The following is a 56,720-nucleotide window of genomic DNA, read 5'->3' as shown; positions in this document are numbered from 1 at the left end:
GGGCACCAACGAATTTGATGAAAGGTCTTGCTCCGGCAAGGCCTTTTTTCATTTGTGCGCGCCCCGGAACTACCGAAGAAAAATGCTGACTGGCATGTAGATACATGCGGGCTATTGTCGCACGTCGCCGCGCTCTTGGTGCTTACACATTTATTAACATCTGGTTGCGACGTGAAATTTGCAGATTGATTAAGCTGTGCCGGAATCAATCGACGCATAACCTGCACATCCGCGAGGCACGCCATGAAACGCACCATTTCCCTCTGTACCGCCGCCCTCCTTGGCCTCGGCCTGGCTACCCAGGCCACCGCCGGCCCGGGGCATGAACGCGGCCATCACCCCGGCTTTGAACGCGGTCCGGGCCGGCATTTCCAGCCCCCACCGCGACATCACCGCCACTACGCTCCGCCGCCGCGTCAGCATCACAACCACCACCGCCATGAGCGGCGTGACTGGATCGGGCCAGCGGCCGTTCTGACCATCGGCGGCCTGGCCCTTGGCAGCGCCCTCTATTACAACCAGCAACGCGAACCTGTTGTCGTCTATCAAAGCTCACTCCCGGACGGTAACTGGTTCTACTGCCGTTCTTCCGGTCAGTATTACCCAAACACCCAGGCTTGCCCTGAAGGCTGGGTCACCGTGACCCGCCGCTGAAGCCCCTGCCCCGGACTTCCTGAAAAAAAAAGCCGTCCAGAATAAACTGAACGGCTTTTTCGGCAAGGCAAGCTGCCTTATTTGAAGGGGTGGTCACGCAGAATGGTTTCGTCGCGCTCCGGGCCGGTCGACACGATGGCGATGGGCACACCACACAAGACTTCCAGACGATTCAGATAGGCTTGCGCATTGACGGGCAGGTCTTCCCAGCGCTTGACGCGGAAGGTGCTGCCTTCCCAGCCTGGCAGGGTTTCGTAGATCGGCTCGCAGGCGGCCACTTCATCGGCCCCGATGGGCAGCAGGTCAATGTCCTTCCCGTGCAGGCGGTAGCCGGTGCAGATTTTCAGTTCTTTCAGGCCATCGAGCACATCCAGCTTGGTGATGCACAGGCTGGTCAGGCCGTTGATGCGCGCCGAGCGGCGCAGCAGTGGCGCGTCGAACCAGCCACAACGGCGCTTGCGGCCGGTCACGGTACCGAACTCCTGACCGACGGTAAACATCTGATGTCCCGGCGTCCCTTCGGTGTCGATATCGAGCTCACTCGGGAAAGGGCCGCCACCCACGCGGGTGCAGTAGGCCTTGGTAATGCCCAGCACGTAATGCAGCATGCCGGGGCCGATCCCCGCGCCGGCAGCGGCCTGGCCCGACACGCAGTTGGACGAGGTCACGAAGGGATAGGTCCCGTGGTCAATATCGAGCAGGGTGCCTTGCGCGCCTTCGAACAGCAGCTTGCCGCCGGCCTGATTCACTTCATACAACGCGGCCGACACATCCACCACCATCGGGCGGATGATTTCGGCGTCAGCCATGGCCTGGTCGTACACCTTCTGGAAATCGACCGGCTCGGCCTTGAAATACTGGGTCAGGGCAAAGTTGTGGTATTCCAGCACCTCGCGCAATTTCTCGGCGAAGCGTTCCGGGTGGAACAGGTCATAGACCCGCAGACCACGCCGGGCCACCTTGTCTTCATACGCCGGGCCAATGCCCTTGCCGGTGGCACCAATTTTCTTGTCGCTGGCCTTGGCCGCTTCCCGTGCCTTGTCGATGGCCGAGTGATAGGGCAGGATCAGCGGGCAACCCGGGCTGATCTTGAGGCGCGAGCGAACGTCGATACCGCCTTTTTCCAATTCTGCAATCTCGGCGATCAGGTGATGGATGTCGAGCACCACGCCATTGCCGATATAGCAGTCGATACCTTCGCGCACGATCCCGGACGGGACCAGATTAAGCTTATAGACGTTATCGCCGACAACGAGTGTATGACCGGCGTTGTGCCCGCCCTGGAAACGGACGACACCCTGGGCGTGGTCCGTCAGCCAGTCGACAATCTTGCCCTTCCCTTCGTCGCCCCACTGCGTGCCCACAACGATGACATTCTTGGTCATGTTTTTCAGTCCTCTAGAATAGCTTCGATCAGCCATTGACCACCAACGGCCACCAGTTTCCGGTCACACGCCGGCGCTTCGCAATTCGTTTCGCCGGGCAATAACTCAACCACAATTTCGCCTGCTGCACGCAGACGGACAATCTCTGCCGCCAAGCCGGCATCTGTACCTGCGTGCGGCGCCAGAATGGCCTTGTTGCCGACCCGGCGCGGCGCCAAGCGTGCCACTTCACGCAAATCGAGAGAAAAGCCGGTTGCCGGACGTGCCCGACCGAACACCTCGCCAGCACCGTCGTAACGTCCGCCTAAGGCGATGGCCGCAGGATAGTTGGGGCAGTAGGCAGCGAAAACAATGCCGTTGTGGTAGTGATAGCCGCGCAGATCGGCCAGATCAATCGAGAACGGCAGTTCCGGCGCTTGTTGCAGCACATAGCGCAGACGCGACAAGGCCTCTTCGATGGCAGGCAAAGCGGGCAGCACCGCTGCCGCACGCTCAATGACTTCGGCGCCGCCATAAAGACGGGGCAAGGCGGCCAGGGCTTCGCGCCAGGGCGACGCCACACCCGCCAAAGCTTCGGCCAGGGCAGGTTCATCCTTGTCACGCAAGAAGGCCAGCAGCTGACTTTCCTGGCTTTCCGGCAAGCCGGCAGCAGTCACCAGGGCTTCAAAAATGCCGGCATGGGCAAGATCGATGCGCGCCAGCGGCAGGCCGACATGGGCGAAGGCTGTCGCCATCAGGCGCATGATTTCGAGGTCGGCCGCGCCGCCTGCATAGCCGTACAGTTCGGCACCGATCTGCAACGGCTCGCGACTCACCGACACATTGGCGGGCAAGGTATGCAGGATGCTGCCGCAATAGCACAGGCGGGTCACCCCGGGGCGATTGAGCAGGTGGGCATCGATACGCGCTGCCTGCGGCGTCATATCGGCACGCACCCCCATGCTGCGGCCGGACAACTGATCGACCAGTTTGAAGGTGCGCAGATCGAGGTCATGGCCGGTGCCCGTGAGCAGCGACTCCAGATACTCCATCAGGGGCGGCATGACATGTTCGTAACCATGCAACCGGAAGTGATCGAGCAGGGAGCGACGCAGGCGCTCGATCTGGGCGGCTTCAGCGGGCAGCGCGTCCGCCAGGTATTCGGGGAGCAACCAGTTCATGAAAAAATCATCACCAAAATCAGGCCGATCAGCATCGAGCTGAGGCCAATAAAACGAATCTGACCATCCGACATCTGCGTCAGACGGCGAAAGGTTTCGCGCCAGGCAGCCGGAGCGATAAAGGGCATCGCGCCCTCAAGAATCAGCATCAGGGCAAAAGCCAGCAGCAGTGAGGAGGTCATTTACCCTGGTTCTTCAGGTATTTGAAGAAATCGGAATTCGGCTCCACCACCAGCACGTCGTTCTTGCTGGCAAAGCTGTTGCGGTACGCTTCCAGACTACGGTAGAAGGCGTAAAACTCGGGGCTCTTGCTGAAGGCTTCGGCATACAGCGCCGCAGCTTTGGCGTCACCCTCGCCCTTCACTTTCTGGGCATCGCGATAGGCCTCAGCGACGATGATTTCGCGCTGACGATCAGCGTCGGCGCGAATCTTCTCGGCTTCCGCCGCGCCTTCCGAACGCAGCTCATTGGCCACCCGCTTACGCTCGGCTTCCATCCGGCTATAGACGGCACCACTGACTTCATCGGGCAATTCGACGCGTTTCAGGCGCACGTCAACGATTTTGACGCCGATGCGGCGAGCATCGATATCGGCTTTTTCGCGCATGCGATCCATGATCTTGTCACGCTCACCGGAGATCACGTCATGCACCAGACGCTTGCCGAACTCCTCGCGCAGGCCGGCGTTGACCGTCTGGCTCAGACGGGTCCGCGCCCGCATTTCATCGCCACCGACCGACATGTAATACAACTTGGGATCGACAATGCGCCATTTGATGAAGGAATCGACCAGAACGTTCTTTTTCTCGGAGGTAATAAAACGTTCCGGATCGGCACTTTCGAGCGTCAGGATGCGGTTATCGAAGAAACGTATGTTCTGCACCAGGGGCAGCTTGAAGTGCAGCCCGGGCTCGGTAATCACCCGCTTTACTTCGCCCAGCTGGAACACCAGGGCATATTGCCGCTGGTCAACCGTGAAGACGGACATCGCCACGGCACCCAGAATCAGTGCCACCAGGCCAATAATCATGTTCAGACGCGGACTCATCAGCGTGTCTCCCGTTCACGGGAAGAGAGCGAAGTCCGCCCCTCCCTGCTGGAAAAATTGGGGCTGCCCTCCATCTGCGGCGGCACTTCGCCGCTGAAGGCCGGGCGGTTGCCGGTCGCGGCTGGCGCAACTGCTTCGGCGGCACTACGCGGCGCAGTCACCGCGGCTGTCGCCTGCATCAGCTTGTCCAGCGGCAGATAGAGCAAATTCCCCTGCCCCTTGGCGTCCACCATGATCTTGGTGGTGTTGCTGTAAATCTGCTGCATGGTGTCCAGATACATGCGCTGGCGGGTGACTTCCGGCGCCTTGGCGTATTCGGCCTGAATCTGGCGGAAACGCGACGCATCACCTTCGGCATTGGCAATCACACGCTGCTTGTAACCCTGCGCCTCTTCCTGCAGACGGGCAGCCGTACCCCGGGCCCGCGGCACCACGTCGTTGGCGTAGGCCTGGCCTTCATTTTTCTGCCGTTCCCGATCCTGACCGGCCTTGACGGCATCATCGAAGGCCGCCTGCACCTGCTCGGGCGGCTGGGCATTCTGCATGGTCACTTTCGAGATGAGGATACCCGCCTGATAGCGGTCAAGGATGGCCTGCATCAGCTGCGCCGCCTCGGTGGCGATCTGTTCGCGCCCCTCATAGAGGACGAAGTCCATCTTGCTCTTGCCGACGATTTCACGCACTGCCGTTTCCGCCGCACCGACCACGGTTTCGTCGGGGTGGCGGTTGTTGAACAGGTACTCGACCGGGTCCTTGAGGATGTACTGCACGGCAAACTGGATGTTGACGATATTTTCGTCGTCCGTGAGCATCAAGGCTTCTTTCAGCACCTTGTTGCGCTCACTGCCGCGATAGCCGATTTCCACCGTGCGCACACCGGTCAGGTTGACCAGTTCATGCGACTGGATCGGGTAGGGCAGGCGCCAGCGCAGACCGGGTTCGGTCGTTTCCAGACGTTTGCCGAACTGCAGTACCACGCCGCGCTGCGACGCGTCGACGATGTAAAACCCGGAAGCCAGCCAGACCACCACGATCAACCCCAGCAGCAACCAGATACCGCCACCGAACAATTTCGAATTGAAATCGACTTCGGGCAGGCGCGGTCCGCCGCCATTGCCGGAATTACCGCCGCCCTGTTTCTTGCCCATCATGCCACTCAGCTTGCGGTTGAAATCACGCCACAGTTCTTCCAGATCAGGCGGACCATCATTCGGTCGACGGGGTTTCTTGCCGCCGGAATCATCGCCGTCACCCCGATTACCCCATTGTGGATCGTTGATGGACATGAGCATACCTAGACTTGGAATCATAAGAATCAGGGAAAATTAATATCCGTTATGTTCAGCAGGATTCGTGTTCGCCAACGTCAGCGCCGCCTGCAAAATGATTGCGTAATTCGGTCTTGGCCTGCGCGTACTCGGCCAGCGCCGCACGCAAGATATCCAGACCAGCGCCGCTGCGCGAGCTCAAACGAACGCGGGCGATATTACCATACTCGTCCCGCACCTCTCCCGGCTCAACGCCGGTCAGGTCGATCTTGTTCCAGACCACGAGTTGCGGCACTTCCGCCGCGCCGATCTCGGCCAGCACCTTGTTGACTTCGGCAACCTGCTCGTCGCGCGCCGGGCTGGCACTATCGACCACATGTAACAGCAAGTCGGCATCAGTCGCCGCTTCCAGCGTGGCATGAAAGGCATCCACCAAGGCATGCGGCAGGTCGCGGATGAATCCGACCGTATCGGAAATCACGATATTGCCCGCGCCTTCAACCCACAGCTTGCGCGAAGTCGTATCGAGCGTGGCAAACAACTGGTCTGCCGCATAGACGCCCGCGCGAGTCAGGGCATTAAACAGCGTGGATTTACCCGCGTTGGTATAACCAATCAGGGAGACATTGAGCACATCGCCGCGGCGGCGCGCCTTGCGCTGCACACCGCGTTGCCGGGCCAGTTTCTTCAGCCGATCCTTCAGCAGCTTGACCCGCCCCCCCAGCAGGCGGCGATCGGTTTCGAGCTGCTTTTCACCCGGGCCGCGCAGACCGATCCCGCCGCGCTGACGCTCAAGGTGGGTCCAGCCGCGCACCAGCCGGGTGGACAAATGTTCAAGTTGCGCTAGTTCAACCTGCAGCTTGCCCTCGGCACTGGCGGCACGCAGGGCAAAGATGTCGAGAATCAGGCTGTTACGATCCACCACCCGGCATTTCAGGGCGCCTTCCAGGTTACGCTGCTGCACCGGCGACAAAGGATGGTTGAAAATCACCAATTGCGCCTCGGTGGCAGCAATCATGGCGGCTATTTCATCCACCTTGCCTTTTCCAGCGAAGCTCTTGGGATCGGGGCTGTGGCGCTTGCCACGCACTTCGGCAACAATCAGACCGCCCGCTGACGCAGTCAGCAAGCGTAATTCTTCGAGTTGTTCGTCAACATCGGCCTGCCCGAAATCGAGTTGCACGACAACGGCACGCTCGCCGGCGGCGGGGCGTTCAAACATGAATCAAGCCAGAGTAAACGAAAGCTGCCCCGCCGCTGCGGGGCAGTGCTGCCAGCGGGCCTATTCTGCGGCCTGCTCTTGCTGGAGATTGACCGGGCGCGCCGGCACGACCGTCGAGATGGCATGTTTGTACACCATCTGGGTCACGGTATTCTTCAGTAGGACGACGTACTGGTCGAAAGACTCGACCTGACCTTGCAGTTTGATGCCGTTGACCAGGTAAATCGAGACCGGGATGTGTTCGCGGCGCAAGGCGTTAAGAAAGGGGTCTTGTAAAAGTTGCCCTTTGTTGCTCATGGTGTGGACTCCATGTGTGTTGTTATGAGGGGGTTAATGTACCCAAAAAAATTAGAATTGTTGTGGGTATTTTTGTAATGACTCTGTTTTAACGCCCCTCCTTGTCAGCATAGGGATTTTTCGCCGCCACAAACTGGATGCGCAACGGCGTGCCTTGCAGGTGGAAGGCGTCACGGAAGGTATGTTCAAGATAGCGGCGATAGCTGTCGCCGATCTGATCGACCGCATTGCCGTGGATGACGATGATCGGCGGATTGGAGCCACCCTGGTGGGCATAGCGCGGCTTGGGCCGGAACAGGCCATGCTTTGGCGGCGCCTGGCGGGCGATCGCATCACTCAGGACGCGGGTCAGACGCGGCGTTGACAACTTGGTCATGGCGGCCGCGTAAGCCGCATCGACAGAGCGGAACAGATTGCCCAAACCGATGTTGTCACGCGCCGAGATGAAGTGGAATTTGGCAAAATCAAGGAATTTCAGCTTGCGCTGCAGCGTCAGCCGCGTTTGCTCGCGCACATAGCCATCCAGACCGTCCCATTTATTCACCGCCACCACCAGGGCACGCCCGGACTGCACGATGAAATCGGCAATGTGCGCATCCTGATCGGAAATATCGGCCTGCGCATCGACCATCAGAATCACCACGTTGGCATCTTCGATCGCCTGCAGGGTCTTCACCACGGAGAACTTCTCGATGGCCTCGAATACCTTGCCCCGCTTGCGCATCCCCGCGGTGTCGATGAGTACGTAAGAGTTGCCGCCGCGCTCGAAATCGATCTCGATCGAATCACGGGTGGTCCCCGGCGCATCGAAGGCAATCACCCGCTCTTCGCCGAGCAGCGTATTGATCAGCGTGGACTTGCCGACGTTGGGGCGGCCGACGATGGCCACGCGGGTGGACGTGGAATGCCATTCGTCGTCTTCCGGTTCGGGAAAATCCGCCAGGGCGAGTTCGACCAGATGTCGGACCCCTTCGCCGTGCGCTGCCGAAATTGCCATGGGTTCGCCCAGACCCAGCGCATGGAATTCGGCCTCAACCATGCCGGCAACCATGCCTTCAGCCTTGTTCACGGCCACCAGCACCGGCCGCTCGCTGCGCCGTAGCAACTGGGCAATTTCCTTGTCGTGCGGCGTCAGACCGGTGCGACCATCGACCACGAACACGACCACATCGGCTTCGACAATGGCCTGCTCGGTCTGGCGCGCCATTTCGTGCAGGATGCCATCCTTGATCAGCGGTTCGAAACCGCCGGTATCAACGACCAGGAACGGTTTCTTGCCCACTTTGCCATGCCCATAGTGACGGTCGCGGGTCAGCCCCGGCAGATCGGCCACAATGGCATCGCGCGATTTGGTCAGGCGGTTGAACAGGGTCGATTTGCCGACATTGGGACGGCCGACAAGAACAAGAGTAGGTTTCATTGGCTGCTGACCGCCCGTAAGTCACCGCCTGTCGTCTGCACCAGCACGGCACCGTTGCTCAGGCGTTGTGGCGCGGCATCGACCCGCTTGCCATCAGTTTTGATGCGGGCCACGAAAGCGCCCTCTTCTCGCGACAGAAAATGTACGTAGCCTTCACCGTCGGCCACGACGATGCTGTCGCCATGCACTACCGGCGCCGTCACCAGACGATGCCGCAGTTTGTCCTGCTTCCACAGGCTGCCGCCCGACAGGCGATCGAGGCCATAGACCACACCTTCGTCATCGGTCACGAACAGGTAACGGCCATCGAGTGCCAAACCACGCGCCGAGGAAATATCGCGCGACCAGACAATGGCCCCGCCCTGCCCCATGTCGAAGCAGGTCACCCGCCCCTGGAAGGCCACCGCGCACAACTGCCCGCCTTCCAGCACCGGCGGTGCCACCACATCGGCAACCCGATCCAGTTCGGTGGCGCCTTTGGGTTGCGCCACGGCGCCTTCCCAGACCTGGGCACCGTTTTCCAGCGCTACCGCCACCAGCTTGCCGCCGGGGAAACCGGCCAGAACATAGCGTTCGGCGAACACCGGACGCCCGGTGGCGCGCACGGCGAGAATCGGCATCGGCCGCTCATACACCCAGCGCCGGGCGCCGGTTTGCGCATCGAACAGGAACAGGCGGTTGTCACCGCTACGTACGGCAACACTGTTACCCTCGACCGTGGGAGCCGCCAGTATTTCGCTCGACACCTTGGCCTGCCACAGCGCTTTGCCGGAATCCGCCGCAAATGCCAGCACATCCCCCTTGGCCGTACCGACCACGACGACCTGACGGTCGGCGCCCACCCCCGCCGAAAGCGGCTGACCGACGTTGATTTTCCAGCTCAGCTTGCCTTCTTCAAAACGATACAACTGCCCCTTGCGGTCGGCAGCAAAAACGGCACCGCCGGCTTCTGCCGGCGAGAACACGTAATCGTCGGCTGCACCGACACGCTGCGACCAGAGGCTACGGCTGCTACCCGCCTCCTTGATTTCCGGCAAAGGCGACATTTTCGGGCCGGAGGAGGCAAAAGGATTCATGGCATCCAGCGTATTGGAAATGGTCGAGCAGCCGCTCAGGCCAGCCATCGCCAATCCTGCCGCCACCAGCCACGGCAGATGACGCGGCAATGTCCGGCGCCTCATGCTGCCGCCCCTGCGGCGGCAACGCCGAGCGCGTCGAGTTTCTGCTGCAGGATTTCGCGTACCGGGCCTTCCATGGCCTTGCCCCCGGCATCAAGCGCCGCCTGGTACGCCGTACGCGCCTCAGCGGATTTGCCTTGCGTGCTCAGTACATCACCCTTCAACTCCAGGGCACGCGCGGCAAACGCAGGTTGTGCGGCCACGCTCAGGCGCTGCAAGGCCTCGTCGTAGGCTTCCTCATCAATCAATACTTCAGTCAAACGCAGGCGGGCGAGTTCACGCAATTCGTCCTTGCCGTTATCGGCCACCCAGGCCAGCTGCGCCTTGGCGGTTTTCAGGTCACCTTGATCGAAGGAATAACGCGCCGCCAGCAAGGCCCCCAGACCGGCATAGGCACTCCGGCCATAATTTGCCGTCAGTTCACCGGCTGTCGCCTTGATCCGCTGCGCATCGCCCGCCGCGACGGCCTGCTCCAGTGCGGCAAACACACCCGCCGCCTCTACCGCCTGTTTGTTCTGGTACCAGTTCCACGCCTGCCATCCCAGCACGGCCAGAGCCGCCACGGTCAGCAGCGAGGTGACCAGATTGCCGTACATCTTCCACCAGGTTTTCAGAGTGTCGATCTGTTCCTGTTCTTCGAGATCATAATGCGCCATGTTTATTCCTCCTCGCCGGCGTCGACCATATGGTCGATGATGGCGCCGGCCAATGCATCGACGTTCATTTTACGTTGTTCCCATGCGCTATCGCGCAGCGCCTTCAGCTGCGCTTCGCCAGTCGCGGCCTCATCGTCACCGATGATGACCGCAAAACCGGCACCGCTGCCATCGGCTTTCTTCATCTGTGATTTGAACGAACCGCCACCGCAGTGCAGCAGCACGTCCAGCCCCTGATCGCGCAGCCCTTCCGCCACCCGGAACGCCAGCCGCCCGGCGGCTTCGCCCTGATGCACGACGTACACGTCGGGTGCGGGTTCCGTCGGTGCGCCGCCGGCGTCACGGATCAGGGCCACCAACCGTTCCACTCCCATGGCAAAGCCGCAGGCTGGCGTCGATTTACCACCCAGCTGTTCCACCAGGCCGTCGTAACGCCCACCCGCACAGACCGTACCCTGGGCCCCCAGCTTGTCGGTCACCCACTCGAAGACGGTCAGGTTGTAGTAGTCCAGCCCGCGCACCAGGCGGGGGTTGATGGTGAATGGCAGACCGGCGTCGCGCAGGATCTGCTGCACGCCGGCAAAGTGCGCCAGCGATTCGTCGCCGAGGTAGTCAATCAATTTCGGCGCTGCCGCGCAGATGTCCTGCAAGGCAGGGTTCTTGCTGTCCAGAATGCGCAGGGGATTGGTGTACAGACGCCGCCGGGCGTCTTCGTCCAGATGCTCCTGATGCTGCTCGAAATAGGCGATCAGCGCAGCGCGGTGTTCCGCCCGTTCGGCCGGCTGGCCCAGACTGTTCAACTGCAATTCGATGCCTTCCAGGCCCAGGTCGTCCCACAGCCGGGCGCCCATCAGGATCAGTTCCGCGTCGATATCCGGTCCGCTCATGCCGAAGGTTTCCACCCCGACCTGATGGAACTGCCGGTAGCGCCCCTTCTGCGGCCGCTCGTGGCGGAACATCTGGCCCATGTAATACAGCCGCTGGGTCTGCCGGGCCGCCAGGTTGTGCTCGATCACCGCCCGCACGCAACCGGCCGTGCCTTCCGGGCGCAGGGTCAGGGCTTCGCCATTGAGGCCATCGATGAAGGAATACATTTCCTTCTCGACAATATCGGTCACTTCCCCGATCGCCCGCTTGAACAGTGGCGTCGGCTCGACAATGGGCATGCGGATGGGCCGGTAACCGTAGCCCTTCAACCAGCTGCGGATGGCGTCTTCGAACAACTCCCAGAATGCCGCTTCTTCCGGCAGGATGTCGTTCATCCCGCGCACGGCCTGCAAACTCTGACTCATGCTGACAATTTCTTCTTGTAAGTACGCGCCACATAGCGCTCGATGATGTCCTTGAATGCGCTGGTGATGTTCTCGCCCTTCAAGGTCGTGGTTTTTTGCCCGTCTTCAAACACCGGCATGGCGGGCGCCTCGCCGGTTCCGGGCAAGGAAATGCCGATATTGGCGTGCTTCGACTCGCCCGGCCCGTTGACGATGCAGCCCATGACGGCGACCGTCATGGTTTCGGCGCCGTCATAGTGCAATTTCCACTCCGGCATGCGGGCGCGCACGAAATCCTGCACCTCGCCGGCCAGTTCCTGGAACAAGGTGCTGGTGGTGCGGCCACATCCCGGACAGGCCACCACCATCGGGGTAAACGCACGCAAACCCATGGTCTGCAGGATTTCCTGGGCAACAATCACCTCCTGCGTCCGCGCGCCTCCGGGCTCCGGCGTCAGCGAAATACGGATGGTGTCGCCGATCCCCTCTTGCAGCAGCACTGCCAGTGCCGCCGTCGAGGCAACGATGCCTTTCGAGCCCATGCCGGCCTCGGTCAGCCCCAGATGCAGGGCGTAGTCGGAGCGCTCGGCGAGCTTGCGATAAATGGCAATCAAATCCTGCACGCTCGAGACTTTGCAGGAGAGAATGATCTTTTCCCCCGCCATGCCGATCTCTTCAGCTTTCGCGGCCGATTCCAGGGCCGACACCACCATCGCGTGGCGCATCATGTCGGTCGCATCGAGCGGCTGCGCCAGCCGTGAATTCTCGTCCATCAGGCGCGCCAGCAGATCCTGGTCGAGGCTGCCCCAGTTAACGCCGATGCGCACGGGCTTGTCATAGCGGCAGGCCAGTTCGATCATCTGGGCGAACTGCTCGTCCTTCTTCCTGCCAAAACCGACGTTCCCGGGATTGATCCGGTATTTGGCCAGCGCTTCGGCACAGGCCGGATGCTCGGTCAGCAGGCGATGGCCGTTATAGTGAAAATCACCAATCAACGGCACCGCGCAATTCATGCGGTCCAGATGTTCTCGGATCAAGGGCACGGCAGCGGCGGCTTCCGGCGAATTGACGGTGATCCGGACCAGTTCCGATCCGGCTCGCGCCAGTTCGGCACACTGAATGGCGGTTGCCAGATAATCCGCCGTATCGGTATTGGTCATTGATTGAATGACTACCGGCGCGTCGCCGCCAAGGCGGACATGACCAATCTGGGTGACGCGCGTGGGGCGCTTTGCTGCAAAACTCAAGGCTTACTCCAGAACCAGACGGGCGACATCACCACGGCTGTGTGGCGCCAGATCAACCTGCTGACCGCGCAAAAAGAGCTGCACGCCAGGCGCGTAGCCCACCGTCACCGACAGGGGACCCTGGCCCTGTACCTGCTGTTCGCTACCAGGCGCCAGCCGCTGTGAGAACACGACTTTCTGCTCGCTGTCGCGCACTTCGATCCAGGCTTCCTTGCTCACCACAAAACGTAAGGTGGCCGCATGCTTCGCGGCCAGCGCCGCGGCCCCCGGCGTGGTCTCCACTGGCACGGCGCTCACGGCCGGGGTGGTGGCAGGCGGCGGCGCTGCTGCAGGTAGACTTTCCGCTGCAGCTTCCGGTGTAGTTTCCGGCACGGGCGCAATCAACTCTTGATTGCTGGTCCCTGGGGGATACAAGGGCTCTGCTTCTTTTTCTTCCTGCACCGTGGCCACCGCCGGCGCCCGCTCCGGCAGCAAGGCCAGAATGCGTCCCTGCAGCATGTTCCAGTCACCCGGCAACAGAAAATAACCAAGCACGGCCACCAGCAGCAGCAACAGGCCGAGCGTCATCACCGAGCGGTCGTTTTTCTTGCTCACACCAGCGGCCGGCTCAGCCGGCGCAGAGGCCGGAATATTGAGTTTGGTCACCGGTTTTTCCAGTTGCTGATCCAGCGTTTCCATCAAGGGGGCCGCATCGAGCGCCAGCAAACGGGCGTAGTTGCGTACAAACCCACGGACGAAGGTTGCGCCGGGCAACTCCGACCACTGATCGGATTCCAGCGCGGTCAACTGACGCTCACCCAACTTCAGCGCGCGCGCAACGTCTGCCAACGGCAGTTGCCGCGCCTCTCGCGCCTGACGTAAGGCCTGGCCTACCGATTGCGGGGCATGATCGACGATGAGCGTGACTGCGTCATCGACTAGCGCCTGTGCTTCACTCATTCAAAATTTCCCTTAAGGAATTGTTGGTATTCCTCGGACGTCGGATAGCGACCACGCAACTGCGCCGCAAAGCTGCTTTCCGCCGACCGGTTACCTGCCTTGCGCTCGATTCGCAACCCCAACCACAACGCCGCCGGGCTCGCGGGCTCCATCATGCGCAACGCATCATTCAGATAAATTCGTGCCTCATCAGCATTTCCCTGCCGGAAAAAAATGTCCGCCAGCCCCAGCCGCGCCGGCACCGCACCAGTGCGCGACAAGCGTACGGCCTGCAGGTAATGGCGCTGGGCACTCTCCAGCTCACCAATACGCAACAGGCAATTGCCGGCGTTGGTATGGGCGCGATCCGGCGTCTCATAGAGCGGATCACGCAGCGCCCGCTCGAAATACGCCACCGATTCACGCACCTTGCCGGTTTCGCAGAGGAACCAGCCGTAGTTGTTGTTGATTTCCGGATCATTTGGCGCCCGCGACAAGGCACGGCTGAAATCGGCGTCAGCCTTGGCAAATTCCTTTAGATCCGCCAGCACCAGACCGCGCACACTGAGTGCGGTCGCGTAATCCGGATCAACCTGGATCGCGATGCTCAGATGATCAATCGCCGCTGCCGGATTGCCCTCCTGAAAGTAGAGCGCCCCCAGTTCGGTATGGATCCGCGCCCGCGTCCGGGGATCAGCCGGCGTCGGCTCACTGCTGCGGCCGTCGTTCATCATCGTACCGCCCGCCCCGGTCGTGGGCACTTTGGAAAAATCATATTGCGCCTGGGCAGCAAGCGGCAGGCAGACGGCCAAAGCCGCCAGAGAAACACACAGACGCAGGGACGACACGATATTTTTCATTCACTGGACTCCTGGACGGGAATGATTCTCTCCAGCCGGCGCCGGGTCTTGTCCTGAACCTGGCCAGCCAGTTGTCCGCAGGCGGCATCGATGTCATCGCCACGGGTCTTGCGGGTCGTGGTGACGATGCCGCCTTGCAGCAGAATTTCGCCGAAACGGCGCACCCGATCAGCCGGCGAACGGCGGAACGGCGACCCCGGAAAGGGGTTGAACGGAATCAGGTTGAACTTGCACGGCACATCACGTACCAGCGCAAGCAATTCGCGGGCCTGGGCATCGCTATCATTGACGCCGGCCAGCATGGTGTACTCGAAAGTAATGAAATCACGCGGCGCCTTGGTGAGATAGCGCTGACACGCCGCCAGCAATTGCTGCAAGGGGTATTTCTGGTTGATCGGCACCAACTGGTCGCGCAATGCGTCGTTGGGCGCATGCAGCGACACCGCAAGCGCCACCGGACAATCCTCGCGCAGCCGGTCGATCACCGGCACCAGACCGGAAGTCGACACCGTCACCCGCCGCCGCGACAAACCATAGGCATTGTCATCAAGCATCAGATGCAAGGCAGTGACGGTATTTTCGTAATTCGCCAGCGGCTCGCCCATGCCCATCAGGACCACATTGGAGATGACCCGCTCGTTACCATGCACAGCGCCCAGCGCCTTGTTGGCTTGCCACAGCTGACCAATGATTTCGCCCACGGTCAGGTTGCGGTTGAAGCCCTGCTTGCCGGTGGAGCAGAATGCGCAATCCAGCGCACAACCCGCCTGCGTCGAAATACACAGGGTGCCGCGCTCGTCCTCGGGAATGAACACCGACTCGACAGCATTGCCATTCCCCACGTCAATCAGGAATTTGCGCGTCCCGTCATCCGAAATTTTGTCCGAAACAACGGCCGGCGGCGCCACGACCGCCCGCTGCAAGAGCTTGTCGCGCAAGCTCTTGGCGAGATCGGTCATGGCATTGAAGTCTGCCACGCCGGAACGATGCACCCAGCGCAACACCTGCTTGGCCCGAAACGGTTTCTCACCTTGTTCGGCAAACCAGGCAGTCAGGCCGGCGGCATCGTAATCCAGCAGATTGACAGTCATCTAGTACGGCTTCGCGGCTCAGCGGCCAGCGTAGGTATTCATGCCCGGAAAGAAGAAAGCCACTTCCACGGCAGCCGTTTCCGGCGCATCGGAACCATGCACGGCGTTGGCATCGATGGATTCAGCAAAGTCAGCACGGATGGTACCCGGCTCAGCCTTCTTCGGGTCGGTGGCGCCCATCAGCTCGCGGTTCTTGGCAATGGCGTTTTCGCCTTCCAGCGCCTGAATCATCACCGGACCGGACGTCATGAACTCAACCAGATCCTTGAAGAAGGGGCGATCCTTGTGCACGGCGTAGAACTGACCAGCTTCCTGCGCCGACAGCCAGGTCATGCGTGCGGCGATGACCTTCAGGCCAGCAGCTTCGAAGCGGGAATAGATCTGGCCGATGACGTTTTTCTTGACGGCATCAGGTTTGATGATGGACAGCGTGCGTTCGATTGCCATGTTTACTCCAGTAGGGCGGTCGGTTAAAAGTGCGAAATTCTAGCAGATCAAGCGTTCAGCGCGTGGCATCCGGCACGCTTTCCGCTTGCCGCAAAGGTTCGCGCAAGCGCGCGAAATCCCGCGGCGGCACATATTGCAGCAGTTCCTTACCCTGCGCATCGACCACGATATCCAGCCCTTTATCCGCATACAGCAGATGCACCCGCTCAGAAGATACGGGCAGCCGCTCCCCCGGCGTACCAAAACGCTCGATCAGGGTCGCCTCGTCCAGATTGACAGTGGGGATCACACTGATGGCCTGCACCGGCAGGCTTTCCGCCAGCGCCCGGTCGTCAGGAGCCAGACGAATCTTGCGCGTCGAACTCTCCATGTATTCCGCCTTCGGCGCCCGCTCGGCCATGGCAACCAGCGTCTCCGGCGTCGCCTCGAGCGTCAACACCACCTTGGCCAGCACAAAGCCCAGGCGCAACTCGCTGAAATACGCCTCCAGACTCCCCGCCTCACCCGGCGCAGCAATGATGGCCAACTCCGGCTCAGCCCCCAGCACCGAAAGCATGTCGCCCAACCGGTCGCGCCCCAGCACCACCCCAAAAACCTGACTGCTACCCGTCCCATCCACCTGGATCTGCCACGGCAGACCGACATTATGATCAGCCCCCTCGTGGCGACCGACATCGGTAAAAAAGAACGGCAGCAGCAACGCCAGCACGATCAGCCCCAGAATCAGGAATACTTTTTTCATGACCCAGCTCAAAAAAAGAAGGGGGTGATTGTGCCACACACAGTAAAGTCTGTTGGTTCGAGCAGTGTTCGCACAATAAGACAGGCCAAAACGCAGCAAGGCCGGGATCGCTCCCGGCCTTGCTGATCTTATTAGCTCACAGTAACCACTTGAAACATCAGGATTTCTTGTGTTCCCCCAGGCGCATCCAGGTATCCACCACCGTATCCGGGTTCAGCGAGATCGAGCTGATACCCTGATCCATCAGCCACTCGGCGAGGTCCGGGTGGTCGGATGGGCCCTGGCCACAGATACCGATGTACTTGCCGGCCTTGTTGGCGGCGGAGATGGCCATCGCCAGCAACTTCTTGACCGCCGGGTCACGTTCGTCAAAGAGGTTGGCGACTAGGCCGGAGTCGCGGTCGAGGCCGAGGCTGAGCTGGGTCAGGTCGTTGGAGCCGATCGAAAAGCCGTCGAAGATCTGCAGGAATTCGTCGGCCAACAGGGCGTTGGACGGGATTTCGCACATCATGATCAGCTTCAGGTCGTGTTCGCCCTGCTTCAGGCCGTGTTCGGCGAGCAGGTCGACCACCGCCTGGCCTTCGCCGACGGTGCGCACGAAGGGCACCATCAGCTGGACGTTGGTCAGGCCCATCTCTTCACGCACGCGCTTCATGGCGCGGCATTCCATCTCGAAGCAGTCGCGGAAGCTTTGCGCGATGTAGCGCGAAGCGCCGCGGAAGCCGAGCATCGGGTTTTCTTCTTCCGGCTCGTACAGCTCGCCGCCGAGCAGCTTGCGGTACTCGTTGGACTTGAAGTCGGACAGGCGGACGATCACCGGATTCGGCCAGAAGGCGGCGGCGATGGTGGACACACCCTCGACCAGCTTCTCGACGAAGAAGTCCTTTGGGCTGGCGTAGCCGCGGGCGCGCCGCTTGATCTCGTCGCGCTTCGAAGCCGGCAGACGCTCGACGTCGAGGATCGCCTTGGGGTGGATGCCGATGACGTTGTTGATGATGAACTCGACGCGGGCCAGACCGACGCCGGCGTTCGGCAGCTGGGCGAATTCAAAGGCCAGTTCCGGGTTGCCGACGTTCATCATGACCTTGACCGGGACGTCCGGCATGGCCGAAATGTCGCGGGTGGTGACTTCGTAATCGAGCTTGCCGCGATAGACGTGGCCGGTGTCGCCTTCCGTGCAGGAAACCGTCACGGTGTCGCCTTCGTTGAGCGTTTCGGTCGCGTCGCCGCAGCCGACGATGGCGGGGATACCCAGTTCGCGGGCGATGATCGCGGCGTGGCAGGTACGGCCGCCACGGTTGGTGACGATGGCGGAGGCGCGCTTCATCACCGGCTCCCAGTTCGGGTCGGTCATGTCGGCGACGAGCACGTCACCCGGCTTGACCTGGTCCATTTCCTTCGGGTCCTTGACGATGCGCACCGGGCCGACGCCGATCTTCTGGCCGATGGCGCGACCGGAGGCGAGCACCTTGGAGAAGGACTTCAGCTTGAACTTCTCCTGCTTGCCGGCGGCAGCCTGCGACTGCACGGTTTCCGGGCGGGCCTGCAGGATGTAGAGCTTGCCGTCGACGCCGTCCTTGCCCCACTCGATGTCCATCGGACGACCGTAGTGTTTTTCGATGATCTGGGCGTAGCGGGCCAGTTCCATGACTTCTTCGTCATTGATCGAGAACTGGTGGCGCAGCGATTCTTCCACTTCTTCGGTGACCGTGGACTTGCCGGCGACCTTCTCGGCGGCGAAGGTCATCTTGATCATCTTCGAGCCGAGGTTGCGGCGGATCACGGCCTTCTTGCCCTGCTCCAGCATCGGCTTGTGCACGTAGAACTCGTCCGGATTGACGGCGCCCTGCACCACCGTTTCGCCCAGCCCGTAGGAAGACGTCACGAAGACGGCGTCGCGGAAGCCGGATTCGGTGTCGAGCGTGAACATCACGCCGGCGGCGCCCTTGTCGGAGCGGACCATGCGCTGGATGCCGGCGGAGAGCGCGACGTCGGCATGGACGAAGCCCTTGTGCACGCGGTAGGAGATGGCACGGTCGTTGTACAGGGAAGCAAAGACTTCCTTGATCGCGTGCATGATGTTTTCCAGGCCGACGATGTTCAGAAAGGTTTCCTGCTGGCCAGCGAAGGAAGCATCCGGCAGATCCTCGGCGGTGGCCGAGGAGCGCACGGCGAAGGACATGTCGGCGTTGGATTCGGCGACCAGGCGCTGGTACTGCTCGGTGATGGCGATGGTCAGGTCCATCGGGAACGGCGTGTCGAGGATCCACTGGCGGATTTCGGCACCGGTCTTGACCAGGGCGTTGACGTCATCGACATCGAGCGCATCGAGCGTGTCGTTGATCTTCTTGTCGAGGCCGGACTGGGCCAGGAACTCGCGGTAGGCATGCGCCGTCGTGGCGAAGCCGCCCGGCACGCGGACGCCGGTGTCGGCGAGCTGCGAGATCATTTCGCCGAGCGACGAGTTCTTGCCGCCGACCTGGTCTACGTCAGTCATGCGCAGTTTTTCGAAGGGGATGACAAGCTGTTCCATGACAGTTCCTTTGGCTTAGAAGATCAAAAATAAAAACCAGACCACACCGGCGTGAAACCACCAGCACAAACACGCGGCAGCAGCAAATGCGATCGACGTATTTGCTTACCCAACCCCGCTCCACTCATTCCCGAAACTCCACCGCCAGCCGGCGCTCTGCGGTTTCGCGGCGGGCAACAGAACGCAGGGTTTGCGCCAGGGTTTCACGCACAAAATCGATGTGTGTTTCGGCAGCAGCACGCGCCGCCTGCGGCTTGCGTTCGCAGATGGCCGAATACAGGGCCGCATGCTGACTGGCAAGCAGGCGGCCAGCCGCCGCGACATCCTTGAGTTCACCCAGGTTGAGCTCGATGCTGTCCCGCATCAAGCGCAGCAGCACTACGGAAAGATGGGCGATGAGCGCATTGTGGGCAGCTTCGCCAATCGCCTGATGAAAAGCGATATCTGCCGCCGCACGGGTCGCAATTTCAGGCGCATCAGCGACCTTCTGCATCTGCTCAAAGGCTTGCGTCAAGCGCAGCAAATCGGCCTCAGTCGCACGCTCGGCCGCCCATTCGGCAGCCTGCCCTTCCAACGTGCGGCGTAACTCCAGAACATCTTCGCGCAAATTGGGATAGGAACCGACCATGGCCTGCCATGGGTCGAGAAAACTGGCCTGCAGCGCGCCCGTAACATAGGTGCCACCGCCCTGCTGACTACGCAGCAGACCTTTTGAAGCCAACTTCTGAATCGCTTCACGCAGACTCGGCCGCGACACCCCCAACTCTGCCGCCAATTCACGCTCAGCAGGCAGCCGATCGCCCGGCTTCAATGAACCTTCGAGAATGCGTTGCTCGAGAGTGGTAGCCACCGCATCGGAAACACGGGGCACTTGCAGCTTGCTCATGGCGGCGACAGTGAAAATTGGTAAGACCAGAAGATCTGGTAAGACCGCGAAATTCTAGGGAAGCTTTTCACTCAAGGCAAGATGATTTTCGAAATTCTGCCGCAACGCGCCATCAGCAAAAGCAGGGTTGTCAAATATCTTATTGTTTTTCAGTGATTTATTTAACCATCCCCTGAACCCAAGGAGATTGCCTGGCTCGCAAGCTCACCGCCTCCGCCGCGTTCAGCCCCTCATCAGCCGCGATTTTTCTGGTCTGACCATTTACCCAAAGAGGCGCAATACCCCCATTCAGCACTCAATAATGCGGCGGAATTTCGTCACGCAGACTACGCCACTCACCGGGCTGCCCCTGCTCGGCACGACTCTGCAATTGCCGCAATTCGCCCACCAGCCACTCAATTTGGCGCTGCTGCTGATACACCAGCTTATTCAGGGCGTCGATCTGCTCCTCGGCAAAGCTGATCTTGATTTCCAGGTTGGTCAGACGTTTTTCCATGAGATTTCTTCTTGATAACAGGTGGCGGGCGCTTCCGGTGGCGCTCGTATAATAACGGCAAGGTCGCGCCGATCAGGGTCAGCGCGCACAACCCGAAAACATACCAGCCCATATGTAATCGCACAGGTAAATGAGAGACCACCATCTTACTGTGCGGCAAATTTTTTTGCCGAAAACCTTGACAGCAACAAAGATCTCTCTAAAATGCGCGCTTCTTCTGCAGGCGGTTAGCTCAGTTGGTTAGAGCGCCACGTTGACATCGTGGAGGTCGTTGGTTCGATTCCAATACCGCCTACCAAATTCCTGATGGAGCCAAATTGAACACTTTCCGAACTTGCACTGCAGTTCAGAAACTCTGATTCGAGTCGGCTTCGTTCATCCAAAAAAAGTGCGGCTCAGACCGCACTTTTTTTTCGCCCGGAATTCCACCAAGATCGCCCAGAGGTCGTTGCCATGCCCGATATCAAACTCCCTGACGGCTCCGTCCGCAGTTTCCCCCAGCCGGTGACCATCGCTGAAGTCGCAGCCAGCATCGGCGCCGGCCTGGCGCGAGCCGCCCTGGCTGGCAAGGTCAATGGCAAGCTGGTCGACACCTCATACTGCATCGAAGAAGACACCGATCTCGCCATCGTCACCGACAAGGATGCCGACGGACTGGAAATCATCCGCCACTCCACCGCGCACTTGCTCGCCTACGCCGTCAAGGAGTTGTTCCCGGAGGCGCAGGTCACCATCGGCCCGGTCATCGACAACGGTTTTTACTACGACTTCGCCTACAAACGCCCATTTACCCCGGAAGACCTGGCCGCCATCGAGAAACGCATGGCCGAACTGGCAAAAAAGGACATTCCCGTTGCCCGCGAAGTCTGGGGTCGCGACGCAGCCGTCAAGTTCTTCCTCGACATGGGTGAGAAATACAAGGCTGAATTGATCGAGGCCATTCCCGCCGACCAGCAGGTTTCGCTGTACCGTGAAGGTGATTTCATCGACCTATGTCGCGGCCCACACGTACCCTCAACCAGCAAACTCAAGATCTTCAAACTAATGAAGGTGGCCGGCGCCTACTGGCGCGGCGACCACCGTAACGAACAGTTACAGCGTATTTACGGTACCGCCTGGGCCAAGAAGGAAGATCTCGACGCCTACCTCCACATGCTGGAAGAAGCCGAAAAGCGCGACCACCGCCGCCTGGGCAAGCAGTTCGACCTATTCCACATGCAGGACGAAGCACCCGGACTGGTCTTCTGGCACCCCAAGGGTTGGGCGGTATGGCAGGAAATCGAGGGCTACATGCGCCGCGTCTATCGCGACAATGGCTATCAGGAAATCCGCTGCCCGCAAATTCTCGACAAAAGCCTGTGGGAGAAATCCGGCCACTGGGAGCACTACAAGGACAACATGTTCACGACAGCGTCGGAAAACCGCGACTACGCGGTCAAGCCGATGAACTGCCCAGGACACGTCCAGGTCTTCAACTCCGACCTGCGCTCCTACCGCGAACTACCGCTACGCTACGGCGAATTCGGCTCCTGCCACCGCAACGAACCTACCGGCGCCCTGCACGGCCTGATGCGCGTACGCGGCTTCGTGCAGGACGACGGCCACATTTTCTGCACCGAAGATCAGATCGAATCCGAAGTCACCGCCTTCAATGCCCTGGTAAAAAAGGTTTACGCCGATTTCGGCTTTACTGAAGTCGCGGTCAAGCTGGCCCTGCGCCCGGAAGGCCGCGTCGGCTCGGATGAAATCTGGGACAAGGCCGAGAATGCATTACGTGCCGGCCTGCGCGCCTCCGGCCTGGAATGGGAGGAACTGCCCGGCGAAGGCGCTTTCTATGGCCCGAAAATCGAATTCCACATCAAGGATGCCATCGGCCGTTCTTGGCAATGCGGCACCATGCAGGTCGACTTTTCCATGCCCGGTCGTCTGGGGGCGGAATACGTAGCCGGCAACGATGAGCGCAAAGTTCCAGTCATGCTGCATCGTGCCATTCTGGGCTCGCTCGAACGCTTCATCGGCATCCTGATCGAAAACTTCTCCGGCGCACTCCCCCTCTGGCTGGCACCAGTGCAGGCGGTGGTGCTCAACATCTCGGAAAAACAGGCTGATTACGCTGCAGATGTGGCGCAAAAGCTGCACCAGGCTGGCTTCAGGGCCGAAGCGGATTTGCGCAACGAGAAAATTACCTATAAAATCCGCGAACATAGCTTGAACCGGCTGCCTTATCAGCTCGTTGTGGGCGATAAAGAAAAGGCGGACGGACTGGTTGCCGTGCGTACACGCGGAGGTCAGGATCTCGGTCAGATGACGGTCGAGGCGCTGATCGAGCGGCTTCAAGAGGAAGTCGCTTCGCGCAGTGGCACGGCTTAATTTATTGAATTTTCGGGGGTTTTACCATAGCTCAGAACAAGGCCCATCGTATCAACGATGAGATAACAGTCGCGGAGATTCGTCTCCAGGGTTTGGACGGGGAACAGCTAGGCATCGTCAATCTGCGCCAGGCGCTGCAGATGGCCGAAGAGGCGGGTGTCGATCTGGTTGAAATCGCCCCTACAGCGAAGCCACCGGTATGCCGGATCATGGATTACGGCAAGTTCAAATACCAGGAGCAGAAGCGCGCCCACGAAGCCAAGCTGAAGCAGAAACAGGTGCAGGTGAAGGAAGTCAAACTGCGCCCGGGTACCGACGAAAACGATTACCAGATCAAGCTGCGCAACATGACGCGCTTCCTGGAAGAAGGCGACAAGGTCAAGGTTACCCTGCGCTTCCGTGGTCGTGAAATGGCCCACCAGGAATTCGGCATGCGCCAGCTGGAACGGATCAAAGCAGATCTCGAGGCCGTGGGCCAAGTCGAGCAGATGCCAAAGATGGAAGGACGGCAGATGATCATGATCATCGCCCCGGCCAAGAAAGTAAGTAAGTAGTTCGTTGTTTTTATAAGTGCTTTCGGGTAAAGCAAGCGTTTTCGTCGAAAACCACCTGACGGCATGCCATTAAGGAGCATTAAATGCCCAAGATGAAGACCAAGAGCGGCGCCAAGAAGCGCTTCTCGGTTCGCGCTGGCGGTACCGTCAAGCGCGGCCAAGCCTTCAAGCGTCACATCCTGACCAAGAAGACCACCAAGAACAAGCGTCAGCTGCGTGGTGCAGTTGCCGTTCATGAGCGTGACGTCGCCGCCGTGCGCGCCATGTTGCCCTACGCTTAAGGAGATCACACATGTCCCGAGTTAAACGTGGTGTAACCGCTCGCGCCCGTCACAAGAAAGTTCTCGCCCAGGCCAAGGGGTATCGCGGTCGCCGCAAGAACGTCTATCGCGTCGCCAAACAGGCGGTGATGAAGGCTGGCCAGTATCAATACCGTGACCGCCGTCAGCGCAAGCGTCAGTTCCGTTCGCTGTGGATCGTCCGTATCAATGCTGCCGCCCGCGAACTGGGCATGAAGTACAGCACCCTGATGAACGGCCTGAAGAAAGCCAACATCGAAGTCGACCGCAAAGTTCTTGCCGATCTGGCCGTCTTTGACCAGCCGGCTTTCGCTGCCCTGGCCGCCCAAGCCAAGGCCAAGCTCGGCGCCTAAGCACTGGCTCAAGTGATAAAAGGAGGCGCAAGCCTCCTTTTTTGTTTTTTCATCTCACCCTGGATTTCTCATGGACCACCTTGAACAAATCGTCAATGAGGCACGTGCTGCCTTTGCGGGAATTTCTGACCCCGACGCGCTGGAGCAGGCAAAAGCCCGCTTTCTTGGCAAAAATGGCCAGATCAGCGAATTGCTCAAGAACCTGGGAAAGCTGCCGCCGGAAGAAAAGAAAACCGCTGGCGCGGCAATCAACCAGGCCAAACAGGCCGTTGAAGAAGCCCTCAACAGCCGCCGCGAAGCCATTCGCGAAGCTGCTCTGGCGGCCCGTCTGGCAGAAGAAGCGCTCGACGTCACCCTGCCCGGCCGGAGTGAATTACGTGGCGGACTGCATCCGGTCACGCGCACCCTGGAACGCATCGAATCCCTGTTCGCCTCGATTGGCTTCACCGCCGCCGACGGCCCGGAAATCGAAGAGGATTTCTTCAATTTCACCGCCCTGAACACCCCGGAAGACCATCCGGCACGTTCGATGCACGACACTTTTTACCTCAACAACCCGGACGGTTCGCTGGCGGAAAAAGTATTACTGCGCACCCACACCAGCCCGATTCAGGCCCGCTACATGCAGGCGCACGTTGCCAAATATGGCCAACTCGAGCGCATGCCCGAAATCCGCATCATCGCCCCAGGCCGTGTCTATCGCGTCGACTCCGATGCCACGCACTCGCCGATGTTCCATCAGGTCGAAGGTCTGTGGGTGGGCGAGAACGTTTCTTTCGCTGACCTCAAGGGCGTCATCGCCGATTTTCTCAAGCGCTTTTTCGAAACGGACGACCTCAACGTGCGTTTCCGCCCCTCTTTTTTCCCCTTCACCGAACCTTCCGCTGAAATCGACGTCGCTTTCATGAGCGGCGCACTGAAGGGGCGCTGGCTGGAAATTGCCGGCTGCGGCATGGTGCATCCGAACGTGCTGCGCCACGCCGGCATCGACCCGGAGAAGTACACCGGCTTTGCCTTCGGTTTTGGTCCCGATCGCCTGACCATGCTGCGCTATGGCGTTAACGACCTACGCCTCTTCTTCGAGGGCGACTTGCGCTTCCTGCGCCAATTTGCCTGATCGCCTCATAGTCCCTACCGCTCGTTTTTCCGTGAGACTGCCATGAAATTCTCTGAATCCTGGTTGCGTAGCTTCGTCAATCCTGCACTGAGCAGCGCCGAACTTTCCCATAGCCTGACCATGGCTGGCCTCGAAGTCGAAGACATGACCCCGGTCGCACCGGCATTCACCAGCGTGATCGTGGCGCAAGTACTGTCCGTCAGCAAACACCCCGATGCCGACCGCCTCAACGTCTGCCAGGTTGACATCGGTAGCGGCACACCCCAGCAGATTGTATGCGGTGCACCCAATGTCGCCGCCGGCCTGAAAGTGCCATGCGCTTTGCCGGGAGCAAAGTTGCCGGGGGATTTCAAGATCAAGATCGCCAAAGTGCGCGGCATTGAATCGTCCGGCATGCTCTGCTCGGCCAAGGAGCTGGGTATTACCGAAGAAGCCTCTGGTCTGCTGACCCTCCCAGCAGATGCGCCTGTCGGCACCGACATCCGCAACTACCTTGCGCTCGATGACACCATTTTTGAGATCAAGCTCACCCCTAACCGGGCCGACTGCCTGTCGCTCCAGGGTATTGCCCGTGAAGTCGGCGCCATCACTGGCGCCACGGTCAGCCTACCGGCAATCACGCCGGTTGCCGCACAGATCGACGAAGTTCGTGCGCTCGCACTGAAGGCAGGTGACGCCTGCCCGCTCTACTGCGGCCGTAGCATCAAGGATGTCAATGCCCGTGCCGCAACCCCTGAGTGGATGCGCCGCCATCTTGAACGCAGCGGCCTGCGTTCGATTTCAGCCCTGGTCGACATCACCAACTACGTCATGCTGGAGCTGGGACAACCCCTGCACGCCTTCGACGACAGCAAACTGGCGGGCGCCGTACAGGTGCGTATGGCCGAGGAAGGCGAGCGCCTGCGACTGCTCAATGGTCAGGAAATCACCCTGGCTTCCGACATGCTGCTGATCGCCGACGAGCAAAAACCACTCGCTCTAGCCGGCATCATGGGCGGCGAAGAGAGTGCAGTCACGCTCGATACCCGCCACCTGTTTCTGGAATCCGCTTTCTTTGCTCCCTCCGTCATCGCCGGCCGGGCGCGCCGCTTCGGCTTCAGTTCCGATGCCTCGCACCGTTTTGAACGCGGCGTCGACTTCGGCATCACGCAAACGGCCATGGAGCGCGCCACACAATTCATCCTCGAAATTTGTGGTGGCAGCGCCGGTCCCGTGCAGATTGCCCAAGGCACACTGCCTGCCCGTCCCCCCGTCCGCCTGCGTACGGCCCGTGCAGCCAAGGTGCTGGGATTGCCGCTCGACAGTGCAAAAGTAGCAGGCATTCTGCGCGGCCTAGCGCTTGAATTCACGCAGGATGGCGAGACATTCATGGTCACTCCGCCTTCCTGGCGCTTCGACATGGAAATCGAAGAAGACTTGATCGAGGAAATCGCCCGCCTGATCGGTTACGACAACATCCCGGCCGTCGCCCCGCAGGCCGCGCTGCAGATGCTGCCCCAACCAGAACAGGAACGCCCGACAGCACGCATCCGGCAATTCATGGCCGACCGGGGCTATCAGGAAGTCATCAATTTCGCTTTCGTCGATACCGCATGGGAAGCTGATTTCGCTGGCAAAACCGGAGACAACGAACTGATCCGGCTCGCCAACCCCATTGCCAGCCAGATGGCCGTCATGCGTTCGAGCCTCTTTGGTGGCCTGGTCGACAACCTCGTCACCAACATCAAACGCCAGCAGAACCGTGTCCGCCTGTTCGAGTTGGGGCGTGTGTTTGCCCGTAGCGACGACCACAATCAAGCCGTGGCCGGTTACAGCCAACCCTGGCATCTGGCTGGCCTGGCCTTTGGCCAGGCACTCCCGGAAACCTGGAGCAGCGGCAAGCGCAGCGTTGATTTCTATGACCTCAAGGGTGATCTGGAGGCTCTATTTCCCTCCTGCAGCCTGCGTTTCGAGAAAGCCAGCCACCCGGCCCTGCATCCCGGCCGTTCAGCGCACATCCTGTTCCAAGGTAATCCAGTCGGCCTCCTGGGGGAACTGCACCCGAAGTGGGTGCAAAAATACGACCTGCCTGCCGCTCCCGTCCTGTTCGAGATCGATTTCTCGGTACTGAAAGCGCAAGCGGTACCCGCATTTGCCGAGTTTTCAAAATTCCCGGCAGTCACCCGCGACCTCGCCGTCATCGTCGACCAGGAAGTGCACTGGCAAGCCATTATTGACGGCCTGCAAACCACCCTTCCCAGGCTGGTTACGGGTATTCACCTGTTCGACGTCTACACCGGCAAAGGCATCCCGGAAAACAAGAAAAGCCTTGCTTTACGGGTAGTTATGCAAGATACTCAACGCACTTTGCTAGATTCCGAAGTCGATGCTGCATTGCAAAATATCGCTTCTGAACTGGAAAATAAATTTGCCGCTCAACTGCGGGCCTGAAGAAAGATTCAAGAAGAATGACCCTGACCAAAGCCGAGCTCGCCGACCTCCTGTTCGAGAAAGTGGGCCTCAACAAACGTGAGGCAAAGGACATGGTGGAGGCTTTTTTCGATGAAATCCGTGACGCACTCGAAATGGGTGACAGCGTCAAGCTTTCCGGCTTCGGTAATTTCCAGCTGCGCGATAAACCGCAGCGTCCTGGACGCAACCCGAAAACCGGCGAAGAAATCCCCATCACCGCACGCCGGGTCGTCACTTTCCACGCCAGCCAGAAACTGAAGTCCGATGTCGAACTCTCATTTGATGGACACCCTGCCTAAATCCAAAGGCAGCGAGGATCTGCCGCCCATCCCCGCCAAACGCTATTTCACCATCGGTGAAGTGAGCGAGTTGTGCGGTGTCAAGCCCCACGTGCTGCGTTACTGGGAACAGGAGTTCAACCAGCTCAAGCCGGTCAAGCGCCGCGGCAACCGACGCTATTACCAGCATCACGAAGTCCTGCTCGTGCGCCGCATCCGTGAACTTCTTTACAACGAAGGGTTCACCATCCACGGTGCGCGCAACCGCCTGGACGAGATCGCCTCAGAACCCAGCGCCGCAACACCCGCTGCCAGCGGCAGTACGAACGCCGAAAAGCTTGACCTCCGCACCGAATTACAGGAAATCATTCAGCTTCTCACTGTTTGATTTTGCCGATTTACGCTATAATCTTTGGCTTGTCGGGGCGTAGCGCAGCCTGGTAGCGCACTTGCATGGGGTGCAAGGGGTCGCGAGTTCGAATCCCGCCGCCCCGACCAATAGAAACAAAGACTTAGGGCCACCTTCGGGTGGCCCTAAGTCTTTGTATTTTCTCTTTAGCAGAAATTGGAACTAGCCATGCCGCCACGGCCTCATCGCACGTAGAGGTCCTGCTAACTCCCTCTCGCTCCCAATGTTTGTAACACAGCCTGATACGGGAGCCAGAAAGTAAAAACGGGCCAAAAGGCCCGTGATGACTGGTCGGGGCGGTGGGATTCGAACTCACGACCCTCTGCTCCCAAAGCAGATGCGCTACCAGGCTGCGCTACGCCCCGACAAGAGCCGCGCATTGTACAGGGACGCAAACGGAAATACCAGCTCGATTTGCCTTTTCTTCATTCACGACGGAAATTACTGCGACCATCATGATGGCTACACCGCAGTGCACCATCGATCCCGCTTGCCACCCCCCTCTCTTTCTGATATCTATCCCCTTTTTTGGCAACTGGAAGCGCTCAACATATGGCAGAAGAATTGCTCCACAAACAGTTCGTTCCCTACGAACCCAAGGCGGGTGAGGCCTACATGAACAACAAACAGCTCACCCATTTCCGGAAAATTCTGGAGTCGCTGAAAAAGGATTTGAGCGAAGATATCGACCGCACCGTCCATACGATGCAGGACGAAGCCACCGTATTTGCCGACCCGAACGACCGCGCCAGCCAGGAAACCGACATGGCGATCGAACTGCGTAACCGTGACCGCGAACGCAAGCTGATCAAGAAGATCGATGAAACCCTGACCCGTATTGCTGATGACGACTACGGTTACTGCGACAAATGCGGAGTCGAGATTGGCATCAAACGTCTGGAAGCACGCCCTACTGCCACCTTGTGCATCGACTGCAAGACACTGGACGAGTTGAAAGAAAAGCAGATGGCCAAGTAAGCGGCCCGGCCCCAGATGTGAAAAAGCCACCCTGACGGTGGCTTTTTCACATCTGGGGCAAAGATTTTTCATGCGTCATTCGCCGCAAAACGGTAGCTGCCTTTGCCTTCGGCCTTGACCGCATACATCGCCGCATCGGCCGCACGCATCAGGGCGTCAGCCGTGGCAGCGTGCGTGGGGTAGAAGGCAATGCCGATGGAGCCGGAAACATGCGCGACCTCGCCATTGAGCAGGAAAGCTTGCCGCAGGGTACGGACTACGTTTTCGGCGACATGCCTGGCCCCGTCATGTCCCGAAACCTGCGACAGGATGATGGCAAATTCATCTCCTCCCAGGCGGGCCACCGTGTCGCTGTCACGGACACAAGCCAGCAGGCGCTGCGCCACTTCCTGCAACAACAGATCACCCGCCGCATGACCGTGGGTATCGTTCACCGCCTTGAAGCCATCCAGGTCGATGTAGAACAGGGCACACACCGCATCGTTTCTCTCTGCCTGGCCCAGGGCCTGGTTCAGTCGCTGAGCGAACAGGGTGCGATTAGGCAGCGCGGTGAGGCTGTCGTAATTCGCCTGCCGCCAGATGGTTTCTTCCTGTGCCTTATGCTCGCTGATATCTTCCATCAGCAAAACGAAGTGCGTGATCTCGCCACGATCGTTGCGGATGGGTGAAATGCGGGCCCGCGCCCAGAACAGCCGCCCCTGGCGCGTGCGATTCTGCCATTCACCTTCCCATGACTCACCGGCGCTGATCGTCGCCCACAAGCGTTCGTAGGTCTTCAGCGGCGTCGTTCCCGACTGCCAGACGCGTGGATTCTGGCCGAGCACATCTGCTGAGGAATAGCCCGTCATCTCGCTGAAGCGCGGATTGACGTATTCGATGCCCCCTTGCCGATCGGTAATCACCGCCGCGACAGGACTATGTTCGATCGCCCCGGAAAGCTTGCGCAAAGCCGCCTCCGCAGCCCGCCGCTGACTGATGTCACTGAACGTGATCACGGCGCCCAGCAGATAGCCATCGGCGTACAACGGCTGGGACCGGTACTCGACCGGAATGGCAGCGCCATCCACGCACCAGAAGACATCGCTATCATCATGCACCGCCTGGCCGCTATGCAGGGTACGGTAGAGCGCACAACTGTCTGCTGTATGCGGCCTGCCATCACTGTGACAGGAATGAATGGTGGCCGGCAGGTCCTTGCCCAGCAGGTGCTCCGGTTGCGCCCGCAACAAGCGTAGCGCTTCCGGATTGGCCAGGGTACAACGGCCACTGACATCCATGCCAAGAATGCCCTCGCCAGAAGATTCGATGAACAAGCGCAACTGGGCTTCCGCCTGCTGCCGCTCCAGTACCTGCTCGCGCAATTCGGCCGTACGCTCCACCACCAGTGATTCCGTCTGCTCCTTGGCGGTCTGCAACTCGAATATATGCCGGCGAAAACGCACCAACCCGAACAAGATCAAGGCCGTCACCAGCGCCCAGGTCATCAAGTGCATCAAGCCAATGCGCTGCAGTTGCAATGATTCCTGCGCGCGCAACGGTGGTGCCGAAAAGGAAACACTAAGGCCCCCACGAATATCGCCCAGCTGATACCCCTGGTGGCGATGACATTTAAGGCAAGGCGCTTCCACTTTCAGCGGCGCCATGAAGCGGAAGCGTTCGACACCCTCTTCGAAAACCGCTTCGAGTACATTCCCGCCACCCTGCTCGAATTTCCGCAGCTGCACCTTTTCCCAGGCATCCGCCTCGTTGTTCGGGTTGAGCGGTTTGAGGCTGGTCAGGTGCAGACCAAGATCGGTACGCTCCGCCACCACGCCAATCAACTGACGGGTCATGTAGGCCGGATTGACCATTGTCAGGCGGACGCCGCCAGGCGTGGTGATTTCCCGATCAGGCACCTGCAAATACGGACTGGGCGGCGTGTGTTCATTGATCGCCGCATAAACCCCGCCATGGCGTGCATTCCACAGCCGTGCCGTTTCCACCATCTTGAACACAAACTCGGCGCGGTCCGCAGCCAGCTGCACGATCTTGTGCTCGACCAAGGCCTGATTCCAGGACCAGGAAGCCAGAACCACCACCGTCCACACCAGAATCGGCAACGGCCAGTAACGATACCGCAACAAAACTCTTCGCATTTTTCTCTCCCTCCCCGGCAAACGGCCGCCAGGAGCGCTGTCGGGCACACCGTAGACGCATTGTAACAGCGCCCCTTACCGCCCACTGCCATTCTCCCGCGCGCCCCCGGGGTGCTTTTGGGTAGAATCCGGGACATGCTTGACGAACGCTCCCGCTCCCTGCTCAAAACCCTGGTGGAACACTATATTGCCGACGGTCAGCCGGTGGGTTCCCGCGCCCTGTCCAAATTTTCCCAGCTCGATCTGTCGCCGGCGACCATCCGCAACGTCATGGCCGACCTGGAAGAAGCCGGTTTCGTCGCCAGCCCGCACACCTCTGCCGGGCGCGTGCCGACGGCACGTGGTTACCGCCTCTTCGTCGACCGCCTGCTCACCGTCGAACCGCTTGCTGCCAGCCAGCGTGGAGCAATTGCAGACGCCCTGCAGGGCAGGCCGAACAAACAGATCATCGCTAGCGCCTCGCAGCTGTTATCCAGCCTGACCCACTTTGCCGGCGTCGTCATCGCGCCCCGCCGTAGCGGCCAGCGCATACGCCAGATCGAATTCGTCAGCCTGGCGGAAAAACGTCTGCTATTGATCATCGTCACCGCCGATGGCGATGTACAGAATCGCATCCTTGAAGTCGACCGCGCCTACACCCAGTCGGAGCTGGTCAGCGCTGGCAACTACCTCAACCAGAACTTTGCCGGCCTGGAATTCGAGCAGATCCAGCAACGGCTGGCCAGCGAAATCCAGCGCCTGCGCGACGATATCCGCCCGCTGATGGCCCTGACGCTGGAAGCCGGCAGCGCGGCACTGAACGAAAACGCCGCACCGTACGTCATCTCCGGCGAAAAAAACCTGCTTGATGTGGAAGAACTCTCCTCCAACATGAAGCGCCTGCGTGAATTGTTCGACCTGTTCGAACAACGCAGCAGCCTGATGCATCTGCTCAACATCTCCAGCCATGCCGAAGGCGTCAAAATATTCATCGGCCAGGAATCGGGCATCGCCAGCCTGGATGAATGCAGCGTCATCACCGCACCTTATTCAGTCGATGGCGAGATCGTCGGCTCCCTCGGGGTCATCGGCCCCACACGCATGGCCTACGAGCGCGTCATTCCCATCGTGGATATCACCGCCCGTCTGCTGTCATCAGCCCTCTCCCAGAAAAATCCCTGACCCCCATGCCCCGCTACCTCCCGGAATCCGCACCAGCGACACCTCAGAACACGCCTGCCATCGTCCTGGTCAATCTCGGCACGCCTGCGGCACCGACCGCCGCCGCACTGCGGCGCTACCTCGCCGAATTTCTCGGCGATCCACGCGTGGTCGAAATTCCCCGCCTGATCTGGTGGCCCATTCTGCACGGCATCATCCTCAACCTGCGGCCCAAGAAATCCGCTGCCAAATACGCCACCGTGTGGATGCCGGAAGGTTCCCCGCTCCGTGTCCATACGGAAAGGCAGACCAAGCTACTGCGCGGCCTTCTCGGTGAGCGTGGCCACCAGGTGCAGGTTACCTACGCCATGCGCTATGGCACGCCAGCACTACCCGCCGTGCTCAACGAACTGAAAGCCGCAGGACATCAACGCATCCTGATCCTGCCGCTCTACCCGCAGTACGCCGCCAGCACGACCGCCACCGTGGTGGATGTCGCCGCACGCTGGCTGCAGCGCACGCGCAATCAACCGGAAATGCGCTTCGTGCGCGACTACCACCGCGACGCCGCCTATCTCGATGCCCTAGCGGCGAGCGTACGCCGGCACTGGCAGCAAGTCGGCCCCCTCGGTGACAACGACCGCCTGTTGATGAGTTTTCATGGCTTGCCGGAACGCAGCCGCCAGTTGGGCGATCCGTACTACGACGAATGCCTGACCAGCGGCCAGGCGCTCGCCGAGCGCCTGGGCTTGCGTGCCGAGCAATACCAGATCTGCTTCCAGTCACGCTTCGGCAAGGCGCAGTGGCTGCAGCCCTATACCACAGCCACCCTGGAAAAATGGGCGCATGCCGGCATCGCGCGGGTTGACGTGATCTGCCCAGGCTTTGCCGCCGACTGCCTGGAAACCCTCGAAGAAATCGCCCTTGAAGGCCGCGATGATTTTCTTGCGGCCGGAGGCAAGAGCTACCACTACATCCCGGCGCTGAACGAAGACCCCGCCTGGATCGAAGCGCTGGCCCAACTTGCCGAACGCCATCTCGCGGGGTGGCTGTAAAAGCGCCGCCAAGCACTCAGCCGGGCCGCGCCTGCCGGCGCACGGCGGAAGACATGGCAATCCGGCCCTGAGCAGAAAATGCCTCCAGGTTATTTTCAAGAGCTTCCAGCTCGTAGCGGTAATTGACCATCAGACCAAATGACTGGGCAAATCCCTTGACCGATGTATCGGCGAGGTAATTCAAGCGCTCGATACGCGCACCATTGCCCAGGTGAAAACGGGCCACCGGATCGTACGGCGGCGGAAATTCGCCGCTACCGCGTTTAGCCTCCGCCAGATAGCGGGCAGCCAGGCGGATCAGTGGCTCGCGCAGTGAACGCTGCAGTTTCTTGTCATTGGCCCAGACACCGCTAACCAACTGCTCCAGCGGCACGTCAATCGCACAATCAGCCAAGCTCTGCGGATTCTTGCGCACCCAACTCGCCAGTCCGGGAATGGGCGACAGGGTGGCGAACTGATCAAGCTTGGGAAAATCCCGCGTCAGATCGTCAATCACCCGCTTCAGCAGGAAATTGCCGAAGGACACGCCACGTAAGCCGGGCTGGGTACTGGAAATGGAATAAAAAATCGCCGTATCGGCCTTCTTCTGATCGAACAAGGGCGCGTGCACATCCAGCAATTCCTGCACATTGCCTGCCAGATGATCAGTCAGCGCAACCTCGACGAAAATCAACGGCTCGGCCGGCATGCGGGGATGGAAGAAAGCGTACAGACGGCGATCCGCGTCGAGACGGTTCTTGAGGTCGCTCCACGACTGGATTTCATGTACCGCTTCATATTCGATCAGTTTTTCCAGCAGGGCGGCCGGCGAATTCCAGGTCAACCGCTGCAATTCAAGGAAACCGACGTCGAACCAGGCCGACAGGCGCGATTCCAGTTCCCGGTCAAGCACCGCCAGTTCCCGGTCAGCAGGTAAATAGCGCAGCAAGTCGGCGCGCAGATCGACCAAAAATTTCACCCCCTGCGGAATGGCATTGAACTGGGTCAGGATGCGAATCCTCCCCGAGCGCATCGCCGCCCGCAAGGCGGCTTCCGCCTTCCACTGCTCGGCCGTTCCCACTGCTTTCTGGTAGGCCGTATGCGCCACGGCCACCATCTGCGGTTGCGGCCCGAATTCCAGGGCGATCAGGCGCAGGAATTGCTGCCGACCGCTATCGTCGAGCTGCAGATAGGTTTCCGCCAGCTTCGCCGCCCGTCCGCGCGCCGACACTTCGCCCCCCTGCCCCGCCGCACATTCGCGCAGTTGCCCGCGCAAACGTTCAATCCCTTTCTCATTCAACGCACGTCGTTTCTCCACACCCCCGACCAGCGCTCGCAAGCGCCCCATCAAACTGTCGTTCTGCATCATCGTCTCCTCCTTGCGAAACATTGTGCCTCACGATCGACAAAAGGCGAAAACGCAGCACAAAGCACTGTGCTATGGCACCACATTTAGTAACGAACATAGAAAAACACACCACCAATAGTAGGTCGAGGCATTTTTTAACTTGACACCCCCTTGCCAACAACACTAGACTGCGCCGCGTTGATGGTTCCCCTCCCGGGGATTAAAAGGGAATCCGGTGAGAGCAGAAAGCTCGATTCCGGGGCTGCCCCCGCAACTGTCATCGGCGAGCATTCTGCCCATCTTTGCCACTGGTCGCGTACCGGGAAGGCGGTGGAAAGCGTTGAGCCGAGAGCCAGGAGACCTGCCGCAACGTCCTTCCAACCACCAATGGGACGGGGTGTCCCTGGCGAAAGGTATTTGCATGTCTGCATTCCTGCCTGCGCACGCTTGTCTGCCACCGGCCAGAGCCGCTGGCGCAGCCGTGGCCGCGCCTCGCCTGCTGCGCACCGCCCCTGCACAGGAGCCACCGCGTGCAAGCTCACACCTCACTCAGCCACGACTCTGCCAACGGTCACGGCCTGACCGCCCATAGTACCGCCGCCCTGCAGGTCATCCGCCGCAACGGCGCTGTCGTCGATTTCCACCCGGAAAAAATCTCCATTGCACTGACCAAGGCTTTTCTTGCCGTGGAAGGCAGCCAGAGCGCCACCTCCTCCCGCGTGCGCGAGATCGTCGCGCAGCTGACGAAAACCGTCGTACGCTCGCTGACCCGGCGTCTGCCGGATGGCGGCACGGTGCACATCGAAGATATTCAGGATCAGGTCGAACTGGCACTGATGCGTTCCGGTGAGCACGATGTCGCACGGGCCTATGTGCTCTATCGTGAACGGCGCAACGCTGAACGTGCCGAGCAGGCAGCGCAGGCAACAACGACGGGCACCACGGTGCTGCACGTCACTGTCGCCGGGGAGCGTCAGCCCCTCGACCTGGCCGCCCTGCTGCATGCCTGCACAAACGCCTGCGCTGGACTGGGCACCGCAGTCTCTGCCCACACCATCCTCGATCACGCGCTGAAAAACCTCTACGACGGCGTTAGCCTGGCCGAAGTCCAGCAGGCACTGATCCTCGCCGCGCGCACATTGATCGAGCGCGACCCAGCTTACGACTACGCCACCGCTCGCCTGCTGCTGGCGAGCCTGAACGAGGAAGCCATCGGCGCCGAAGCCGCCACCAATCCAGCGGTGGAAGCGGCTCATATCCCTGTTTTCATCGCCCGCGGCATCGCCGCCGAACTGCTCGACCCACGCCTGGCCGACTACGATCTGGAGCGCCTGGCCGCCGCGCTCAAGCCCGAGCGCAACCAGTTGTTCGGCTACCTCGGCCTGCAGACGCTGTATGACCGCTATTTCCTGCACATTGACGGTCGCCGCATCGAAACGCCGCAGCTTTTCTTCATGCGCGTGGCAATGGGCCTGGCACTCAACGAGATCGACCGCGAAACGCGCGCCATCGAGTTTTACGACCTGATCTCCCGCTTCGATTTCATGTGCTCGACGCCGACCCTGTTCAACAGCGGCACCCGGCATCCGCAGTTGTCTTCATGCTACCTGACCACGGTAGCCGACGATCTCGATGCCATTTTCCAATCGGTCAAGGAAAACGCGCTGCTGCAGAAGTACGCCGGCGGCCTCGGCAACGACTGGACGCCGGTGCGCGCGTTGGGCAGCCGCATCAAGGGCACCAACGGCCAGAGCCAGGGTGTCATTCCCTTCCTGAAAGTGGTCAACGACACGGCGGTCGCGGTCAACCAGGGCGGCAAGCGCAAGGGCGCCGTCTGCGCCTACCTGGAGACCTGGCACCTGGACATCGAGGAATTCCTCGAATTGCGCAAGAACACCGGCGACGAGCGCCGCCGCACGCACGACATGAATACCGCCAACTGGATTCCCGACCTGTTCATGCAGCGCGTGATCGCCGACGCCGAGTGGACGCTGTTCTCGCCGGTCGACGTGCCCGACCTGCACGAAAAATCCGGCCGCGCCTTCGTCGAAGCGTATGAAGCCTACGAAGCCAAGGCCGCCGCCGGCCAGTTGAAGCTGCACAAGAAGGTGCCGGCCGTGCAACTGTGGCGCAAGATGCTGACCATGCTGTTCGAAACCGGGCATCCGTGGATCACCTTCAAAGACGCCTGCAACCTGCGCTCGCCGCAGCAGCACGTTGGCGTCGTCCATTCGAGCAACCTGTGCACCGAGATCACGCTGAACACCTCGGATTCGGAAACAGCGGTGTGCAACCTCGGCTCGGTCAATCTGCTGGCGCACCTGAAGGACGGCCAGCTCGACCGGGAAAAGCTGGCGCGCACCGTGAGCACCGCCATGCGCATGCTCGACAACGTCGTCGACATCAATTTCTACGCCACGCCCAAGGCGCGCAACGCCAACCTGCGCCACCGGCCGGTCGGCATGGGCATCATGGGCTTTGCCGATTGCCTGTATCAACTCGGCATCGCCTACGCCTCGCCGCAAGCCGTCGAATTCGCCGACCGCAGCATGGAAGCCGTCTGCTACCAGGCCTACTGGGCGTCGACCGAACTGGCCAAGGAGCGCGGCCGCTACTCCAGCTTCACCGGCAGCCTGTGGGATCGTGGCATCCTGCCGCACGAGAGCATCGCGCTGCTCGAAGCCGGGCGTGGCGAAACGGTTGAACTCAATCGTGACAGTCATCTCGACTGGGACGCGCTCAAGCAGCGCATCGCCCGCCACGGCATGCGCAACTCCAACTGCGTGGCGATTGCGCCGACCGCGACCATCTCCAACATCGTTGGCGTCTCGGCCAGCATCGAGCCGGCCTACCAGAACCTCTACGTCAAATCCAACCTGTCCGGCGAATTCACCGTGGTCAACGAAGCCCTGGTCCGCGACCTCAAGGCGCTCGAGCTGTGGGACGAAGTGATGGTCGCTGACCTCAAGTACTTCGACGGCTCGCTCGCCCGCATCGACCGCGTGCCCGACGAGCTGAAAGCCCGCTACGCCACCGCCTTCGAGATCGACCCGGTATGGCTGATCGAAGCCGCCGCACGGCGCCAGAAATGGATCGACCAGGCGCAATCGCTCAACCTCTACCTGGCGCTGCCTTCCGGCAAGAAACTCGACGAAATCTACAAATTGGCCTGGAAGCGTGGCCTGAAAACCACCTACTACCTGCGCACGCTCGGCGCCAGCCAGGCAGAGCAAGCTGGCGGGCGTGACGATGCCGGGAGAGAAGAAACGGCACCCAAATTCTGCGCGCTGGACGACCCCGACTGTGAGGCCTGCCAGTAAGCGCCCTGCCTGTGACCCCGCCGGGTTAAGCTTGCCGCCCTCTTCAATCGTCAGAGCGAGACATGCACATCCTCTCCCTTGCCATTCTGCGTTCCTGTTCCTTTTTCCTGCTCGCGCTGCCGGCCCTGGTCGGCGCGGCAGAGATCGACCTGCCCGCCGAAATCGGTGCCACAGCCGAAGTCCGGCGCGGTGAGCAGGACGGTTTGTGGGAAAAGACGCTGCTCGTACGCTTCCCCAGCGAGCGGCGGGTGTTGTCCACCAGCGATGGCATGCTCACTGCCCGCGCGGCAATCAACCATGCCGCCCACCCCTTGCTCTGGCACCGCCTGGGCAGCGACAGCAAGGGCTACGCGCTGGGCGTGCGCGATGCGCTGGCGGCGCAGCTGGAACTGCCACCGGCCACCGTCGCGCAGATGTCCACCGCCGCCGACATGGACCACTTCGCCGTCGCCACGCGGACCTACGGACCGCTGACGGTAACCGTGCTGGCCACCGCCGGCGCCCGCAGCAACGCCATCCGCACCGGCGTCGATGCCGGTGCCTATATCGAAGGGGCGGAGACCGAACAGAAACCCGCCGGCACCATCAACATCCTGCTGTTGACCAACATCGCACTCAGCGACGCAGCGCTGGCCCGCAGCCTGATCACCATCACCGAAGGCAAGACCGCCGCACTGGAAGACCTCAAGGTGCCCAGCAGCTACACCAAGGAGGCCCAGGCCACCGGCACGGGCACCGACAGCATCATCGTCGTTTCCGGCACGGCGGCGCCGGGCGCCACCTACACCGGCGGCCACAGCCGTATTGGTGAGCTGATCGGCAAAGCCACCTACGCAGCGGTGGTCGAGGCACTGGGCAAGCAGAACGGCTTCCATCTGCCGGGCGCACGCCGCTTCGGCGACACGCCGGTCGGCCGCGCCAAACGTGCCAGCGACCTACGCATCGCGCTGCTCCATCTTGCCCCCGTACCCGGCGACATTGCCGGCAACCGCGCCCGCATCGAAACCGCCATCCGCGAAGCGGTGCGCCACGGCGCTGATTGGGTGGTCACGCCGGAGCTGGCGGAAACTGGCTACAACTTCATCGCACGCATCGGCAGCGACTGGATACCGCCCTTCCCCAGCAACTGGGTCCATAGCCTCGCCGCCATCGCCCGCGACAACGGTGTCGCGCTCTTCATCGGCATCGCCGAGCGGGATCCAACCACACGCCATCTCTACAACAGCGTGGCCGTCATTGACCGCCACGGTTCGCTGCTGGGCACTTACCGCAAACAGCGCCCGATCGGCGGTGCCGAAGCCTGGTCCCGCCCTGGCGGCGCAGGACAGACGTTCGTTGTCGATGGCATCCGGGTCGGCACCCTCATCTGCGCCGACGCCTGGGCCCCCGAACCTGCCGCCCAGCTGGCGGCAGCAGGTGCGCAAATTCTCCTGGCACCGGCCAACTGGCCGCCCCTGGCGGGGATGGAACCGGGCGATGTCTGGGAGCGGCGCGCCCGCCAGACCGGCCTGCCACTGGTCGTCGTCAATCGCGGCGGCAAGGAGCCGGAACTCGATTTTTCGCAGGGCGAGAGCGCCGTCGCCATCGACGGCCGCCGCCTGTTCACCTTCACCGCCGCCGAGGGCGGCATTTTCTACGTGGACTGGGATCGCCACCGGCGCTTCCGGTCCGTCCGCACCGACTGACCACGAGGTTCATGCCATGACTGCTGCCTACCGCTTCGACGACTGGGAAACCCCCGCTGCCGCACCGCAAAACCCTGCGCTCGACGCCAAAATTGCGCCAAAAATCGAGGTCGGCCGCAGCATTTTGCCCGCCGCCGCGCTAGCGCCGATCAATGCCGCCGACAAGCGCATCGTCAACGGCAAGGCCGACATCAACCAGCTGGCGCCGTTCAAGTACCCCTGGGCCTGGGAGTTCTTCCTCAAGGCCAACCGCAACCACTGGACGCCGCTCGAAATCAGCATGGCGCAGGACGTGCACGACTACCACCACAAGCTCAGCCCGGCCGAGCGCCACGTTTTCGAGAACGTGCTCGCCTACCTGACGACTTCCGACATCCTGGCCATGCGCAATATCGGCCTGGCGGTGATGGAGAAGATGAGCGCGCCCGAACTGCAGATCTACCAGGCCCGCCAGGTCTATGAAGAAGCGCTGCACACCTGGACCTACCAGCACTGCATCGAAAGCATCGGCCTCGACCAGCAGGAAATCTATAACCGCTACCGCGTCGTACCCGAAATCCACGGCAAGATCGCACTCGCCAACCGCCGGCTGGAACGCGTCATGCGCGCCGACTTCGACCTCACCAACCGCGCCAACCTGCACGAATTCGCGCTCTCCTACTTCTTCTTCGCGGTGATCTTCGAAGGCTGCTGGTTCTACAACGGCTTCACGCCGGTGTTCGCACTGCAGCGGCGCGGCCTGATGAAGGGCGCCGCCGAACAACTGCAATACATCATGCGTGATGAAGTCCTACACTGCGCTTTCGGCATCCGCGTCGTGCGCGAACTGTTGAAGGAAGAGGACCTGGAACTCGACCCGCGGGCGCTGCGCGAACTGTGGGACGAAGCCGAAGCTGCCGAAACCGCCTACGCCGACTACATCCTGCGCGCCCCCATCCTCGGCTACAACGCCGAGCTGCACGTCCAGCAGTTCCGCTTCATCGCCAACCGGCGGGCGCGCCAGGTGGGTGTTGAGGAACCCTTCCCCGGCGCTGAAAACGTCCTGCCCTGGCTGGACGAGCAGGCCAATCTGCGGAAGGAAAAGAACTTCTTCGAGACGCGGGTGACCGAATACCAGACGGGCGGGGCGCTGGCCTGGGATTAAAAGGGCCGCTCTGCCCCTGGCCTGCGAGCGCATAGCGCTATTGCATCAGCGCGATGAACAATCTCCATTGGCGGCAAGCCTCGGGATTGGCCACACTATGCCCACCAACCACACGACAGGAGCTTGCCATGTCCCGCGCAATGACCAGATCATTCAAGCAGCATCCGCTCAAGATGACCCTCGGGATCATCATCAATTCTGCCGGAGTACTTGCCCTGGCGGCACAACTCTAAACGTCGTCCCACCTCGGTGCAGCAAACGCGGCGTTTCAGGTGATGCGCACAGTCTCAGCAGATTGCACCATGCGTTCAGTAAAACAGCGCGCCCAGATCAAGCGTTGGCCGCTGACCTGGCGCATCGCCGCAGGCGCTCAACCAGCGACGAACAGCGGCACGTCCCACCGCATGCAGTTCGAGGAAAAAATCGCGGCTGATGTTGAGCTTGCTATCCACCGGCAATTCGCCCAGTACGCTGTCGGCGCTGACCGCATGAAAGCGCAGATCGGCCAAGCGGCGTTCCAGGCGGGCCAGCGGCAGACGGTCGAGCAGATCGGCTGCAACTGGCTCGCTGCCGATCTGCTCGCGCAAATGGGCAAACATGCGCATTTCGCGCAGAAAAGTTGAATTGAAGGCGAGCTCGTTCAGTCGGACACGAATATCCTTCGCCGCATGCGGCGTTTCGCTGAAATGCAGGGGCGCCAGCAGCACCAGCAGAATGTCCGCCGCGGTGCAGTGGTAAACCAGCGGAAAAACTGCGGGATTGGCACTGTAGCCGCCATCCCAGTACGGCTCACCATCGACGTGGATGGTGCGGTGCAGGGTCGGCAAACAGGCCGAAGCCAGCAGCATGTCGGCAGTCAGTTCACTGTCGCGAAACAGGCGCAACTTGCCGGAATTGGCGTGCGTGGCGGCAATAAACAGCTTGAGCGGACTGGCCTGGCGCAGGCCGGCAAAATCAATCTGCGCCTCGATCACGTCGCGCAGCGGATTGAGGTCAAAAGGATTGATCTGTTCCGGAGTCAGGTGACTCGTCCACTGCAGCATCATCTTCATGGCAGGCGCCATGCCCAGCGCTGGCCCAGCCGCAAGTACCGGTGGCGCGCTGTCGGCCACGGCCAGCCAGAAATCGGCCAGGGCCCGCCGCGCGCCCTCCCGCCCCCCGTGCAGGAGACCGTGCGCCAGACAGACCGCATTCATCGCCCCGGCACTGGCACCGCTCACACCTTCGAAGCTGAAACGCCCGTCTTCCAGCAATGCATCGAGCACACCCCAGGTAAACGCCCCATGCGCGCCGCCGCCTTGCAGGGCGAGATTGATGTCGGTCGTGGCGGACATGTTTGCGTTCTCCGGCGGGCAAAACCCGCATCTGCGGCTCAGAACAGGCTGGCCAACTGCTGCGACAGCCCGCGTTCGTTGGTGAAACTCAAGTCGTACATAGCCGAGAAGGCGCGGGTCTTTTCGTCCTCCAGGCCGGCGATGCACATGATGAACTGCTTGCGATCCATGCCCAGGCGTTTTTTCAAGGCCAGGTAACGGTCAATGTCCTGCCGGAATTCGCCGCTCTTGCACTCGATGCAAACCGGCGTCGTGCCGTCGATGAGCATGAACACGTCCAGCTCGTGGTTGTCGCCATTGGCAAGTGTCAGCTTCAGGCCGCGCGCGCAGGAAAAGCGGCGCTTGTGCTCCTTGGCGTGGCGCAGGGCGCTCATCAGGGCATGCCATTCCAGCCACTCGCCGTTGAAGAAATTGCGGATGGCCGGAGCTGTTTGCAGGATCAGACGGACGCTGTTTTCCGGTTTCTTGTTGTGGAAACACTTGGCGACGAAGGAGAAATCGTAGAGTTGCTGGCAGAACTCGGAAATCGCCCTGGCTTCTTCCGGCGATTTTTTCTCCAGGGCAATCGTGGTGCCGGCATATTCCTTCTGCTGCGACCAGCGGATGCGTTCCACCACCTCTTTCAGAACCGGCAGATTGGCCCCGATGGCCTCGGCCACCTCGTCGAAAAATCCGCTGGTATCGACGCTGCGCAGATTGGCCTCGGCCTTGATCTGTTTCTTATGGAACCAGTCGTAGATGGGGCCGTGCTGCTGGTCACTGGCGAGGAAATCGGTATTCGCCAAATCGATGGCGTCGATTTTTTCCTTACCCGCTACCGCCGCCGGCGCAGACGATTCCCCCGCCACGCCCTTCAACTGTATGTTTTCCTTCAGGGCGGCGAAATAGCGATCCAGCAGTTTTTCGATGAAAAACAAGGTGGGATAAATCGCGCCATTCGCACCACAGCGGGAGCAGGCACAGCTTTGCCCGGCCTGATCGTCGGCTTGCTCTGCAAGCAAACCGCATTTGTTGCAACGAAAAATAGCCATGAGAGAAGAAGTGGAATGAGCAGATAGTCAGTATACAAGGACGCCAGGGCGGGCAAAACGGTTTCATCCGTCATTGCGCACCTGACTCCAGGCTCCAGATTGAGTTTCTAGCAGCGGCTTTTTTGCCCAGATTACAAATCAGAACGCACAATTGACACAGAAGCCCCTGCAACATGCCAGTAATGAAGGCTTGCTAGCATGCCGGCCTTCTTCAGGAGTGAGACATGGATTTATTGCTGTGGCGCCACGCCGAGGCAGAGGATGGTGCAGACGATTATTCCCGCCCCCTGACCGAACGCGGCAGGAAACAGGCAGCAAGCGTCGCCGCCTGGCTGACGCAACACCTGCCCCGCCAGTTGCGCATCATCGCCAGCCCGACCGTGCGCACCTGCCAGACGGCGGAAGCCCTCGGCCTGCCATTTCAGGTCGAAGCAGGCGTCGGTCCGGAAAGTGGCACCCCGGACATGCTTGCCACCATCGGCTGGCCCCCCGCCCGTGGCTCGGTATTGCTGATCGGCCATCAACCCGGGCTGGGGCGGCTGGCCTCGCTCCTGCTCGGGGGGCAAGAAGCAGACTGGTCGATCAAGAAAGGTTCGCTCTGGTGGCTGGCACGGCGCGTCCGCGAAGGCGAACCGCAGACCGTGCTGCGTACCGTCATTTCGCCCGATTTCCTGCGCGGCAAGTAAGCCCGCTGACAGGCTGCAGCCGCCGGCATGCGAAAATTGGCAGCTTCTGTGACAGCCCCACGCCGACAATGCTCCCCTTTCCCCCTGCAAATACCACACCCTCAGCGCGAGGTCTGGCCGTTGCCCTGATTTTTGCCAGTGCCGCACAGCAACTGCACGCCTGGTACGAGCACGGTAGCTGGCCCAGCATCGGCCAGCAGGTACGGGAAATGGCCGACTGGCTGCAACGACGACAAACCACGCTCCCGGAACAACGGCGGCGGCAACTGGCCGAACTCGCTGCCACCCTGGCCCGCCATCTGGCTGCCACGCTCACCCGCGAAGCCGGACTGTACGCTGCCCACGACATGATGGAAGCACTCGACCCACGTCACGACTCCGAGTTTTCCCGGCAACTGATGCAGGAATGCGAACGATTGCTCGCGGCGGCAGATGCGGGGGAGGCCACTGCCTGAAAAACAGGCAGTGGCAAAAACAGCCTGCCCAGGCAGCAACTTACGCCACCTGCCCACGGGGTGTGCACAGACTTATCCACAGCTTCAACTCGGTAATAAATTAACTACTATTTGTTCGGATTGCCGATTTAAATAGAGACCGCAAACCGCCGCTGCAATAGTAATACTACTATTACCCTTTCAATTGATTGCTTTTTAGGCAGGGCAAGGGTTTCAACGAGTCTTCCGTAGTCGAGGCGACCCAAAGCTGGCTTCTCCACAGAGTTATGAACAGCTTCTGTGGGCAGACTACTTACTATTCATCACCGATGCGGGGTGGATAGCGTATTGCTGTCCGTACGGCTAAGTCGTATAACCCCGCTAATCCAGTCATTCACCTGCCACTAGTATGTCGGGCTGCAATGTGGCAGTAAGCCGCCGTTCAGACTCTGACAGCCTTGATCGGCCGATTCTTGTTCTGGTGAATACGTGCCCCCGACCCAATCCGGGCTTTCGTGTGGCGCGCATAGCAACGGCAGGTTACTGAGTCGAGCGGCCGTTCAGAGCGATGGTCGTGCTACCGCACCTCGGCCAATCCGGCCGTTCGAATCACTTCACTCTTCGGTCAGCAAACTGCTGGTTACCTGCCGCGCAGTAAGCAGAAGCGAGGAACGGCAGCATTTATATCTAACAAACTCTGCTTCGACAGAAAAACCAAGTAACGTTGGTGCGAAAGCGACGGGCACCTCTCTCCCTGACCATTTCCGGCGAAAAGCTTTCAAAAATGTAACGCGGGGGTCAGCGTCCTGTTGGTATCGGACTCCTAAGATGACATCACGGTTGGACGAAATGAGTCCGACACGATTAACCCGATGTCACAAGGAGAGAACCATGAAAACGAAATTTTCCCAATTAGCCCTGATCGCTGCGATCAGCCTCGCTGCAGCTGGAACGAGCTACGCTCACGAGGATTATTCCGAGGCCGGCACCAACCATTGGCTGAGCCACGTTTCAGAAACCAAGAGCGCACCGACGGCAAATCAACTGGCTTCGTTTGGTTACACGGCCACGAAAAACGCCGACCGAGAGGTCACTCTGTCCAGCGGTAGCAAATATCTGAACGTCACGCGTCTGGAGACCATCAAGATCAACGTCGCTGGCAAGAGCGTCGTCTGGACCTTCGACACGCTGGGGACCGCGCCGTTTCCACTTTCCAAGATCATATCGGGAGCCGACGGCATCACCGTCTACGTGACCGAAAACCCTGCCTATCAGGGCGGCTGATCAACCTGACGGCTAGGTGATGCAATTGTCACCCAGCCGTTGGCAAATTGTCAGGATCGAATCCTTAATATTGATATCGCAGTACAACAGCACCTATTCATGAGGAGATGAAAATGTTCAAGAAGATGCTCGCAATCGTGGCCCTGAGTTCCCTGGGTGTTACCGCCTACGCAGTTGATGCTTCTCAAGTCGAGAAGTCCATTGAGTTGAAGGACGGTTCGACTGTTTATATTTTCAAAGACGGCAAGATGGGTATGGAAGACAAATATGGTCGCGCAACCTATATGGAATCTGGCCATGTGATGGAAACCAAGGACGGCAAAAAAATCATCATGAACGGAAACGAAATCTGGCGTGTTGACGAATTGCTGCACAAATACCATCGCGGTTAATTTCCCGCATCACTCGAATTCGGCGGCTCCTTTGGGAGCCGTTTTCATTTTGGGGTCGCCTCAGAAAACGGAAAATAAAGCACGCTAAGCTCAATCATGCGGTTGGGCAGATCAAGCTACAGGTAAACCGGGGGTAGAAATTGGATGACAAGCGCAATCCGTCAGCCCTTGCAGGATGCCGCACGCATCCACTTGGCGAGCACCTGAGCACCTCTCGCGCAAAACGACCAAGTGTTTCTTCAACTGCAACAACGCTTTCACGCGGGCCTCCACCTGCTGGATATGGCCATCCAGTAGCGCATTGACCTCGCCGCAATCCTGATTGGGGTTGTCTCGCAGTCCCAGCAATGCCCGGATTTCTCCCAGCGTCATGTCGAGAGAACGGCAATGGCGGATGAACTGCAAGCGCTCGACGTGGGCATCACCGTAGAGCCGGAAGTTGCCGTCGCTGCGCGCTGGCTTTGGCAATAACCCCTCCTTCTCGTAGTAGCGGATGGTGACGATCTCGCACCTTGTCCGCTTGGCAAGTTCACCAATCCTGATTTCCATATCTCATCCTCATTTAAAACTTGACTCTATAGCAGCTATAGAGTCTTTAATGAACAATACATGAAATCTACGTAAAGGAATTGCCATGAGCGATTGCGGTTCGAAGGGGTGCGGCTGCTCGGCCGTACCGATCAGCCAGCCCACTGCGCTAGCCCAGCTAACGGCGGAATCGGCCCAAGTGGTCTACCGTATCGAGAACATGGACTGCCCCACGGAAGAAGCGCTGATCCGAAGCAAGCTGGGCGAGCTGCCGGGCGTGGTCGGGCTTGACTTCAACCTCATGCAGCGCACCTTGGCCGTGCGGCACGAACTACCATCGTTGTCTTCGGTTGAGAAAGCGTTAAAGGCCATCGGCATGCAGGCCGAACGCATGGATAAAGCTTCTGGCGAGCAGACGACCAAGCTGGTCATCGCCAAGATGGATTGTCCAACCGAAGAAGCGCTGATCCGCAACAAGCTGGCCAGCATAGGCGGGGTTGCCAATCTTGATTTCAACCTGATGCAGCGCACCCTGTCCGTGCGTCATGCGCCCCATACGCTACCGGAGGTATTGGTCGCGCTGAAATCCCTGAACTTCGAGGCGCAAGTGCTCAATGCGGGGGAAGCCAGCTCCTCGTCGGCAGAATCGCCGGTCGCGTCTACCAACTGGTGGCCCCTTGGCATCTCCTTGGCGGCTGCATTGGCTGCGGAAGCCATCTACTGGCTGCACAACGGCAACCACTGGTCAGTCGTCGTTCTGGCACTCGTAGCCATCTTCACGGGCGGCCTCTCCACCTACAAGAAGGGCTGGATTGCGCTCAAGAACCGCAACCTCAACATGAACGCCCTGATGTCAATAGCCGTCACGGGCGCGATGTTGATCGGTCACTGGCCAGAAGCGGCGATGGTGATGGTGCTGTTTGCACTGGCCGAAGTGATCGAAGCCAAGTCGCTGGACCGTGCCCGCAACGCCATTCGTAGCCTGCTCGATCTTGCCCCGGAACAAGCCACGGTGCAGCAGTCGGATGGCTCGTGGCATGAAGTGGACGCCAAACAGGTCGCCATCGGCAGCCGGGTTCGGGTCAAGCCAGGTGAGCGTATCGCCCTCGATGGCGAAGTGCTGGAAGGACGCTCTACGGTCAACCAAGCGCCGATCACTGGCGAAAGTTTGCCGGTTGACAAGGCGCCTGGTGATCCAGTGTTTGCAGCCACTATCAACGAATCCGGCTCATTCGAGTATCGCGTTACGGCTGTGGCCAGCAACTCTACCTTGGCCCGCATTATTCACGCCGTGGAAGCCGCCCAAGGCAGCCGAGCACCCACCCAACGCTTTGTCGATCAGTTTGCGCGCTGGTACACGCCAGCCGTTTTCGGTTTGGCGGTCGCGGTCGCGCTGATTCCCCCGCTGTTCTTGGGCGCGGCGTGGCTGGACTGGATTTACCGCTCGCTGGTTTTGCTGGTCGTCGCCTGCCCGTGCGCGCTGGTAATCTCCACACCAGTCAGCATCGTTAGCGGCTTGGCCGCTGCTGCACGCCACGGCATTCTTATCAAGGGTGGCGTCTATCTGGAGGAAGGCCGCAAGCTGCGCTGGTTGGCACTGGACAAGACGGGCACGATCACGCACGGCAAACCTGCGCAAACCGATTTCGTAGCGTGGGGCGATGCGCCACCTGCCAGCAGCCGGAGCATTGCCGCCAGTCTCGCGGCTCGCTCTGACCATCCCGTGTCCAAAGCCGTGGCGCAGGCAGCGCATGTCGAAGGGGTTGCGCTGCACGACGTGGCCGAGTTCGCTGCACTGCCAGGTCGGGGCGTGCGCGGCAGTATTGACGGTGTGACCTATCACCTTGGCAACCATCGGATGCTCGAAGAGCTGGGGCATTGTCCACCTGAATTGGAGCAGCGCATCGCTACGATAGAGCGTGAAGGCAAAACTGTCGTGACGCTGGTGAGTACAAAGGGTGCGCTAGCCCTGATCGCGGTAGCAGACACCATCAAGGACAGCAGCAGGAGCGCCATCGGCGAGCTGCATGCACTCGGCATCAGCACCATGATGTTGACCGGCGACAACCCGCACACGGCCCAGACAATTGCCACGCAAGCCGGGATCGATCGTGCGCAGGGCAACTTGCTGCCACAGGACAAACTACGCGAGGTCGAACAACTGGCGCAGACTGGCAAGATCGGCATGGTGGGCGACGGTATCAACGATGCCCCAGCGTTGGCACGTGCTGACATCGGATTTGCAATGGGGGCCGCAGGCACCGACACCGCCATCGAGACGGCGGACGTGGCCCTGATGGACGATGACCTGCGCAAGATTCCGACTTTCGTGCGCCTGTCGCGTGCGACGGCTCAGGTGTTGATGCAAAACATCGTGCTGGCACTGGGCATCAAAGCGGTGTTTCTGGTACTCACCTTCACTGGTCACGCGACGATGTGGATGGCCGTGTTTGCCGACATGGGAGCCAGCTTGCTTGTCGTGGGCAACGGCTTGAGGTTGTTGCGCCGATGAGCTGGAAATTCATTCTCTATGACTGGTATGGTCTGAACGTCGCGTTGTTCCAGGCCATCAATGCGGGGACGCCTGCCACGCTGGGGCCGCTGGCGTGGTTTTTCAGCCTCGTGGGCAATTACTGGACAGCGCCCTTGATGCTGCTAGGTCTGTGGTGGTGGTCGAAGTCAGCAGCCAATCCAGGCTGCGCTGATGCAGTTCGGCATCGGCTCATTGTTTTTGGTGCCGCTTTCCTGCTGGCCTTGCTGGCCGCCACTGTCTTGAAGCTGTGGCTCGACTTCCCGCGCCCGCCCGCCGTTTTCGGCGAGCTGGTGCGTGTCATCGGCGAGAGCGAGCGGCACTACAGCCTGCCCAGCGGGCATGCTACCTATTCGGCGTTAGTTATCGGCGCGCTTTGGCCTTTGATGGGTCGCCCTGGCCGCGTCGGCTTGGTGCTTTATGCCGTCTTGGTTGGATGGTCGCGCATTGCTGCTGGAATGCACTTCCCGGCTGATGTGCTGGCGGGCTTGTGCCTAGGATTGGGCAGCACCGTCCTGGCCGGACGGCTGATACCGCTTGTTGCTCCCGCATGGCAGACGGCTCGCCACACGTCGGCCTTGGTCTGGTATGTAGTGGCTGCTTGCGCCTTCATCGCCGATCAGCTCGCAAAGCTCGCCATCGTTCGCACGTATGCCTATGGCGAACAGGTCGAAGTCACGCCATTCTTCAATTTCGTCCATGTGCTGAATCCGGGGGCTGCATTCAGCTTTCTGGCAGGCGCGGGCGGTTGGCAGCGCTATTTCTTCATAGCCCTTGGTTTGGCGGTCTCGGCTTGGCTGGTGCGCATACTGAAACAGCGGTTACCACGCCTTGAAGCACTGGGATACAGCCTGATCCTCGGCGGTGCGCTTGGAAACGTCGCTGATCGCCTGTTGCGCGGGCAGGTCGTGGACTTTCTCGACTTCCATTGGCAAGGCGCGCACTGGCCCGCATTCAACTTGGCCGACGTGGTCATTTCCGCAGGCGCGGTCTGCCTGATCACCGCCAGCTTGTATCAGACCAAGCTAGTCAAGCCCGAGGCAAATCAATGCGGTGTTCGCTGATATGGGCGCCAGCTTGCTGGTGGTCGGCAATGCCTTGCGGTTACTGAGGAAGTGGCCGGGCGGTTTTTTTCTTTGGCTGGGTGAACGGAATACGGCATCGCACCAGCAGCGGGGCAACCGTTAAGCCCCGTCACTACACTGAAAAACGGCAAGGAGATCATCATGCATTGTCCAGTATGTAAAGATGTGCAACTCGTCATGGCGGAACGCCAGGGTGTCGAAATCGACTATTGTCCGCAGTGCCGTGGGGTATGGCTTGACCGAGGCGAACTCGACAAGATCATCGAGCGGGCGACCCAGGAGCCGATGGTTGCGCGGCAAGCCCCTGCGCCATCCAGTGGGCATGCCTGGGGTCGTTCCGGCGACAACTGTGATGACCCACGACAACCGGGGCACCGGAAGAGCTTCTGGAAGGACCTCTTTGATTAAACCATGGCCGATCATTCCCAACGACCACCGCAGTGGTCCCGATGGCTATTGCTCTCGGGGTTGATAGCGCTATTCGACCAGATGGTCAAGTTCTGCGTGGCAGCCTTGATGCCGCTCGGCACGCGTCTGGAGGTCACGCCGCATTCTTCAATCTTGTGCATGTGCTGAACTCCGGCGTGGCGTTCAGCTTCCTGGCCGGGGCCATCGGCAACGCAGCTGAGCGAATGGTGCGGGGTGTGGTAGTTGATTTCCTCGATTTTCATTGGCAAGGTGCACACTGGCCTGCGTTCGATCTCGCCGATGTGGCGATTTCACTTGGTGCGCTCTGCCTGATCGCGGCGTCAGGTTGAGCTATACCCTATCATGATGTCAGGATAGACTACCCTGAAGCGTCAGAATAGAGTTAGCTTTCTCATTTATTGACACTCTCGGCGAAAGGTCATAGACTTCTTCCTGACACTTTCGTGTTTGGAGGCATCTTGCAGGGTCAACGCATTGGCTACGTCCGGGTCAGCAGCTTCGACCAGAACCCGGAACGGCAATTGGAGCATGTCGAAGTCGGCAGGGTGTTCACCGACAAGGCGTCGGGCAAGGACACCCAGCGGCCTGAACTCGATTCGCTGCTGACCTTCGTGCGCGAGGGTGACACCGTGGTGGTGCACAGCATGGATCGGCTGGCGCGCAACCTTGATGACCTACGCCGCCTCGTACAAAAGCTGACCCAGCGCGGCGTGCGCATCGAGTTCGTCAAGGAAAGCCTGGCCTTCACCGGCGAGGACTCGCCAATGGCGAACCTGATGCTGTCGGTGATGGGCGCGTTTGCCGAGTTCGAGCGCGCCTTGATCCGCGAGCGGCAGCGTGAGGGCATCGCGCTCGCCAAGCAGCGCGGGGTCTACCGGGGTCGCAAGAAGGCGCTGTCGCCGGAGCGGGTGGCCGAACTGCGCCGGCGAGCCGCCGCCGGCGAGCAGAAAGCGAAGCTCGCCCGCGAGTTCGGGATCAGCCGGGAAACCTTGTACCAATATCTGCGGGAATCCTAAGCATGCCGCGTCGTTCGATTCTATCCGCCGCCGAGCGGGAAAGCCTGCTGGCGTTGCCGGACTCCAAGGACGACCTGATCCGACATTACACGTTCAGCGATACCGACCTCTCCGTCATCCGGCAGCGACGAAACCCAGCCAACCGGCTGGGTTTCGCCGTACAGCTTTGCTACCTGCGCTTTCCCGGCATCATCCTTGGCGTCGATCAACCGCCGTTCCCGCCGTTGTTGAAACTGGTCGCCAACCAACTCAAGGTCGGCATCGAAAGCTGGGACGATTATGGGCAGCGGGAGCAGACCCGGCGCGAGCACCTGGTCGAGCTGCAAACCGTGTTCGGCTTCCAGCCTTTCACCATGAGCCACTACCGGCAGGCCGTACACACGCTGACCGAGCTGGCCATGCAGACCGACAAGGGCGTCGTGCTGGCTGATGCTTTGATCGAACATCTGCGGCGGCAGTCCATCATTCTGCCTGCGCTCAATGCCATCGAGCGCGTCAGCTCCGAGGCGATCACCCGCGCCAACCGGCGCATCTACGAAGCCCTGTCCGAGCCGTTGTCGAACAGCCACCGGCATCGCCTTGACGAGCTGCTGAAACGCCGTGACAACGGCAAGACGACCTGGCTGGCCTGGCTGCGCCAGTCGCCTGCAAAACCGAACTCGCGCCACATGCTCGAACACATCGAACGCCTCAAAGCCTGGCAGGCGCTCGACTTGCCTGTTGGCATCGAGCGGCTGGTGCACCAGAACCGGCTGCTCAAGATCGCCCGCGAGGGCGGCCAGATGACGCCTGCCGACCTGGCCAAGTTCGAGCCGCAGCGGCGCTACGCCACCCTCGTGGCGCTGGCCATCGAGGGCATGGCTACTGTTACCGACGAAATTATCGACCTGCACGACCGCATCCTGGGCAAGCTGTTCAACGCCGCCAAAAACAAGCATCAGCAGCAGTTCCAGGCATCGGGCAAAGCCATCAACGCCAAGGTGCGCCTGTACGGGCGCATCGGCCAGGCGCTGATCGACGCCAAGCAATCGGGCCGCGACCCGTTTGCCGCCATCGAGGCCGTTATGTCCTGGGACGCTTTCGCCGAGAGCGTCACCGAGGCGCAGAAACTCGCGCAGCCCGAGGACTTCGATTTCCTGCACCGCATCGGCGAGAGCTACGCCACGTTGCGCCGCTACGCGCCGGAATTCCTCGACGTGCTCAAGCTGCGGGCCGCGCCCGCTGCCAAGGACGTGCTCGACGCCATCGAAGTGCTGCGCCGCATGAACACCGACAATGCCCGCAAGGTGCTCGCCGATGCGCCAACCGACTTCATCAAGCCGCGCTGGCAGAAGCTGGTGATGACCGACGGCGGCATCGACCGGCGTTACTACGAGCTATGCGCGCTGTCGGAGTTGAAGAACTCGCTGCGCTCGGGCGACATCTGGGTGCAGGGCTCGCGCCAGTTCAAGGACTTCGAGGACTACCTGGTGCCGCCCGAGAAGTTCGCCAGCCTCAAGCAGGCCAGTGAATTGCCGCTGGCCGTGGCCACCGATTGCGAACAGTACTTGAGTGAGCGCCTGGAACTGCTGAAGGCGCAGCTTGCCACGGTCAACCGCATGGCGGCGGCCAACGACCTGCCCGACGCCATCATCACCGAGTCCGGCTTGAAGATCACACCGCTCGATGCAGCAGTGCCCGACACCGCGCAAGCGCTGATCGACCAGACGGCGATGATCCTGCCGCACGTCAAGATCACCGAACTTTTGCTCGAAGTCGATGAGTGGACGGGCTTCACCCGCCACTTCTCGCACCTGAAATCGGGCGACCTGGCCAAGGACAAGAACTTGCTGCTGACCACCATCCTGGCCGACGCGATCAACCTGGGTCTGACCAAGATGGCCGAGTCCTGCCCCGGCACGACCTACGCCAAGCTCGCCTGGCTGCAAGCCTGGCACATCCGCGACGAAACGTATTCGGCGGCGCTGGCCGAGCTGGTCAATGCCCAGTTCCGGCATCCCTTCGCCGAGCACTGGGGCGACGGCACCACTTCATCATCGGACGGACAGAATTTTAGAACCGGCAACAAGGCCGAAAGCACCGGGCACATCAACCCGAAGTACGGCAGCAGCCCAGGGCGGACTTTCTACACCCACATCTCCGACCAGTACGCGCCGTTTCACACCAAGGTGGTCAATGTCGGCGTGCGCGATTCGACCTACGTGCTCGACGGTCTGTTGTACCACGAGTCCGACCTGCGCATCGAGGAGCACTACACCGACACGGCGGGCTTCACCGATCACGTCTTCGCCCTGATGCACCTGCTGGGCTTCCGTTTCGCGCCGCGCATCCGCGACCTTGGGGATACCAAGCTCTACATTCCCAAGGGCGAAACCGCCTATGACGCGCTCAAGCCGATGATCGGCGGCACGCTCAATATCAAGCACGTCAGCGCCCATTGGGACGAAATCCTGCGGCTGGCCACCTCGATCAAGCAGGGCACGGTGACGGCCTCGTTGATGCTCAGGAAGCTCGGCAGCTACCCGCGCCAGAACGGCCTGGCCATGGCCCTGCGCGAGCTGGGCCGCATCGAGCGCACGCTATTCATTCTCGACTGGTTGCAAAGCGTGGAACTGCGCCGCCGTGTCCACGCCGGACTGAACAAGGGCGAAGCGCGCAATGCACTGGCCCGCGCTGTGTTCTTCAACCGCCTGGGTGAAATCCGCGACCGCAGCTTCGAGCAGCAGCGCTACCGGGCCAGCGGCCTCAACCTGGTGACGGCGGCGGTCGTTTTGTGGAACACGGTCTATTTGGAACGGGCAGCGCACGCCCTGCGTGGCAACGGTCACGGCGTCGATGACGCGCTGTTGCAGTACTTGTCGCCGCTTGGCTGGGAGCACATCAACCTGACCGGCGATTACCTCTGGCGCAGCAGCGCCAAGATCGGCGCGGGCAAGTTCAGGCCGCTGCGACCGCTGCAACTGGCTTAGCGTGCTTTATTTTCCGTTTTCTGAGACGACCCCTGACTGACCACTGGGTTGTTTGCCTGCTGAACAATCGCCTGATTCAAGGCCTCGGAAAACCCTCCGTTGTTGGCCCCCCCCGAGGACGCACTATGTCCCTCGTGCCCTCCTTGAACAGAAGTAGATGGGGGAATTGCCGGTGGGATAGGAGGGGCTCCAGCTATGACACTGATTACTCGTTCATGATCAGGATGGCCTTCACCGGATCAATCTGGCCGACGCCATGCCATTTCAGATCGCTGTTTGCTACGGCCGGCTTTGCCAGGCATCCATGATTGCATTCGATGATCCAGCGTTTCTGAAGCACCGTTCGACAATAGTTGTAGGTCAGCAGCTTCGGGTCACTGCCGACCGCAAGCGCCAGCGTGCGACATACACATCGATCGCCGTGCTCTGCCGGTTTGTGGATATCCATGACTGAAATGCCGAGGCCTCGATTCCGAGGCCTTTACTGGGCAGTTACTTTCCATCTCGCGGATGGAAATGTTTGCTCTTGTCCTTGGCTGCGTTCGGCTTGTCAGCCTTTGCATCCGGCATGCTTTGCGGCATTCCGGTTTTTTCCTGGACATGGGAATGTGGCTTGGAAGCAGCCTTGTCAGCCTGTCCTTCGGCAGCCTTCGGCGCAGCGGCCTTTTCGTCGGCGAAGACGACGCCGGTCATCGTGGTGCCAGCAAACAGAACGGCGGCAATGAGGGAGGAAACTTTCATGATCTTGACTCCTGAGCTTTGGGGATTTCAACGGTCCGAATCGAATGGACAGATTCAGTTTGTGCTTCTGTCACTGTCAATAGGATGACTTGTTGATTACATTGTTGTCAGGAAGTGTGGCCAAATACGGATTCACCAAATGCCCGATTGCGTCGGCAAGCGCATCACGCAATTGCCGTTCGCAACACCCCATCAAAATTCCGTCCTCCAGTGCATCCTGGGCCATCTGGCGAAGTTCATCCAGGTTCTCATTGAGTACCTTGATTTTTTCCGTACAGGCAATGACCTTGCCGGAAGAGTCTTGCCAGCGCACCGACCCCGACGAACTCATCATCGAGTTCACTTTGTCGAATGTTGGGCTAGTACCTGCAAAACCCGGTGCTGGTACTCCATGCTGTCGAGGGTGTATGCCTTCCAATACTCGATGGATAAATTGCCGACTGCAGCCCACCATGCCCCGCTTTGCCCAGGATCATCCAGAGACAGCGATGAAGTTTGCTCAAGGAGTTCCTTGAGCGGGGAAAACTGCGTGGAAACCATCTTTTCCAAACAATCGAGATTCACGCCAACCAACTGGGAAACCAAATGGAAGTCGGGGGATGTGTTGAAAATTGCGAACGAATTGTGTGCGGACATGATTTTCTCCCTGCGGCACGATCAAGGCCCATTGCCTCGTAGGGGGAGTTTGCCTGTGGGTAGCTGTCGCACCCATAACGGGAACATTACAACTCGGTCACTGTTTCGTCAGCTTGTTGCCGTGCTGTTCACTGGGAGCGATTATCTATTGAGTCTGGGCACTTAGCCCCAGAAAGGTAACCGTCCGGCCACCACCGTCTTTTCGCCGAAGTTTCAATAGCTGAAGATTGT

Annotated in this window: 54 protein-coding genes, 4 tRNA genes and 1 riboswitch (1 of these 59 running past the window's edge); of the genes, 28 read left to right on the top strand and 30 right to left on the bottom strand. The window is 60.3% G+C overall.

Going from position 1 to position 56,720, the window contains the following annotated elements; all coding sequences use genetic code 11:
* Both JYJ39_RS04095 and JYJ39_RS04090 read left to right on the top strand, forming a co-directional pair.
* Positions 1–8: transfer RNA gene (locus tag JYJ39_RS04095), tRNA-Leu, on the top strand; it begins 77 nt to the left of the window's first position.
* 235 nt (positions 9–243) lie between these two features.
* Positions 244–654 carry a hypothetical protein gene (locus JYJ39_RS04090; RefSeq protein ID WP_205202264.1) on the top strand — a complete coding sequence of 137 codons (411 nt, stop codon included), beginning with the start codon at positions 244–246 and terminating at the stop codon, positions 652–654.
* Between the two features lie 77 nt (positions 655–731).
* Here the strand turns inward: JYJ39_RS04090 and JYJ39_RS04085 are convergent, their stop codons facing one another.
* The 20 genes from JYJ39_RS04085 to JYJ39_RS03990 all read right to left on the bottom strand — a co-directional run bounded on the left by JYJ39_RS04085 (position 732) and on the right by JYJ39_RS03990 (position 20,779).
* Complete coding sequence (locus tag JYJ39_RS04085; protein ID WP_205202263.1) at positions 732–2,039, bottom strand: adenylosuccinate synthase; 1,308 nt, start codon at positions 2,037–2,039, stop codon at positions 732–734.
* Positions 2,040–2,044: 5 nt separating this feature from the next.
* On the bottom strand, positions 2,045–3,199 hold the full coding sequence (locus JYJ39_RS04080) for an ATP phosphoribosyltransferase regulatory subunit (protein ID WP_205202262.1): 1,155 nt from the start codon (positions 3,197–3,199) through the stop codon (positions 2,045–2,047).
* Entirely contained in the window at positions 3,196–3,381 is a 186-nt protein-coding gene (locus JYJ39_RS04075) for a DUF2065 domain-containing protein (protein WP_205202260.1), read from the bottom strand. The genes JYJ39_RS04080 and JYJ39_RS04075 overlap by 4 nt, the downstream gene beginning before the upstream one ends.
* Positions 3,378–4,247 carry a protease modulator HflC gene (hflC, locus tag JYJ39_RS04070; protein ID WP_205202258.1) on the bottom strand — a complete coding sequence of 290 codons (870 nt, stop codon included), beginning with the start codon at positions 4,245–4,247 and terminating at the stop codon, positions 3,378–3,380. The genes JYJ39_RS04075 and hflC overlap by 4 nt, the downstream gene beginning before the upstream one ends.
* The gene (gene hflK, locus JYJ39_RS04065) at positions 4,247–5,533 is read right to left on the bottom strand and encodes an FtsH protease activity modulator HflK (protein WP_205202256.1); all 1,287 of its coding nucleotides are present in this window, start codon (positions 5,531–5,533) and stop codon (positions 4,247–4,249) included. The genes hflC and hflK overlap by 1 nt, the downstream gene beginning before the upstream one ends.
* Before the next feature lie 55 nt (positions 5,534–5,588).
* Positions 5,589–6,737, bottom strand: coding sequence for a GTPase HflX (hflX, locus tag JYJ39_RS04060; RefSeq protein WP_205202254.1), 1,149 nt, complete (start codon positions 6,735–6,737; stop codon positions 5,589–5,591).
* 60 nt (positions 6,738–6,797) lie between these two features.
* Positions 6,798–7,034, bottom strand: coding sequence for an RNA chaperone Hfq (hfq, locus tag JYJ39_RS04055; protein WP_205202252.1), 237 nt, complete (start codon positions 7,032–7,034; stop codon positions 6,798–6,800).
* An 88-nt stretch (positions 7,035–7,122) separates the two neighbouring features.
* Complete coding sequence (gene der / locus JYJ39_RS04050) at positions 7,123–8,454, bottom strand: ribosome biogenesis GTPase Der (protein ID WP_205202251.1); 1,332 nt, start codon at positions 8,452–8,454, stop codon at positions 7,123–7,125.
* The gene (gene bamB / locus JYJ39_RS04045; protein ID WP_205202249.1) at positions 8,451–9,635 is read right to left on the bottom strand and encodes an outer membrane protein assembly factor BamB; all 1,185 of its coding nucleotides are present in this window, start codon (positions 9,633–9,635) and stop codon (positions 8,451–8,453) included. The genes der and bamB overlap by 4 nt, the downstream gene beginning before the upstream one ends.
* On the bottom strand, positions 9,632–10,288 hold the full coding sequence (locus JYJ39_RS04040) for a YfgM family protein (RefSeq protein ID WP_205202248.1): 657 nt from the start codon (positions 10,286–10,288) through the stop codon (positions 9,632–9,634). The genes bamB and JYJ39_RS04040 overlap by 4 nt, the downstream gene beginning before the upstream one ends.
* Positions 10,289–10,290: 2 nt before the next feature.
* Positions 10,291–11,580 carry a histidine--tRNA ligase gene (gene hisS / locus JYJ39_RS04035; RefSeq protein ID WP_205202247.1) on the bottom strand — a complete coding sequence of 430 codons (1,290 nt, stop codon included), beginning with the start codon at positions 11,578–11,580 and terminating at the stop codon, positions 10,291–10,293.
* Positions 11,577–12,806, bottom strand: a complete 1,230-nt coding sequence (ispG, locus tag JYJ39_RS04030; protein ID WP_205202246.1) for a flavodoxin-dependent (E)-4-hydroxy-3-methylbut-2-enyl-diphosphate synthase — start codon at positions 12,804–12,806, stop codon at positions 11,577–11,579. The genes hisS and ispG overlap by 4 nt, the downstream gene beginning before the upstream one ends.
* Positions 12,807–12,809: 3 nt before the next feature.
* The gene (locus JYJ39_RS04025) at positions 12,810–13,745 is read right to left on the bottom strand and encodes a helix-turn-helix domain-containing protein (RefSeq protein WP_205202245.1); all 936 of its coding nucleotides are present in this window, start codon (positions 13,743–13,745) and stop codon (positions 12,810–12,812) included.
* Positions 13,742–14,584: a type IV pilus biogenesis/stability protein PilW gene (gene pilW, locus JYJ39_RS04020; RefSeq protein ID WP_240189532.1), complete on the bottom strand. Its 843-nt coding sequence runs from the start codon at positions 14,582–14,584 to the stop codon at positions 13,742–13,744. The genes JYJ39_RS04025 and pilW overlap by 4 nt, the downstream gene beginning before the upstream one ends.
* Entirely contained in the window at positions 14,581–15,675 is a 1,095-nt protein-coding gene (gene rlmN, locus JYJ39_RS04015; RefSeq protein WP_205202244.1) for a 23S rRNA (adenine(2503)-C(2))-methyltransferase RlmN, read from the bottom strand. Before rlmN ends, pilW begins: the two co-directional genes overlap by 4 nt.
* A gap of 18 nt (positions 15,676–15,693) precedes the next feature.
* Entirely contained in the window at positions 15,694–16,122 is a 429-nt protein-coding gene (ndk, locus tag JYJ39_RS04010) for a nucleoside-diphosphate kinase (protein WP_205202243.1), read from the bottom strand.
* 55 nt (positions 16,123–16,177) lie between these two features.
* Complete coding sequence (locus tag JYJ39_RS04005; RefSeq protein ID WP_205202242.1) at positions 16,178–16,864, bottom strand: hypothetical protein; 687 nt, start codon at positions 16,862–16,864, stop codon at positions 16,178–16,180.
* A gap of 157 nt (positions 16,865–17,021) precedes the next feature.
* Positions 17,022–19,397 carry a phosphoenolpyruvate synthase gene (gene ppsA / locus JYJ39_RS04000; RefSeq protein ID WP_205202241.1) on the bottom strand — a complete coding sequence of 792 codons (2,376 nt, stop codon included), beginning with the start codon at positions 19,395–19,397 and terminating at the stop codon, positions 17,022–17,024.
* A 124-nt stretch (positions 19,398–19,521) separates the two neighbouring features.
* Positions 19,522–20,283 carry a FadR/GntR family transcriptional regulator gene (locus tag JYJ39_RS03995; protein ID WP_205202240.1) on the bottom strand — a complete coding sequence of 254 codons (762 nt, stop codon included), beginning with the start codon at positions 20,281–20,283 and terminating at the stop codon, positions 19,522–19,524.
* 295 nt (positions 20,284–20,578) lie between these two features.
* On the bottom strand, positions 20,579–20,779 hold the full coding sequence (locus JYJ39_RS03990; protein WP_205202239.1) for a SlyX family protein: 201 nt from the start codon (positions 20,777–20,779) through the stop codon (positions 20,579–20,581).
* 221 nt (positions 20,780–21,000) lie between these two features.
* Here JYJ39_RS03990 and JYJ39_RS03985 point away from each other — a divergent pair.
* The 10 genes from JYJ39_RS03985 to JYJ39_RS03940 all read left to right on the top strand — a co-directional run bounded on the left by JYJ39_RS03985 (position 21,001) and on the right by JYJ39_RS03940 (position 28,699).
* A tRNA-Val gene (locus JYJ39_RS03985) sits at positions 21,001–21,077 on the top strand.
* 155 nt (positions 21,078–21,232) lie between these two features.
* Positions 21,233–23,149: a threonine--tRNA ligase gene (thrS, locus tag JYJ39_RS03980; RefSeq protein ID WP_205202238.1), complete on the top strand. Its 1,917-nt coding sequence runs from the start codon at positions 21,233–21,235 to the stop codon at positions 23,147–23,149.
* A gap of 8 nt (positions 23,150–23,157) precedes the next feature.
* Positions 23,158–23,703 (top strand): translation initiation factor IF-3, encoded by a 546-nt coding sequence (infC, locus tag JYJ39_RS03975; RefSeq protein WP_430622463.1) that lies wholly within the window; start codon positions 23,158–23,160, stop codon positions 23,701–23,703.
* An 83-nt stretch (positions 23,704–23,786) separates the two neighbouring features.
* Positions 23,787–23,984: a 50S ribosomal protein L35 gene (gene rpmI, locus JYJ39_RS03970; protein WP_205202237.1), complete on the top strand. Its 198-nt coding sequence runs from the start codon at positions 23,787–23,789 to the stop codon at positions 23,982–23,984.
* A gap of 11 nt (positions 23,985–23,995) precedes the next feature.
* Positions 23,996–24,355, top strand: coding sequence for a 50S ribosomal protein L20 (rplT, locus tag JYJ39_RS03965; RefSeq protein ID WP_205202236.1), 360 nt, complete (start codon positions 23,996–23,998; stop codon positions 24,353–24,355).
* Positions 24,356–24,425: 70 nt separating this feature from the next.
* Positions 24,426–25,472, top strand: a complete 1,047-nt coding sequence (pheS, locus tag JYJ39_RS03960; RefSeq protein WP_205202235.1) for a phenylalanine--tRNA ligase subunit alpha — start codon at positions 24,426–24,428, stop codon at positions 25,470–25,472.
* Positions 25,473–25,514: 42 nt separating this feature from the next.
* The gene (gene pheT / locus JYJ39_RS03955) at positions 25,515–27,902 is read left to right on the top strand and encodes a phenylalanine--tRNA ligase subunit beta (RefSeq protein ID WP_205202233.1); all 2,388 of its coding nucleotides are present in this window, start codon (positions 25,515–25,517) and stop codon (positions 27,900–27,902) included.
* A gap of 17 nt (positions 27,903–27,919) precedes the next feature.
* The gene (locus JYJ39_RS03950) at positions 27,920–28,222 is read left to right on the top strand and encodes an integration host factor subunit alpha (RefSeq protein ID WP_205202231.1); all 303 of its coding nucleotides are present in this window, start codon (positions 27,920–27,922) and stop codon (positions 28,220–28,222) included.
* Positions 28,188–28,589, top strand: coding sequence for a MerR family transcriptional regulator (locus JYJ39_RS03945; RefSeq protein WP_430622461.1), 402 nt, complete (start codon positions 28,188–28,190; stop codon positions 28,587–28,589). Before JYJ39_RS03950 ends, JYJ39_RS03945 begins: the two co-directional genes overlap by 35 nt.
* A 33-nt stretch (positions 28,590–28,622) precedes the next feature.
* Positions 28,623–28,699, top strand: a tRNA-Pro gene (locus JYJ39_RS03940).
* Positions 28,700–28,898: 199 nt separating this feature from the next.
* On the opposite strand, the gene JYJ39_RS03935 is transcribed toward JYJ39_RS03940, so the two are convergent.
* Positions 28,899–28,975, bottom strand: a tRNA-Pro gene (locus JYJ39_RS03935).
* A 187-nt stretch (positions 28,976–29,162) separates the two neighbouring features.
* Between JYJ39_RS03935 and dksA the strand changes: the two genes are divergently transcribed.
* Positions 29,163–29,588, top strand: coding sequence for an RNA polymerase-binding protein DksA (dksA, locus tag JYJ39_RS03930; protein WP_205202229.1), 426 nt, complete (start codon positions 29,163–29,165; stop codon positions 29,586–29,588).
* 68 nt (positions 29,589–29,656) lie between these two features.
* Here dksA and JYJ39_RS03925 read toward each other — a convergent pair whose 3' ends face one another.
* A complete protein-coding gene (locus JYJ39_RS03925; protein WP_205202227.1) occupies positions 29,657–31,723 on the bottom strand; it encodes a diguanylate cyclase domain-containing protein in 2,067 nt (688 codons plus the stop codon).
* 135 nt (positions 31,724–31,858) lie between these two features.
* On the opposite strand from JYJ39_RS03925, the gene hrcA reads away from it, so the two are divergent.
* Positions 31,859–32,884, top strand: coding sequence for a heat-inducible transcriptional repressor HrcA (gene hrcA, locus JYJ39_RS03920; protein WP_205202222.1), 1,026 nt, complete (start codon positions 31,859–31,861; stop codon positions 32,882–32,884).
* A 5-nt stretch (positions 32,885–32,889) separates the two neighbouring features.
* Positions 32,890–33,918 (top strand): ferrochelatase, encoded by a 1,029-nt coding sequence (gene hemH, locus JYJ39_RS03915; RefSeq protein WP_205202220.1) that lies wholly within the window; start codon positions 32,890–32,892, stop codon positions 33,916–33,918.
* A gap of 16 nt (positions 33,919–33,934) precedes the next feature.
* Here hemH and JYJ39_RS03910 read toward each other — a convergent pair whose 3' ends face one another.
* A complete protein-coding gene (locus JYJ39_RS03910; protein ID WP_430622460.1) occupies positions 33,935–35,266 on the bottom strand; it encodes a malonyl-CoA decarboxylase in 1,332 nt (443 codons plus the stop codon).
* Positions 35,267–35,430: 164 nt separating this feature from the next.
* A riboswitch (cobalamin riboswitch) is annotated at positions 35,431–35,627 on the top strand.
* A 148-nt stretch (positions 35,628–35,775) separates the two neighbouring features.
* Here JYJ39_RS03910 and JYJ39_RS03905 point away from each other — a divergent pair.
* The 3 genes from JYJ39_RS03905 to JYJ39_RS03895 all read left to right on the top strand — a co-directional run bounded on the left by JYJ39_RS03905 (position 35,776) and on the right by JYJ39_RS03895 (position 41,394).
* Positions 35,776–38,565, top strand: a complete 2,790-nt coding sequence (locus JYJ39_RS03905) for a ribonucleoside-diphosphate reductase subunit alpha (RefSeq protein ID WP_205202218.1) — start codon at positions 35,776–35,778, stop codon at positions 38,563–38,565.
* A 62-nt stretch (positions 38,566–38,627) separates the two neighbouring features.
* A complete protein-coding gene (locus tag JYJ39_RS03900; RefSeq protein ID WP_205202216.1) occupies positions 38,628–40,250 on the top strand; it encodes an adenosylcobinamide amidohydrolase in 1,623 nt (540 codons plus the stop codon).
* A gap of 16 nt (positions 40,251–40,266) precedes the next feature.
* Positions 40,267–41,394, top strand: coding sequence for a ribonucleotide-diphosphate reductase subunit beta (locus JYJ39_RS03895; protein WP_205202214.1), 1,128 nt, complete (start codon positions 40,267–40,269; stop codon positions 41,392–41,394).
* Positions 41,395–41,702: 308 nt separating this feature from the next.
* Here JYJ39_RS03895 and JYJ39_RS03890 read toward each other — a convergent pair whose 3' ends face one another.
* A complete protein-coding gene (locus JYJ39_RS03890) occupies positions 41,703–42,728 on the bottom strand; it encodes a patatin-like phospholipase family protein (protein ID WP_205202213.1) in 1,026 nt (341 codons plus the stop codon).
* A 38-nt stretch (positions 42,729–42,766) separates the two neighbouring features.
* Positions 42,767–43,759, bottom strand: a complete 993-nt coding sequence (locus JYJ39_RS03885; protein ID WP_205202212.1) for a hypothetical protein — start codon at positions 43,757–43,759, stop codon at positions 42,767–42,769.
* A 224-nt stretch (positions 43,760–43,983) separates the two neighbouring features.
* Between JYJ39_RS03885 and JYJ39_RS03880 the strand changes: the two genes are divergently transcribed.
* The 4 genes from JYJ39_RS03880 (at position 43,984) to copK (ending at position 46,555) form a co-directional block, all read left to right on the top strand.
* Positions 43,984–44,445, top strand: coding sequence for a SixA phosphatase family protein (locus JYJ39_RS03880; protein ID WP_205202211.1), 462 nt, complete (start codon positions 43,984–43,986; stop codon positions 44,443–44,445).
* 68 nt (positions 44,446–44,513) lie between these two features.
* The gene (locus JYJ39_RS03875) at positions 44,514–44,900 is read left to right on the top strand and encodes a hypothetical protein (RefSeq protein ID WP_205202210.1); all 387 of its coding nucleotides are present in this window, start codon (positions 44,514–44,516) and stop codon (positions 44,898–44,900) included.
* Positions 44,901–45,770: 870 nt separating this feature from the next.
* Positions 45,771–46,163: a CzcE family metal-binding protein gene (locus JYJ39_RS03870; RefSeq protein ID WP_027458812.1), complete on the top strand. Its 393-nt coding sequence runs from the start codon at positions 45,771–45,773 to the stop codon at positions 46,161–46,163.
* A 113-nt stretch (positions 46,164–46,276) separates the two neighbouring features.
* Positions 46,277–46,555 (top strand): periplasmic Cu(I)/Cu(II)-binding protein CopK, encoded by a 279-nt coding sequence (copK, locus tag JYJ39_RS03865; RefSeq protein ID WP_027458813.1) that lies wholly within the window; start codon positions 46,277–46,279, stop codon positions 46,553–46,555.
* Positions 46,556–46,666: 111 nt separating this feature from the next.
* Here the strand turns inward: copK and cadR are convergent, their stop codons facing one another.
* Positions 46,667–47,104, bottom strand: coding sequence for a Cd(II)/Pb(II)-responsive transcriptional regulator (gene cadR / locus JYJ39_RS03860; RefSeq protein WP_205202209.1), 438 nt, complete (start codon positions 47,102–47,104; stop codon positions 46,667–46,669).
* Between the two features lie 85 nt (positions 47,105–47,189).
* Between cadR and JYJ39_RS03855 the strand changes: the two genes are divergently transcribed.
* The 6 genes from JYJ39_RS03855 (at position 47,190) to JYJ39_RS03830 (ending at position 55,112) form a co-directional block, all read left to right on the top strand.
* Entirely contained in the window at positions 47,190–49,595 is a 2,406-nt protein-coding gene (locus tag JYJ39_RS03855) for a heavy metal translocating P-type ATPase (protein WP_205202208.1), read from the top strand.
* On the top strand, positions 49,592–50,677 hold the full coding sequence (lspA, locus tag JYJ39_RS03850) for a signal peptidase II (RefSeq protein ID WP_220787989.1): 1,086 nt from the start codon (positions 49,592–49,594) through the stop codon (positions 50,675–50,677). Before JYJ39_RS03855 ends, lspA begins: the two co-directional genes overlap by 4 nt.
* A 162-nt stretch (positions 50,678–50,839) precedes the next feature.
* Positions 50,840–51,106: a zf-TFIIB domain-containing protein gene (locus JYJ39_RS03845; protein WP_205202206.1), complete on the top strand. Its 267-nt coding sequence runs from the start codon at positions 50,840–50,842 to the stop codon at positions 51,104–51,106.
* Between the two features lie 41 nt (positions 51,107–51,147).
* Positions 51,148–51,456 (top strand): signal peptidase II, encoded by a 309-nt coding sequence (locus JYJ39_RS03840; protein WP_240189531.1) that lies wholly within the window; start codon positions 51,148–51,150, stop codon positions 51,454–51,456.
* A gap of 129 nt (positions 51,457–51,585) precedes the next feature.
* Positions 51,586–52,143 carry a recombinase family protein gene (locus JYJ39_RS03835; RefSeq protein ID WP_205202205.1) on the top strand — a complete coding sequence of 186 codons (558 nt, stop codon included), beginning with the start codon at positions 51,586–51,588 and terminating at the stop codon, positions 52,141–52,143.
* Positions 52,144–52,145: 2 nt separating this feature from the next.
* A complete protein-coding gene (locus JYJ39_RS03830; protein ID WP_205202204.1) occupies positions 52,146–55,112 on the top strand; it encodes a Tn3 family transposase in 2,967 nt (988 codons plus the stop codon).
* Positions 55,113–55,317: 205 nt separating this feature from the next.
* Here the strand turns inward: JYJ39_RS03830 and JYJ39_RS03825 are convergent, their stop codons facing one another.
* The 4 genes from JYJ39_RS03825 to JYJ39_RS03810 all read right to left on the bottom strand — a co-directional run bounded on the left by JYJ39_RS03825 (position 55,318) and on the right by JYJ39_RS03810 (position 56,489).
* Positions 55,318–55,560 (bottom strand): hypothetical protein, encoded by a 243-nt coding sequence (locus JYJ39_RS03825; protein WP_027458823.1) that lies wholly within the window; start codon positions 55,558–55,560, stop codon positions 55,318–55,320.
* Positions 55,561–55,604: 44 nt separating this feature from the next.
* Positions 55,605–55,853, bottom strand: coding sequence for a hypothetical protein (locus JYJ39_RS03820; protein WP_027458824.1), 249 nt, complete (start codon positions 55,851–55,853; stop codon positions 55,605–55,607).
* A 76-nt stretch (positions 55,854–55,929) separates the two neighbouring features.
* Positions 55,930–56,187 (bottom strand): hypothetical protein, encoded by a 258-nt coding sequence (locus tag JYJ39_RS03815; RefSeq protein ID WP_153150894.1) that lies wholly within the window; start codon positions 56,185–56,187, stop codon positions 55,930–55,932.
* A gap of 5 nt (positions 56,188–56,192) precedes the next feature.
* Positions 56,193–56,489: a hypothetical protein gene (locus JYJ39_RS03810; protein ID WP_027458825.1), complete on the bottom strand. Its 297-nt coding sequence runs from the start codon at positions 56,487–56,489 to the stop codon at positions 56,193–56,195.
* Between the last annotated feature and the right edge of the window lie 231 nt (positions 56,490–56,720).

The organism is Azonexus hydrophilus (genome assembly GCF_905120355.1).
Taxonomy (GTDB): domain Bacteria; phylum Pseudomonadota; class Gammaproteobacteria; order Burkholderiales; family Rhodocyclaceae; genus Azonexus.
The sequence above is the reverse complement of the archived record's forward strand: the minus strand, read 5'-3'. Positions and strand labels throughout refer to the sequence as shown.

Bases quoted from the DNA above. Each gene is read 5' to 3' on its own strand.
- JYJ39_RS04090 (WP_205202264.1), top strand. From the start codon at position 244: ATGAAACGCACCATTTCCCTCTGTACCGCCGCCCTCCTTGGCCTCGGC.
- JYJ39_RS04085 (WP_205202263.1), bottom strand. From the start codon at position 2,039: ATGACCAAGAATGTCATCGTTGTGGGCACGCAGTGGGGCGACGAAGGG.
- JYJ39_RS04080 (WP_205202262.1), bottom strand. From the start codon at position 3,199: ATGAACTGGTTGCTCCCCGAATACCTGGCGGACGCGCTGCCCGCTGAA.
- JYJ39_RS04075 (WP_205202260.1), bottom strand. From the start codon at position 3,381: ATGACCTCCTCACTGCTGCTGGCTTTTGCCCTGATGCTGATTCTTGAG.
- hflC (WP_205202258.1), bottom strand. From the start codon at position 4,247: ATGAGTCCGCGTCTGAACATGATTATTGGCCTGGTGGCACTGATTCTG.
- hflK (WP_205202256.1), bottom strand. From the start codon at position 5,533: ATGTCCATCAACGATCCACAATGGGGTAATCGGGGTGACGGCGATGAT.
- hflX (WP_205202254.1), bottom strand. From the start codon at position 6,737: ATGTTTGAACGCCCCGCCGCCGGCGAGCGTGCCGTTGTCGTGCAACTC.
- hfq (WP_205202252.1), bottom strand. From the start codon at position 7,034: ATGAGCAACAAAGGGCAACTTTTACAAGACCCCTTTCTTAACGCCTTG.
- der (WP_205202251.1), bottom strand. From the start codon at position 8,454: ATGAAACCTACTCTTGTTCTTGTCGGCCGTCCCAATGTCGGCAAATCG.
- bamB (WP_205202249.1), bottom strand. From the start codon at position 9,635: ATGAGGCGCCGGACATTGCCGCGTCATCTGCCGTGGCTGGTGGCGGCA.
- JYJ39_RS04040 (WP_205202248.1), bottom strand. From the start codon at position 10,288: ATGGCGCATTATGATCTCGAAGAACAGGAACAGATCGACACTCTGAAA.
- hisS (WP_205202247.1), bottom strand. From the start codon at position 11,580: ATGAGTCAGAGTTTGCAGGCCGTGCGCGGGATGAACGACATCCTGCCG.
- JYJ39_RS04025 (WP_205202245.1), bottom strand. From the start codon at position 13,745: ATGAGTGAAGCACAGGCGCTAGTCGATGACGCAGTCACGCTCATCGTC.
- pilW (WP_240189532.1), bottom strand. From the start codon at position 14,584: ATGAAAAATATCGTGTCGTCCCTGCGTCTGTGTGTTTCTCTGGCGGCT.
- rlmN (WP_205202244.1), bottom strand. From the start codon at position 15,675: ATGACTGTCAATCTGCTGGATTACGATGCCGCCGGCCTGACTGCCTGG.
- ndk (WP_205202243.1), bottom strand. From the start codon at position 16,122: ATGGCAATCGAACGCACGCTGTCCATCATCAAACCTGATGCCGTCAAG.
- JYJ39_RS04005 (WP_205202242.1), bottom strand. From the start codon at position 16,864: ATGAAAAAAGTATTCCTGATTCTGGGGCTGATCGTGCTGGCGTTGCTG.
- ppsA (WP_205202241.1), bottom strand. From the start codon at position 19,397: ATGGAACAGCTTGTCATCCCCTTCGAAAAACTGCGCATGACTGACGTA.
- JYJ39_RS03995 (WP_205202240.1), bottom strand. From the start codon at position 20,283: ATGAGCAAGCTGCAAGTGCCCCGTGTTTCCGATGCGGTGGCTACCACT.
- JYJ39_RS03990 (WP_205202239.1), bottom strand. From the start codon at position 20,779: ATGGAAAAACGTCTGACCAACCTGGAAATCAAGATCAGCTTTGCCGAG.
- thrS (WP_205202238.1), top strand. From the start codon at position 21,233: ATGCCCGATATCAAACTCCCTGACGGCTCCGTCCGCAGTTTCCCCCAG.
- rpmI (WP_205202237.1), top strand. From the start codon at position 23,787: ATGCCCAAGATGAAGACCAAGAGCGGCGCCAAGAAGCGCTTCTCGGTT.
- rplT (WP_205202236.1), top strand. From the start codon at position 23,996: ATGTCCCGAGTTAAACGTGGTGTAACCGCTCGCGCCCGTCACAAGAAA.
- pheS (WP_205202235.1), top strand. From the start codon at position 24,426: ATGGACCACCTTGAACAAATCGTCAATGAGGCACGTGCTGCCTTTGCG.
- pheT (WP_205202233.1), top strand. From the start codon at position 25,515: ATGAAATTCTCTGAATCCTGGTTGCGTAGCTTCGTCAATCCTGCACTG.
- JYJ39_RS03950 (WP_205202231.1), top strand. From the start codon at position 27,920: ATGACCCTGACCAAAGCCGAGCTCGCCGACCTCCTGTTCGAGAAAGTG.
- JYJ39_RS03945 (WP_430622461.1), top strand. From the start codon at position 28,188: ATGTCGAACTCTCATTTGATGGACACCCTGCCTAAATCCAAAGGCAGC.
- dksA (WP_205202229.1), top strand. From the start codon at position 29,163: ATGGCAGAAGAATTGCTCCACAAACAGTTCGTTCCCTACGAACCCAAG.
- JYJ39_RS03925 (WP_205202227.1), bottom strand. From the start codon at position 31,723: ATGCGAAGAGTTTTGTTGCGGTATCGTTACTGGCCGTTGCCGATTCTG.
- hrcA (WP_205202222.1), top strand. From the start codon at position 31,859: ATGCTTGACGAACGCTCCCGCTCCCTGCTCAAAACCCTGGTGGAACAC.
- hemH (WP_205202220.1), top strand. From the start codon at position 32,890: ATGCCCCGCTACCTCCCGGAATCCGCACCAGCGACACCTCAGAACACG.
- JYJ39_RS03910 (WP_430622460.1), bottom strand. From the start codon at position 35,266: ATGATGCAGAACGACAGTTTGATGGGGCGCTTGCGAGCGCTGGTCGGG.
- JYJ39_RS03900 (WP_205202216.1), top strand. From the start codon at position 38,628: ATGCACATCCTCTCCCTTGCCATTCTGCGTTCCTGTTCCTTTTTCCTG.
- JYJ39_RS03895 (WP_205202214.1), top strand. From the start codon at position 40,267: ATGACTGCTGCCTACCGCTTCGACGACTGGGAAACCCCCGCTGCCGCA.
- JYJ39_RS03890 (WP_205202213.1), bottom strand. From the start codon at position 42,728: ATGTCCGCCACGACCGACATCAATCTCGCCCTGCAAGGCGGCGGCGCG.
- JYJ39_RS03885 (WP_205202212.1), bottom strand. From the start codon at position 43,759: ATGGCTATTTTTCGTTGCAACAAATGCGGTTTGCTTGCAGAGCAAGCC.
- JYJ39_RS03880 (WP_205202211.1), top strand. From the start codon at position 43,984: ATGGATTTATTGCTGTGGCGCCACGCCGAGGCAGAGGATGGTGCAGAC.
- JYJ39_RS03875 (WP_205202210.1), top strand. From the start codon at position 44,514: ATGCTCCCCTTTCCCCCTGCAAATACCACACCCTCAGCGCGAGGTCTG.
- JYJ39_RS03870 (WP_027458812.1), top strand. From the start codon at position 45,771: ATGAAAACGAAATTTTCCCAATTAGCCCTGATCGCTGCGATCAGCCTC.
- copK (WP_027458813.1), top strand. From the start codon at position 46,277: ATGTTCAAGAAGATGCTCGCAATCGTGGCCCTGAGTTCCCTGGGTGTT.
- cadR (WP_205202209.1), bottom strand. From the start codon at position 47,104: ATGGAAATCAGGATTGGTGAACTTGCCAAGCGGACAAGGTGCGAGATC.
- JYJ39_RS03855 (WP_205202208.1), top strand. From the start codon at position 47,190: ATGAGCGATTGCGGTTCGAAGGGGTGCGGCTGCTCGGCCGTACCGATC.
- lspA (WP_220787989.1), top strand. From the start codon at position 49,592: ATGAGCTGGAAATTCATTCTCTATGACTGGTATGGTCTGAACGTCGCG.
- JYJ39_RS03845 (WP_205202206.1), top strand. From the start codon at position 50,840: ATGCATTGTCCAGTATGTAAAGATGTGCAACTCGTCATGGCGGAACGC.
- JYJ39_RS03840 (WP_240189531.1), top strand. From the start codon at position 51,148: ATGGCTATTGCTCTCGGGGTTGATAGCGCTATTCGACCAGATGGTCAA.
- JYJ39_RS03830 (WP_205202204.1), top strand. From the start codon at position 52,146: ATGCCGCGTCGTTCGATTCTATCCGCCGCCGAGCGGGAAAGCCTGCTG.
- JYJ39_RS03825 (WP_027458823.1), bottom strand. From the start codon at position 55,560: ATGGATATCCACAAACCGGCAGAGCACGGCGATCGATGTGTATGTCGC.
- JYJ39_RS03820 (WP_027458824.1), bottom strand. From the start codon at position 55,853: ATGAAAGTTTCCTCCCTCATTGCCGCCGTTCTGTTTGCTGGCACCACG.
- JYJ39_RS03815 (WP_153150894.1), bottom strand. From the start codon at position 56,187: ATGATGAGTTCGTCGGGGTCGGTGCGCTGGCAAGACTCTTCCGGCAAG.
- JYJ39_RS03810 (WP_027458825.1), bottom strand. From the start codon at position 56,489: ATGTCCGCACACAATTCGTTCGCAATTTTCAACACATCCCCCGACTTC.